This is a genomic window from Streptomyces sp. NPDC043853 (assembly GCF_056436025.1).
In genome coordinates, this window is the sequence record NZ_JBWKDJ010000007.1 from 335,416 (window position 1) to 391,214 (window position 55,799).

Here is a 55,799-nt window from a genome sequence, read left to right on the forward strand (position 1 = left end):
CACCGCCTCCCGGAAGCCGGTCCGCCGGACGGCCCCGGACCCCCTTCCGGCCCGTCCCGGGCACGGTCGGGCCGCCGCTCCCGCCGGACGCCCGCACTGCGCCGGACGGGTGAACATCGGCGGAGTCGAACCGGGAACGCGCCCCGACCGGGCGAGGCCCCACGGGGCCGTACCGGCCGTGCGCCGACAATGGGCGGCCATGACCTCCGTCGACGCCGGGGCCCGGCCCGTCCGGCTTCCGGGCCGCCGAAGGCGCCTGGCCACCGCGGCCGTGGCGTTCGCCTTCTGGATCACGATGGTCGGCACCACCGTGCCGACCCCGCTCTATCCGCTGTACGAGCGGGCCTTCGGGTTCTCCCCGGCCGCGGCCACGGGCGTCTTCGCGGTCTACGCGTGCGGTGTGGTCGGCGGACTCCTCGTCCTGGGCAGGTTCGCCGATCAGCTCGGCCGGCGCCCGGTGCAGGCCGCGGCCCTGCTGCTGTCCATCGCCGCCGCCGTGCTGTTCCTCCTGGCCCGGAGCCTGCCCGCGCTCCTGGCTGGCCGCGTCCTGTCAGGGCTGTCCGCGGCCCTCATGACGACAGCGGCCACGGCCGGACTCACCGAGCTCGCCCCGGCCGCGCGCCGGGCCCGGGCGGGAACCCTCGCCCTCGCCGCGAACATGGGCGGCCTGGCCTGCGGCACCCTGCTCGCCGGCGCGGCGGCCCAGTACGCGCCGGCACCCCTGCGCATCCTGTGGGCCGGCCAGGGCGCCCTCGCGGTCGTCGCACTGATCGGTCTCGCCGTCGTCCCGGAAACGGTCAAGCCCACCGGCCGGGTGACCCTGGCCGTCCAGCGGCTGCGCGTTCCCGCCGCCATCCGGGGCACCTTCCTGCGCTCCGCCCTGGTCGCGGGCTCCGGCTTCGCCGTCCTCGGCGTGTTCGCCTCGGTCAGCGGCCCCTTCCTCGCCGAGGTGCGGATCCACGCCCCCGCCGCAGCGGGAACGATGGTGGCACTCGCGTTCCTGGCCACCGGCGTCGGCCAACTCCTGGCCGGCGCCGGCGGCCTCGGTACGCGCGCCGCACTCCCGGCGGCATGCTGCGGCCTCATCGCGGCGGCGGCACTCATCGCCGCCGCCCTGCTCGGCAGGCACCTCGCGCCCCTGATCGCCGCCGCCCTGCTCACCGGCCTGGCCACCGGCGCCGCCCTCACGTCCGGCGTCACACGCATCGCCACCTCGGTGGCCCCCGAACACCGCGGCGAGGCGGTCGCCGCCTTCTTCGTCATCCTCTACGCGATGCTCGCCGCGCCCGCCGTAGGCGTCGGCCTCCTCGCGCGGACCCACGGCCTGACCACGACCGGCACCGCGTTCGCCGCCACCGTCGCCATCCTCGCGGCCGCCGTCCTGACCACCACCCTCGCCCGCACACGCGAGGGCACGTGATCCCGCGCCCGGCCCAGTCAGGCCGATGACAGTGAGTCAGTCCGTCCAGCGCGGGCAGCGGTAAACCACTTGCCCGTCCACGCAGGGCGCGTGGCACTCTTGCGCGGTGCTATCCGAGCTCTGGCCTCGCCTTCTGACCTGGGACGACGTGGATCCCGCAGGCCACCCTTTCGACAGCGCGGCGGCGGCGCGCGTGGTGCGCTCGCTCGGTCCGGCCCGGCACGTACCGGCCCGCCCCGACGTCCCCCGCGGTGACGCGGAGATGAGCGCCTGGAGTGAGGACGAGGGCACACTCTGGGCGGCTGCCATGTCCTACGCGCTGATGGAGCGATACGGCCGCTGGGCCGCGGGCTGGCGCTGGGCGCACGACGAAGGCGACTTCGACGGCGGGCCCGTCGGGAGCTGGTGCTGCCCGCGGGACTCGATCACCGGCCCGGAGGAGACCCTCGATCGGGTCGTCGCCGCGCTGCGCGAATGGCGGGCCTGGCTCGAGAGCCTCGCCGCACGGTTCGAGGCGTATCCGCTGGATCCCTCCGGGATCGAGGACCAGCGGATCCTGTGGGAGGCCTCCGCCCGGAACCTGATCCTGCAGGTCGTCGACCGCACCGGCTGCGGCAGCGGCAGCGGCTGGTACGCGCACTGCCGACAGGTGCTCACCTGGTTCCTCAGCCGATGGGGAATCGCACCGGAGACGGCTCAGGACCTGGCCGACGAGGCGATCGGCGGACGCTTCCACAGCTGGACCAGCCCTGACACCGTGCTGATCGGCGACGTCGCCGAGCGCCTCGCGCAGGGGCTGCCGCCGGCCGGCCGCCCGGCGCGGTCCGCCCAGCCGCCCGTCGACCACCTGGCACGGTGGCTCGGCACACGGGAGAACGTGCCTTGGCACGATGCCCCCGACCGTGGCGGGGAAGGACCGGTGACACCGTCGCACGACGGCGCGGCCGAGGACATCCGTGCCTTCGACGGCGCCCTGGACCCGGCCCGTGCCGAGGGCCTGCTCGCGGCACTGGAACGGCTCCGGACCGACGCGGCGCGAAACGCCCCGCTCGACTTCGCACTCCTCCAGACCTGGCAGCAGCACGTTCTGGACACGCCCCAGCCGCCCGAGTTCCGCACCCTGCCCGCCTTCGCCAAACGCGGCCGCGAGCGCTACGGCATCGCCCCGGACACCCGGGCCCGCCTCGACGCCTGCCTGGCCGAGAGCGCCAAGGACAACGGCGCGCCGCTCCCCCTGCCCGCCCGCGCCGCCCGCGCCTACCTCGACGTGTGCTTCTTCCACCCCTTCGACGACGGGAACGCCCGCTCCGCATTCCTCGCCCTCGTGTTCGTCCTCGCACGCGAAGGCGTCACGCTCGACGACGTGCGTCTCCTCCGCCGCATCACCTTCCAGGCCGGCAAGGCGAGGGACGCAGTGAGCCTCACCGCGTACGTGGACCTCCACCTCGCGGAAACCCGGCGCCGCACTGCCTCCCCCCACGCGTGATCGGGGCCGCCCGCCAGGTGGTGTGCAGCGAGAGCCGGAGCAACCGGGCCCGCCGGCTGCCGCGCCGTCAGGCCATCCGGCTGCTCCCGCCACCGTTCGGTGAGGATCGTCAGTCCGAAGACGTACGGGGCGCCGCACAGGCCGGCGGGAGCGGCTCCCCGCCCAGAGGCCGGCACATCGGGATCCCGGTCGCTTCGGTCGCTGACCGAGCCCCGGCCGGCTGCCCGCCGTGAGCACGGAGCACGACGGCCACGGATTCTCCTTACCGCTGCCGCCCCATTCAGCCCGACCCGCGCCGAGGCCCGAAGGGCGACCCCTCCGCCAGGATCTCCAACGCATAGGGCCGGAGGTCGACGGTCGACGGCGCCGGATCCGCGTGAGCCGCCCCGCGCGGGAGCGGTTCGAGCTGTTCGCGCAGCGCGCCGGAGAGGTCCGCCACGAGGTCACCGCCCAACGGGGTCGGCCCGGACTCCCGGCCACCGGCGTACAGCAGCCCGCTGGACCGCAGGGACCGCAGCCGGGCGTGCATCGTCCGCCGGGAGATGCTCATGACCTCGGTGATGTGCCCCGCCTCGACCGTGCCGCTGTGGGCGACCACGCACAGCAGCCAGACCTCGTCGAGGGAGATCCCGTGGCTCCGGGCCTGTGCCTCGGCCCGGAGCCGCACCGGCTGGAGCCCGCCCCGGGCCAGATCCTCCAGGGCCTTGCGCACGTGGTCGTCGCCGACGGGGAGCGAGGGAATCACCGTGGTGTCCTTCCGCACACCCGTGGCCGTCATCGTCCGCCGCAGCGGAACGGCCGGCAGCGCGCAGGCCAGCGCCAGAACCAGCAGGGACACCGCCAGACCGGTGAGGAACACCTCGTCGACGGCCATCTCGTAGCCCCCGACGTACGCCTCCCGGGCGGCCGGGTCCAGGCTCTCCACGGTGAGGGGTTCGCCCCTGCGGATGGAGCCGGACTCGGCGGCCGTGAACTCGCCCGCGTCGATCCCGTGCTCCAGGTGCTCGACGAGTCTCCGGTTGAGGACCGACCCGAAGAGCGCCGCGCCGAAGGCGCTGCCCAGGTTCCGGAAGAAGATAACCCCGGAGGTCACGACGCCCACGTCCTGGTACGCGCACGCACTCTGCGCGGCGATCAGGGCGATCTGGGAGACGAGCCCGAACCCCAGCCCCAGCACCACCAGCGCCGCACCGTAGAGCAGCGGGGAGGCGTCCTCGGGCAGGAGGACGCACAGCAGCAGCCCGGCGATGATCAGCAGGGCCCCGATCACGGGAAAGTGACGGTAGCGGCCCGTACGCGAGATGGCCTGGCCGCTGACGGTGTAGGCGAGCAGCCCGCTGAGGGACATGGGGAGCAGCAGCATGCCCGACACGGTCGGCGACGTCCCCATGACCACCTGGAAGAACAGGGGCAGGTAGTTCACGGTGCCCGACTGGACGACCCAGAAGAGGAAGGACAGCGCGACCACGATGCGGAAGACGCGCTCGCGCACCACCCGGGAGGGCAACAGCGGTTCGGGATGACTGCGTTCGACCCGCCAGACCAGCACCAACAGGACCGCGACCGCGGCGAACAACACGAGTATCGGCGTGGAGAACCAGGCGAAGACGACCCCGCCCCAGGTGACCGACAGGGTGACCCCGGCCGCACAGCAGGCGATCAGCAGGCTCCCCCAGTAATCGATCCGGGGCCGCTCCGCGGGCCGCTCGTGACGCAGGCAGAAGGCGAGCACCGCCATGACCGCCAGCCCGATCGGCACGTTCAGGTAGAAGGCCCACCGCCACGACCCGTGCTCCACCAGCAGCCCGCCCACCAGCGGCCCCAGCACGCAGGCCGAGGCCCCGGCCCCCGCGACGAACACCTGGTAGCGGCCGCGGTCCCGGGGACCGACGAGACCGGTGAGCACGGCCTGCGGAATGACCCACATCCCGCCGCCGCCGATGCCCTGGAGGGCCCGGAAGCAGATCAGTTCGGGCATGTCCTGCGCCCGCGAGCACAGGACCGATCCGATGAGGAAGAACCCGAGCGCCGTCTGCAACACGGGCTTGCGGCCGAGGAGGTCCCCCAACTTGCCCCAGATCAGGGCCGAACTCGTGACCGCGAGCAGGTAGGAGGTCACCACCCACGACAGGTGCTGGAGGTCACCCAGGTCAGAGGCGATGGTCGGCAGGGCGGTGGCGAGAATGGTCGAATCCAACGACCCGACGAACGTGATCAGTACCAGCGCGGACAGCACCAGCCTGCCCCGGGGATCGAGCCGGACACGGTCGGATGATGACAAGGCGTCTCCGTTGCCCTGGACGAGGGGTGGGGGACAGGCGGCGGACCGTCCGCCATGCTCGCCGTCCCCGAAGCCGGACGACAGAATCCGAGCCGCCCCGCCGACCCGAATCCCCCACCCGGAGCAACGTTCCTTCCGACCGTTCCGGGGGAGCGGCGTCCTCAGCCGCCCACGTACTCGTAAACCGCGCCGTCGGGGGTGTCCGCTTCGCTTCCACCCCCGGGCCCTTCGGCTCCAGGGCCGTCAGGCCCGCTCCCGCGGGCCTGGCCGGCCGTGTCAGAGGGGGCGGACGTGTTCCGCCTGCGGACCTCTCTGGCCCTGGGTCACGTCGAACTCGACCCGCTGGTTCTCATCCAGAGACCTGTAGCCGCCGCCGCTCTCGATCGCGCTGAAGTGCACGAACACGTCCGGTCCGCCGCCGTCCACGGCGATGAATCCGAACCCTTTCTCCGCGTTGAACCATTTCACGGTCCCCTGCTGAGGCATAACCCGGCGCCCTTTCTCTCATCCGAGGCTGCTCGCCTCGACGCCGTGTGGATCCCTCCCCCTGGTGCCGATTGTGAAACGCGAGGAGCGGAGCGCAGACGAGTGAACGTCGAGCAACAGCACACCGGCGGAACCTGTTCGACCGGGACCCGCGGGCGAAGGGATCATGGGCAGATGCCGTCGACCGAAGCAGCAGCCGAAAAGCTACTGGATCGCGCCACTCTCTGGAGCGTGGGTGAGATCCCCGCGAGCGAGGTCGTCAGCGCGGCCTGTGACGCGCTCGTCGCCGGACTCGACAGCCCCGGACTGCGGATGCTGGCCGCCTGCACACGCGCCGAGGCGAACTACGATGTTCGCGACTTGCTCCCCGGAGCGCTCGATGAGCTCGGCCTCGTTCTCCATCCGGTCGCCGGTGAGGCCGGTCGAGAAGCCGCCGCGCGAGCGCTCGCACGACGCATGCTGGCAGGCGAGCTGAAACCTTGGGAGCTCACGTTCCGGCTTCACCAGCGTTACGGACATGAGCTGCCCCTGACGGCACGGCTCGCCGAACTCGATGACGCGTACGGCATCCTCGACGACGGCGACGAGGCAGCAGTGGCCCAGGTCGATGCCGAGGTCGCGGCCGAAGCCCGCCGCCTCGTAACAGCTCCGGCCAGACGCGAGGCAACCCCCGCAGGACAGTGGGCGGCCGGCCACGCTCCCGGAATCGTGGGACGAACACGCGCGGCATCAGCGCTTCGCTCCGGTCCCATTTCTCATCAGTGATCACCAACGGGACGGATTCATCCCGTCAACTGATGACGAGTGCCTTGATCGCAGGTCAAATGCCTTGATCAGCACGGTTGCTGGGCGGTGCCACCTGCGCGCCGAGGGTCGGCCCGTGCGCACTCGCACATAAGCGAACCCCTACCCTGGTATCCGCTACGCGGCGGATTTCGAACAGTGTGACGAACGGGATGTGACAGGTGACGGGGGCGAACGGAACGGATCTGGTCGGCGAGGTTCTGGGCGGGCGATACCGCGTGACCGCGACGATCGGCCGGGGTGGCATGGGTGTGGTCGCCCGGGCGGTGGACCAGTTGCTGAACCGCGAGGTCGCCGTCAAGGTCCTGCGGGCCTACACCGACGCCTCACCTGCCGAACTGGCCGATCTCCGGGTCCGGATGCAGCGGGAGGCACAGGCCGCCGCCCGTATCAGGCACAGCGGTGTGGTCACCGTGCACGACGTGGTCGAGGAGCAGGGGCTGCCGGTCATCGTCATGGAGCTGGTCGACGGGCCTTCTCTCGACGCCGTGCTGGCCGAGCGCGGTTCACTGGATCCGCGCGAAGCGGCCGCGATCGGCGCCAAGCTGATGGACGCGCTCGACGCGGCACACCGGGCCGGGGTGCTCCACCGGGACGTCAAGCCCGGCAACGTACTCCTCGAGCGTGGGGGTGCCTCCCGTTCCGAAGGCCTTGGGGGAGGCCGGGTCGTGCTCACCGACTTCGGCATCGCCAGCATGGACACCGCCGGCGACGAGGCCCTGGCCAAGCTGACCCAGAGCGGTCAGATCGTCGGCTCCCTCGACTACCTGCCACCGGAGCGGGCACAGGGCCAGGTACCGGGTGCCGCGTCGGACATCTGGGCGCTCGGCATGACGCTGTACGCGGCCGTGGAGGGCGCTTCGCCCTTCCGCCGGACGTCGGTGTGGTCCACGCTGGCGGCGATCGTCAGCGAACCGCTGCCCGAGCCCCGGCGCGCCGGACCGCTCACCCCGGTGCTGCGGGCGCTGATGGCCAAGGACCCGCTGCAGCGGCCCGACGCCGGGCAGGCGCGCGAGATGCTGGAGGCGGTCGCCGCGGGCGGGCGGGCGGACCTCGCGGCGGCACCTGCGCCCCAGCCCGTCACTCCACCGGCCTTCGGTCCTCCCCTCGCCGCGCCGTTCCCCCAGCCCGCCCCCCAGCCCGTCACCCCGCCGGGTTTCGGTCCCGCCGCCGCGCCGTTCCCCCAGCCCATCCCCCAGCCCGCCGCCTCCGCCACCCCGAGCGACGGATACGGCGCACCGCCGCAGCCGGGCGCAGCGCAGCCGGGCATGGCGCCCGGCATGACCGCCGGCCACGGCAGCCGTTCCGGGACCCGTACCACGACCGTCCACGCGCAGCGCCGCCGCACCCGTTCCCGTACCGTCGTCGCGCTGGCGGCCGCCGCTGCCGTCCTCACCTGCGGCGGAGTCGCCTACGCCCTGATGGGCACGGGGGGCGACGAGGGCGGCGACGGGTCGACCACGGCGCTGCCCACGGCGAGCACCCCCGCCGACGGTGACCTGTCCGGCACGGGCGGCCCGACCGCCCCGGGAGACCTGACGTCCATGGGCCCCGGCAAGAAGCCGTCCGGCACCCCCACCAAGAAGGACGAGGACCGGAAGGCAGGCTCCACTCCGACGCCCGGGACCAGCGGCGGCGCGTCGGCCGCGGCCCCGTCCGGCTCGCCGAAGGCCACGCCCAGTGCCAAGGTGAAGGAGCCCGTCCCGGTGTCGACGGCGTGCACCGGCTGGGCCCACGCCAACCGCAGCGACGGCTACGGTTACGTGTCCCAGAACACCCACCTCTACACCGCGCCCTACGCCGAGTGCTCCTATGTGACCGCGGTCAAGTCCGGGGTGAAGGTCTACTACCACTGCTACGTCGACAACGCCCACGGCAACAAGTGGATCTACGCCCGGATCGAGGGCACGACCACCGAAGGCTGGCTGTTCAGCGAGAAGTCCACGCTGAAGAGCGGCACACTCGCCCGCTGCTGAAGCGTGTCGCGGAAGGCCTTGGCCCGGGCACCTCGCGTCGTTTCAGGAGGAGGACGGTGTCACCAGGCCCGCTTCGTAGGCGAGGATCACCAGCTGCACGCGGTCGCGGGCGCCGAGCTTGGAGAGCAGCCGGGTGAGATAGGTCTTGGCGGTGGCGACGCTGATGGAGAGGTGGTCGGCTATCTCGGCGTTGGACAGGCCCTTGCCGACGAGCGTCAGCACCTCGCGTTCCCGGTTGGTGATGCCGGCCGGCTCTGCCCCTCGTGGCGGCAGCACCGCCGGGCGGGCGGCGAACTCCTTGATCAGCCGACGGGTGACGCTCGGCGCGATGAGGGCGTCCCCGGCCGCGACGATCCGGACGGCGGCCAGGATGTCGTCCAAGGCCATGTCCTTGACGAGGAACCCGGACGCGCCGGCGTGCAGCGCTCCGTACACGTAATCGTCGTCGTCGAAGGTCGTCAGGACGAGTACGCGCGTGGAGCCCGTGCCCGTGGTGATCAGCCGGGTGGCCTCGATGCCGTCCATGACGGGCATGCGCAGGTCCATCACGACGACGTCCGGGGCGAGTTCCCCGGTCATCCGGACCGCTTCGGCGCCGTCGCCGGCCTCGCCCACGACCTCGATGTCCGTGGTGTCGGTGATGACCATCTGCAGGGCGGCGCGGACCAGGGGCTGGTCGTCGGCGAGTACGACACGGATGGTCATTCGGCTCCAGTCATCGGTTCCGTCACTGCCGTCTGCCGGGCCGTCACCGGTTGTCGGGCCGTCACCGGCAGTCGGGCCGCCACCACGAAGCCGCCCCCGGGGCGCGGCCCGGCGCTGAACGCGCCGTCCAGCAGGGTGACCCGCTCGCGCATGCCGACCAGGCCGTAGCCGGTGTCCGTGCCGGTGTCGCCGCCCCTCCCGCGGTCGGTGACCTCGATGGCGAGCTCCTCCTCGCGGTAATCGACGCTCACCCGGCAGGAATCGGTACCCGAGTGGCGCAGCACGTTGGTCACCGACTCCTGGATGATCCGGAACGCGGCGAGGTCGACGTCGGCGGGAAGCGGGCGGCGGCGCCCCCGCCACGACACCTCCACGCGGACACCGGCGGCCGTGGCCGTCGTGGCGAGCCGGTCCACATCCGCCAGGCCGGCGGCGGGTTGCAGGTGCAGGGGGCCTTGCTGCGCAAGTCCCTGGCCGTGCCCGGGGTGCTTCCCCTCCTCATCCGCCTGGCGCAACGCGCCGAGCATCCGCCGCAGCCCGGCCAGCGTCTCGCGCCCCGCCCTTTCCACGGTGAGCATCGCCTCGCGGGCCTTGGCCGGCTGGGTGTCGACGATCCGGGCGGCAGCGCCGGCCTGCAGGGCCACGATGCCGATGCTGTGGGCGACCGTGTCGTGCATCTCCCGGGCGATGCGCAGGCGTTCGGCGGTGACGGCCTGGGCGGAGGCCCTGGCGTGCAGCTCCTCGGTGTGGGCACGGGCCTGGGACACCGAGTTGCCGACGAGCCAGGCGATGACCACGGTCAGGGCCACGAACGGCTCCGGCGCGGTGCCGGAGTCATCCCCCACGATGGGGCGCAGGACGGCGTAACAGGCGAGCACGCCCAGCGCCGAGGCCGCCGCGGCGAGCGAGGCCCGCCGGGGACGGGTGGCCGCGACATGGCACAGGACGGCATCCACTCCCAGGAACTGCGTGGGCGGAATCTCGTCCTGGTGCCAGGCTGCCGTCGAGACCACCGTTCAGGCGATCACCAGGGCGTACGCCGGAATCGCCCGGCGGCGCAGCAGTGCGCTGCCGGCCAGGACCAGCAGGAACGCGAGGGCGAGCAGGGCCCGGGCCCCGGAGGAGTCCAGGCCGTCCCGGGGATAGCTGAGCGAGTACACCTGCCGCGGCGGCAGCACCACGTACTCGACGATGGGCTGCACCGCCGCCGCGAACCACACCAGCGCCGTCCACAGGCCCGGCGGAATGCGTTTGAGGAGCGGCAGAGGCAGCGAGGCGGACATCCCGCCATCGTAGGAGTGCGGGTACGGCCGGTCATCCGCCCGGGGCTGTACGACCAGGGTCGACCCCCGCCGCCGCGGATTGTCAGCGAGGGTCCGACGACGGGCGGGGCCGCACCCCGGCACCGTGTTCCCGTGATCGAAGTCAACGAGCTCACGAAGCGGTACGGCGGCACGACGGCCGTCAAGGACCTGTCCTTCACCGTGCGGCCGGGGCGGGTGACCGGGTTCCTCGGCCCGAACGGCGCGGGCAAGAGCACCACGCTGCGCATGATCCTCGGGCTGCACGAGCCCACCGGCGGCACGGTCACCGTCGAGGGCCGTCCCTTCCGCCGGCGGCCCCGCGGCCTGCGTCACGTCGGCTCCCTTCTCGACGCACAGGACGTGCACGGCGGGCGCAGTGCCCTGGCACAGCTGTCCGCCCTGGCCCGCAGCAACCGCATTCCGCACCACCGGGTGCGGGAGGTGCTGCGGGAGGTAGGTCTCGCCGAGGTCGCCCGGCAGCGCGTCGGCGGGTACTCGCTCGGCATGAAACAGCGGCTCGGCATCGCGTCGGCCCTGCTCGGCGACCCACCGGTGCTGCTCTTCGACGAACCCCTCAACGGCCTGGACCCGGAAGGCGTGAAATGGGTGCGCGACCTGCTCCGGCGGCTCGCCGCCGAGGGCCGCACCGTGTTCGTCTCCAGCCATCTGATGTCCGAGATGGAGCACACGGCCGACCAGCTGATCGTCATCGGCCGGGGCGAACTGATCGCGGCGGAGAGCCTCGCGGAGTTCTCGGCCCGCGGCTCCCGGCAGAGCGTTCAGGTGAGGACGCACGATGCGGCCGCCCTGCGGGAGCTGCTGACGGCCGAGGGCGCGGCAGTACACGCCGAGGGCGACCGGCTCCTCGTGACCGGCCTGACCGCGGAACGGATCGGCGAGGTCGCCCGGACGCACGCCGTTGCGCTGAGCGAGCTCAGCACCCGATCCGCCTCCCTGGAAGAAGTGTTCATGGACCTCACCGCCGACAGCGTCCAGTACTCCGGAGGGCGATCCCGATGACCTCGACCGACACGCCGTCGGCCACGCGCGCGACCGCCGGCGGACCCTACGTCCCGGACTCCGGGCCCCGACCCCGCTTCCGCGACCTGGTCGCCGCAGAATGGATCAAGTTCCGGTCCCTGCGCTCGGTCTGGATCGCCTACGGAGCCACCGCCCTGGCCGTCATCGGCTTCAACGCGGGCACCGCCTACGACACCTGCACCCACTGGATGGAACGGAGCACGGCGGACCGGGCCGACTTCATCCGGGACGGGATTCCGCTGCTGGAAGCCTTCACCGGGAACGCGGCCCTGGTGATGATCCTCGCCCTCGGGGCCCTCGGCGCCCTGGTGATCGTCGGCGAGTTCGGCACGGGCACCATCCGTACGACCTTCGCGGCCGTCCCGGCCCGCCGATCGGTCATGGCGGCCAAGACGGCCGTCGTCACGGCGGTCACGACCGTCTTCGGCCTCTGCGTCGCGGGGACCTCGTTCGCCCTGACCCAGGCCATTCTCGACCGCCGGGACGTGGGCGTCTCCATCGGCCACCCGGGCGCCCTGCGCGTCGTTGTGGCCTCCGCCCTTCTCGCGCCGGTGTGCGCGCTCGCCGGCCTGGCCCTCGGCGCCGTCATCAGGCACACCGCGACCACCATGGTCGCGTCCGTCCTGGTCCTCCTCGTGCTGCCCACCGTCCTCACGGACGGCCGCCGCTGGTCGGCTGTCGCCGGGCACGCCCTGCCCTTCCGCGCATGGCTCCGGCTCGCGGAGGTCGACCACTCCCCGACCGCCTTCCCCTGGTCCACCGGCGGGGCCTGGACCGTCTACGGAGTCTGGGCCCTCACCGCGGCCGCAGTCGCGATCACCGGGGTCCAGCGGCGCGACCTGTGAGGGGGCGCGCGGTACGGACCCCGCGCCCGGCGGTCCGCCCGCGTACCCGCCCTGCCTACTGCCCGGGCTCTGCGGGCACCAGGTCGAAGTGGTCCTCCTGGTACTGGAAGAGAAGGCAGTCCTCCCCCTTCTCGCAGCCGCTCAGGTGCGGCTTGCCGGCGGGAAGGCGGTAGTAGGAGCCGGCCGGGTACCGGACGCGCTTGCCGTCGAGGTCCGCGTAGAAGGTGCCCCTGAGCACGACGGTGGGGAGGTCCCGGCCGTGGGTGTGCAGCGGATTGTCCTTCCCGGCGGGGAAGGACACGAACGCCTCGTAGCTGCCGCTGCCCGCGAGATCGCCCCGCACATTCGCGTACTTCACGCCGCCCGAGTCCGGGAGTTCCCGCCAGGTGCGGCCGGGTTCGGGAAAGGACAGGAACTCGGACGGGCCTGTCTTCGTCGCCGGGCCCGCCGACGTTGCGGCGACGCCGCCACCCGCCTTGGTCTCCCGGACCTCCTTGGCCTCGGCACCGGACGAACAGGCCGCCAGCACGGCGACCGAAGTCATGGCGGCCACCACCGCAGTGATGTTCCTTGCCCTGGCACGCATGATGTCTCCTCGTGTCTTGCGGGGTCTGCGGGAGCACGCCGAAGGAGCGGAAAGCGAGTGCGCGCAGAGGCCCACGATTCGCTTCCTCGCGGTGCGACGAGTCCCGGGGAAACCCCATCGTCGGTCGCGCACCGGCTGACGGCCATGACGAATCCGCCGCCGATCCGGACACGCCGTGCGCCGCGCCACCGGCCCGGCACGGCCCGGGCATTCACCCACGCTGCCGGTGGCACCGTGGATCCGGCTCTGTCACGTCAGGACGACGCAGCCCCGCCGCTCCAACTCGCTGACGAGCGGTAGCGAGGGATCGACCTCGTTCCAACGCAGATCCAGCTTCTCCAGGGACGGCATCAGGGCGAGCCAGTCGGGCAGCCGACGGAGGCGGTTGCTCCGCAGGTCGATCTGACGCAAGCGCGGGAGGCCGGCCAGTGACTCCGGCACTGCGTCCAGAGAGTTCTCGCGCAGGTCCAGGTGGCGCAGTTCGTGCAGGTCGGCCGCCGACATCGGCACGTGCTCGATCGCGTTCCCCCGGAGCCACAGCTCACGCAGGCTCCGGAGCCTGCCGATGGCATCGGGCAGGGTGGCGAGCCGATTGTGCTGGGCCCTGAACTCGATGAGGCCGCTCATCCCACCGATGGTCTCCGGCAATGAGGTGAGGGAATTCTCGCCGACGTTGAGGTATCGCAACCGGGTCAGCTTTCCCAGAGAGTCCGGAAGCCGTGTCAGCTGGTTGTCGTGCAGGTAGAGACAGCCGCTGAGCCCGGTCAGCCTGCCGAGTTCCCCGGGCACTGACGTCAGCGCGTTGTGGCCCAGGTCCAGAGTGTTCAGCCGGTGAAGCCGCCCGATATCCGGCGGGAGGGCCGTGAGTCCGTTGTCGGCGAGGATCAGCACCTGTAGATCGGTCTGCTGCCAGACCGAAGCGGGCACTTCTCCGAGCTGTTGCCGCCACAAGTTCAATGTGTGCCTCACGGCCCTCCCTCTTCGTCAACCCTCCGAGGCTCCGATTGTCGTCCGGGCACCCGGGACCCCGGACCAGCAGACAGTCAGGACGACACCAGCCGGCCTTGGTCGAGGAGTTCGGCGCCGCGGCGGTCGGGGGACGAGAACCCCGGGGGTGTGTCAGCGGAGCGCCTCGATGATCAGCCAGATCGTCATGGGGCCGGTGCAGAGCACGCCGAGGGCGGAGCACCACGCCATGAAGGTGTCGAGGATCCGCGTGTACGGAGTCCTGGGTACGAGCACGTCCGACGGGTCCTGCGGGTCGTAACTCACCCAGACGGACGGCTCGACGCTCAGGTGCGACAGGTAGCGGGTCGCGCCGGTGCTGTCGGCGAACTGGTACACCTTCGGCCTGTCGGTCCGCTCCGCGGTGACGGTCACGCCGTGTCGGCGCAGGCGACGCTCGTGGATCGAAGCCCCCGTGCACAGCGCGCAGAGTCCGGACAGCAGGACGGTCAGGCCGCCGACTATCCCGCTGACGAAGGCGCTGCCCTTGGCGTCGGGCCCGTCCGTCGTGACGGGCCCGTCCACCGTGGCGGTGAGGACCACGGACAGGGCGATGACCCCGACCAGAGCCGCCAGCACCCACCACCCGAGTCTGCGGCGGAACTTCTGCAATCTGGTCCTGGCGAAGGAACGCACGACCACCAGGGCCCCGCCAGGACGAGCAGCTCGCGCGGGCCGGCCACGGGGCACCACGCCGTCCGTCACCTGCTGCGGTCGTCCCGCGTGAGAGAGGCGATCAGAGCGGAGACGGCGGTGGTCGCCACCAGGCTTCCGACCAGGACCATGCCCACGCCGATGACGAAGAGGCCGCTGGAGTCGTCCGACCAGTCAAAGCCCGCGGCGGTGGTCAGGCCGGCCGTGGTGCCGAGCACGGCGGCCGTGACGTGGCGCCGGGACGCCGCCCAGTACACCGGGACCAGCAGCGTCAGCACCAGCCCGATGACCTGCCAGGCCTCGTACGGGCCGCTGACCGAGCCGTCGGGGTGCACGTCGCGGTGCTGGTCCCAGCCCAGCCAGGCGGCCCATGCCGCAACCGACACGACGAACAGCAGGACGAACGGAACGGGTTTGAACTGAGCGAGGCGCATGACGCAAGACTCCGCTCCCGCACCGCCCGGTGGCAGAGCCCACCTACTCAACCGCCCCGTGAGTAGCTCGACGAGCCTCCCCAGGCAGGTCAGGGGTGCCCCGCACAGGCACCACCCCGTCGAGACAGCAGGGCAACCCTGTGAGGGAGCCGTGAGTCTCCCTACCGATCGCACCGTGATCGGACCCAAGAGGAGAGCATCATCACTGCCCTACGCAAGACCCTCACCGCCACCGCAGTCGTTGGCGCCGTCCTGGTGAGCTCGGCCGCCTGTGGCACGGTCGAGCAGCTGTCCGCCGGAAAGAAACTGGACCGGGCCTTCGAGAAGCTGGGCAAGGAGAAGTCGATCTCCTTCGAACTGGACTTGGACGTCGACGCCAAGACCCTCAAGGAGATGGATGCCGAGTCGGGCTCGGAGCCCGGCGAGGAGATCCCCGACGCGGCTGCCGAGCTGATCAGCGGCGCGAAGATGACCGTCACGGTGGAGTCGAAGAAGCCGATCAACGAGTCCGAGGAGAAGGACTTGGTCGGCATGGCCATGAAGGTCAGCGCCCCGGAAGGCGATCTCATCGAGTACCGGGTCATCGGTGACTACACCTACATCCGGTCCGACGTCGAAGCCCTCACCAAGGCCATGGACGCCCCCGTGCCCCCCACCGACCAACTCCCTCCGGAGGCCAAGGGCCTCAAGAAGGTGCTGGAGGGCGAGTGGGTCAAGTACAACACCAAGAAGATGGAGAAGGCCGGCGAGGAGATGGGCCGGGCTCCCGGCACCAAGCCGTCGTCGGCGCCTTCACCGGAGCCGTCGCTGGACGCCAGGACCCAGAAGAAGCTCCTGGAGGCACTGCGCGGCGTCGTCGCCCGCAAGGTCGACTTCAAGACCGCCGGCGGCAAGGGCGGCACCGAGCACATCACCGCAACGGCCCCGTTCCGCACGCTGATCACGGAGCTGGTCGGGGAGATCCGTTCGCTGGCCAAGGACCTGCCGCCCGGCATGGACCTGCCGACGGACAAGGAACTCAAGGAACTGCCCGACACCACCGTCACGGCCGACTTCACGCTCAAGAACGGTGAGCTGGCCGAGGTGCACGTCGATCTCGCCGAGCTGGCCGAGAAGGCGAAGCCCAAGAAGTTCGGGCTGGTCCTCAAGATGAACGAGGGCACTGCGCCCACGGCCCCGGCCGGAGCCACCGAGCTGGACCCCGACGAGCTCATGAGCGGCTTCGCCGGCGGCCTGATGCAGGACAAGGGGTTCGAGGAGAGCGGCTTCCCCGGTGCAGACCTCGAAGATGAGTTCACCGAGGAAGCCGCATAAGCGCAGACGTTCCCGAACCCAGGGCCGAGCGAACCGGAACCACGGACCGACTCGAACCGAACGTGAACCCGCGGGCCCGGCACCGTACAGGTGCCGGGGCACGTTCTCACGGCGGGGCGCGCTGGGTTAGGTTCCCGGTCGTGACTCACGATCGCGGACACCTGCTGGTCGGCCGGTACCGGTTCGCCGCACTGCTCGGCCAGGGCGGCATGGGGACCGTCTGGCGGGCCCACGACGAGCAACTCGACCGGGAGGTAGCCCTCAAGGAGCTCCGGCTCCCCGACGACCTCGACGCCTCCCGGCGGAAGGCCTGGATCGACCGCCTGGACCGCGAGGCGCGCGCGGCCGCCAGGCTGAAACACCCGGGTGTCATCACCGTCCACGACCGGATAGCCGGCGACGACGGCCGCCCGTGGATCGTGATGGAACTCGTCCACGGCCGTTCCCTGGACGACCTGATCAAGGCGGACGGCCCGCTTCCGCCGGCCCGGGTGGCCATGATCGGCCGGCAGGTCCTGGACGCGCTGCGCGCCGTGCACGCCACGGGCGTCACCCACCGGGACATCAAGCCCGCCAATGTGCTGCTCGAAGGCGACCGGGTGGTGCTGACGGACTTCGGGATCGCCGCCGTGGAGGGCGAGCCCGGTCTGACCCGGTCGGGGGCCCTCATGGGAACCCCGGCCTACATGTCCCCCGAGCAGGTGCGCGGTCTCCCGGCGACCGCCGAATCCGACCTGTGGTCCCTGGGCGCGACGCTGTTCACTGCCGTGGAGGGACACCCTCCGTTCGGCGGCTCCGGTTCCTGGGCCGTCTTCGTCGCCGTCGCCACCGAGGAACCCGCCACCCCTGTCCGGGCCGGGGAGGTCGCCCCCGTGCTCGCGGGTCTCGACCGGCGCCGGGCCCGTATCGCGCCATCGTGGATCACCACCTCGGCCTACGGTGTCGTGCCGGGCGCCGCGGAGCCGATTTGTCGGCGGGAGCTTCCATCGCAAGGCCCGCGTCGGGGGCGGAGGGGCTACTTCGGCGGAAGCGCGGTGGCGGCGTTCCGGCCCAGTTGCAGCCAGTCGTCCAGGACGTGGTCGTCGAGGACTTCTGGACCGTCCTGCTCGACCCCTCCGGCCAGCCCTTCTGCATCAGCAGCACCAGCTGACAGCCCCAGCCGCTCACAGCGGCCGCTCTCACCAAGACGGCCTCCCCGGGAGTGCCCGCCCGCCTGACCCGGGCTCCGCCAACAGAAAGACCAGAACCATGAACAGCGGCAAGCTCGTACACGAGTGGGCCAACGCCTACAACGACCAGGACTTCGACCGGTTCGGGGACCTGTACACCGACGACACCACCTACGAGTGCGGGCCCTTCGGACTCGCCTTCACCGGCCGGGACGCCTTCGTACGCCACCTGCAGGAGTACGCCGGTGCCGTTCCGGACCGGAAGTTCACCATCAAGCGGATCATCGCCGACGGAGACGTCATCGCCGTCGAATTCGACTTCGCGGGAACCAGTTCCGGGGTGCACCCGGGCCTTCCTCCCGCAGGAGAGCCTGTCACCGCCGGCTTCTGCTCGGTCCTGCAACTGCGTGGGGGCCGGATCGCCTCGCAGACCGACTATCTCGGCGGACAGTGACCTCTCGACGACCCCGAGCAGGACTCGACGCCGCAGCTGCGTGCCGCGGATCCGTCCCGGCTCATCGCCCACATCGACCCGGGCCCGGCGGTGGTCGTGGGCTCCGGCGGCGGAGCAGCCAGTGCCCTGGCACTCGCGCAGCAAGACCCCGAGCAGGTCCACACGGTCGTCGCCCACGAACCGGTACGACATCCCTGCCCGGTACGGACAGGGATGGGCCCGATGAGGTGAACCCGTACGTCGGATGGCAGCGGGGGCGGGCGGCAGCGGTGGCCGTCCGCCGGGGCCCGCCCGAGGCTCGTTGCCGGAGAAGAGCGCGAGGGAAGGGATGGGCGATGCCGCAAGCCGAAGAGGAAGGCTTCCACGCGCGTCCGACCCGTGCGGTGGATCGGCAGCGGAGCAGAGCCGGCCACCTGAGGACGGTGATCAGGCGAACCAATGTGCTTCCTGCGTTCATGGTTCTCACGGTCATGATGGTGGCTCTGTGGCTCATGGGTATGCCGTTCCTCCAGGCCCTGACGATTTCCACCGGCGTGAAGATTGCGGTGGCCCTGCTCGAAATCCTCCGGTCGCCGAACTCTTCCGGCAGTTGATCCTTGCCCCGTCACGGCGCCTGCGGGCGAGCGTTCGCCCGTGCAGGCGTCCCTGGCCGGGCACGCCCACCCGGCGTCCTGCGCCGGACCGCCGCCTCCCGGGTGCGGGAGCATCATGCCGACGCCGTGCCGTGGATGTGGCGGTCGCCCGTGCTCCCGGCTCGCCCGGAGTGCGGCGGGGCAGGACGCGGTCAGGTCGCTACGCGAGGCCCTGGATCGTGACTCCCGGGGCGCAGATCGACGGAAACACCATCTCCCTGACCTCGTGCCAGCGCTCGATGATGTCGGCGCGTTCGTTCAGGGTGTGGGAGATGTGCTGGACGCCGAAGAACGCGGCGACGATGACCCGGGCGACCGCCTCGGGCGAGCAGCCGGGGCGAAGCTGCCCGTCGCGGGCGGCCTCGGTGAGCAGTTCGGTCAGGATCGCCGTCCAACCCACGAAAGGGGTGGGCAGGGGGATGGTGATGGCCGTGCGTTCCAACTGGAGCCGGGTGCTGGCCTGGACCAGCGGGTCGTCGCGGAAGACCTCGGCCACGCGTTCGAGGAGGGCGACCACCGTGTCGAGGGGGGTGGGGGGACGGGATTCCCGAACCTCCGTCACCAGGGCGGGCCACAGCGCGTAATGCGCCTCCACCACGGAGGCGGCGAGGTTCTCCTTGTTCGCGAAGTGGTGGTAGATCGCGCCCTTCGTGATCCCGCCCCGCTGGGCGACCGTCGCCAGCGACGTGCTGCGGAACCCCTTGGAGGCGAACTCCTCGGCGGCGACCTTGAGGATCAGCTGTCGGGTCAGCCGGGCCCGGTCCTGGTGAATGGGTGGTCCCTCCTGGGCGATCCGGCCGTCGGTGAATCTCGGGCCTGACTCTGACATCACGTTCCCGTCCTTTCGTGGCGATCTCGAGTGGGGATTGAAGGATACCTTCTGGAAGGTATATTTTCGATCATGTGGGAGCCGGGAGTCCGCTCGTGTCCGGTCGGTGTGCCCTGCGCCCCTCGGCCCAACCATCTTGTTCACGGGGGTATTTGACAGTGGAGATCATTGGTGCATCCGTACTCGACGTACCTGATGTGGGTTTGGCGTGGGGATCGACTGAGCACGGCGGGCTGACGTTCGACCGCGCAGTGCCGCGTTCCCTCGTGCACAAGGCGGCCGTCTCCGAAGTCCTCCTGACGGATGCCGTACGCACCGGTCCGCACCGGTTCACCGTGGCGGCCCAGTGGCCGCAGCACCACGTGCTCTTCGGGAACGGGATCGGCCCGGCCGGTACGGCCGACCCGCTGCTGCTGCTGGAGACCGTCCGCCAGACCGGTATCTACATCTCGCACGTGTACTACGACGTACCCCGGGTGCACCCGTTCGTCCTGACGGGCGTCGACTACGAACTCGAACCGCCCGCCCCCCGCTCCGCCCGGCACACCGGTCCGCACTGCGTGCTGATCGACGTGGTGTGCACCCCGGAGGCCTCCGGTACCGGCAGGTTCGGGATGTCGCTGGAGGCCGGACTCGTGGTCGACGGTCGGCACGAGGGCCGGGTGGGCCTGTGCTGGCAGGCCATGACCCCCGAGCGCTACGAGAAGATACGTTTCCCTTCAGGCCTCCGCACCACACCGCACACCGGCCCCGGCAGCCCGGCCCCCGACCTCGCGTCACCCGCCGTGCCGCCGGGTGTCTTCGGACGGCTGCACGACCGCGACGCGATGCTCGCCCGGGCCACCGGACCCGACAGCTGGCCGCTGCGCCTGGACACCACGCACCCGGTCTACTTCGACCACGGCTGCGACCACATCCCCGGCCTGGCGCTCATCGAATCCTTCGCCCAGGCCGCCGCGCTCACGTCCGGGCGGCTCGCCGGAGCGGAACCCGCGGAGCTGCGCTGGACCCTGGAATCGAGTGCCGTCTCGTTCTTCGGCTTCGGCGAACTCGACCGGCCGGTGCAGATCAGCGCGGAACCCGTGCCGGAGCCCGCCGAGCGCGGCCGCCGGGCCGTACGGGTCAGCGCCGAGCAGGACGGACGGCTCCTCGCGGCCGCTGCGCTCATCGGCATCACCACCTCGGCGGCCGACGGAGCGGTCCGATGAGTCTGACCGTCTCCGCCGCCGCGGTGCTCGCCCGCGGCCACGCCGCCGAGGTCGAGCACGCGCGGCGACTGACCCCCGAGCTGGCCGCCGCCGTCACGGAGGCCGGGTTCGCCCGGCACTTCGTGCCCAAGCGCTGGGGCGGTACGGCCGGTTCGTTCGCGGAGGCCGCCCAGGCCGCGGCAGCACTGGGCGAGGCCTGCGCCGCCACGGCCTGGTGCGCCGCGCTGTACGCCGCGCACGCCCGGCTCGCCGCCCACCTGCCCGAGGCCGGCCAGCGGGAGCTGTGGGCCGACGGTCCCGATCAGCGGATCGCCGCCGCCGTCGTCCCGCCGGCCGGGCGGACCGAAGAGGTCGCGGACGGCTGGCTGCTCAGCGGCACGTGGCAGCTCGCCAGCGGCGTGGACCACGCCCATTGGATCCTGCTGGCCTCGTGGACCGGCGAGGGCGAGGGACGGACCGTCCGCGTCTTCGCCCTCCCCCGGGCCGACATCGAGGTCGACGACACCTGGCGCAGCCTCGGCCTGCGCGGCACCGGCAGCAACACGGTCCGGGCGGACGCGGCCCACGTCCCCGCCCACCGCACGCTCACCCTGGCCGACCTCATGCGGGTCGACCCGGACCGGGACCGCTGCCACGCCGTGCCCTACCCCATGGTCGCCGGGGCCCAGTTCGCGGCGCCCGCGCTCGGCGCGGCCCGGCAGGCCCTGCGCGACTGGCACGAGCTGACCGCCGCCCGGCGGCGGCCCGACGGCAGCCCCGCAGCCGAGGCCCCCGCCCAGCGGCAGGCCGCCGCCCGGGCCTCGGCAGACCTCCACGCGGCCGGGCTGATGCTGAACCACGCCCTGCACCGGGCGGACCTCGGGGAGGTCACCTCGCTCGCCGTGGCGGAGAACGCGCGGGACTTCGCCCGCGTCGCCGAGCTGTGCGCCGGGGCCGCCGACCTGCTCATGCGGACCGCGGGAAGCCGTGCCCAGGCGGAGGACAGCCCACTGCAACGGCGCTGGCGGGACATCCTCGCCGCGACCGGGCACGCCGCCCTCGACATGGAGGCCGCGAGCATCCAGTACGCCGCCGCCCTGAACGCTGCCCGGGACGCGGAGGAGGGACGATGACCGTCCCGGCCCTCGGCTCCCGCCCCGCGACGGTGTCCGCCCACGGCACCCTCGCGGTGCCCGCGGGCGGCGCGGGCACCGCCCCGGCCGCCACCGCCCAGGCCGGGCCGGCCGCCCGCGCCACCGGGTCCGTTCCGGACCGTGCGCCGTACCGCGCGGCCTTCTTCGACGTGGACGAGACGCTGGTCGCCGCCAAGACGATGGTGGAGTTCTGGCGCTTCTGGCACTCCCGCGAACGCTCCGAGGACCGCCCCGCGGCCGACCGCGTCCTGAAGGAACTGCTCGACCTGCCGCGCGAGGAGGCCAACCGGGCCTACTTCCGGCTCTTCGCGGGCGTGCCCGCCCACGAGCTGGCCGCCGCCGGCCGGGCCTGGTACGCCGGGTTCCGCGGCGGCCGGGGGGCGATGGTGGCCGCCACCCTCGCCGCACTGCGCCGCCACCAGGCGGCCGGGGACCGGATCGTGCTCGTCTCCGGCTCCCTGGCCGCCTGCCTCGAACCGCTGGCCGCGGAGCTCGGCGCCCACCTGGTGTGCAGCGAGCAGGAGGTGGGGCCCGACGGCCGTTTCACCGGCGCCCTGATCCGCCCGATGCTGGGCCCCCTCAAGGCGGCCGCCGTGACCTCCAGCCTCGCCGCCTGGGGCCTGGACGCCCGCGAGTGCTTCGCGTACGGCGATCACGACAGCGACCTCGGCATGCTGCGGGCCGTGGGCAACCCGGTGGCGGTGGGAGACGACCCCGTGCTGTGCCGGGAGGCCGCACACAAGGGCTGGCCGGTGCTGCCCGACCGGCCCGGGGCCCTGTGGACCCCCGCGGTCCGATGCGCTTAGCCGGAACCAGGAGGGGGGAGCACCGGTGAAACAGGACAGGGCACGACGCACCCACGAACGCATCCTCGACGGGGCCGCCGAGGAGTTCGCCCTGCGCGGGTACGCGCACACCACGATGCACGACATTGGCCACCGCATCGGCATGACGAAGGGCGCGCTGTACGGGCGGTTCGCCTCCAAGGAGGCGCTCGCCCAGGCGCTGAAGGACCACGGCGGCCGCAAACTCACCGGCCTGCGCGCGCTCGTGGACCGGGACGGCGATCCGCTCCTCGCGATGGGGCGCTTCACCGTGGGCCTGGCCGGATGCCTGCACCACGACGTCCGGCTGCGGGCGGCCTTCCGGCTGCTGATGGACGAGTTCGAGACCGGGTCGGCGGACCATCCGCTGTGCGAGATGACGGAGCTCCTCGTCATCCTGATCGGCCGGGCGCAGGGCCGCGGCCAGATCTCCGGGGCCCACGACCCCGGTGACATCGCCCAGCTGATGCTGTGCGTGGCCTTCGCGGTCCAGACCGCGCCGATCCTCCACACCGGCCGCCGGCCGGAGGCCTGGGCGGGCTGGGCCTGGGGCCGCGTCGCGGACTCGCTCCGCACCGCGGTCGACTGACGGCTCACGTACATCACGCCGTGCCGCGACTGGCGGCCCGACCCCGCCGCCCGCCGGCCCTGACTGTCCGGACAGCCCGTCGGCAGGGTCCGGGCGGACACCCTGTACGGACGCTCCGTACAGGTACCCCGTAAGGACGTGCCTGTACGGACACCCCCCACCGGGCACCCGTGATGGGCACCCGTCCGTACGTGCCCGAACAGGCACGTCGAACCGGCGGCCGCGTCAGGTCCGGCCGGGCAGCAGCCCGGCCTGCGGATGCGTGCCCCAGACCGCGCGCAGCGCGTCGCACACCTCCCCGATCGTGGCGCCGGCCGCCAGGGCCGCCTTCATCGGGTACAGCACGTTGCCGCGCCCTCCGGCGACCGCGGCCAGTCGGCCGAGCGCCCCCGCCACCCGTTCCTGGCAGCGCCAGGCACGCAGTTTGGCGATCCGTTCGGCCTGCCGTGCCTCGGCCAGCGGCCCGGCACACCGCGGGCCGGGCTGGGGCGGCGCCACGACCGCCGGGGCCGTGCGCCAGTTGGGCACCTCGTCGCGGCAGTACGCCAGCAGGTCCGAGGCCAGCCGCCGGGCGGGACCGGGCGGGAAGATCTGCAGCCGGCGCACCGCGTCCTCCTTGGGCGCGTACCCCCGGGACGCGGACAGCACGGTGCCCGAGAGCAGGTGCGGCGCCACCCCCTGCTCCTCCGCCACCAGCTGGTAGAGCAGGAGCAACATGGCGGCGGGCGCGCCGGCCGCCATCGAGACGGCCACCCGTTCCAGCGGGATCCCGCGGAGCAGCACCCGCATGTCATCGAGGGAGTCGACGGCCACCCCGGCCCGCCCCACCAGCCCCGAGGAGAACGCGGCGTCCGAGTCGTGGCCCAGCCGCGTGGGCAGGTCGAAGTCGACCACCAGGTCGCGCGCGCCGAAGGCGAGCAGATCCCGATAGCGGGCGTTGCAGTCGACGACGGTCAGCGGCATTGTGTTCACCGCCACAGCATGAGGCGCTCGGGCCGCTCCAGCGCCGCAGCCGTGTCGGCGAGCACCTTCGATCCCAGCTCGCCGTCCACCAGCCGGTGGTCGAAGGAGAGTGACAGGGTGGCCACCTCGCGTACCGCGAGCCGGCCCCGGTGGACCCACGGCTTCTGCCGGACGGCGCCGAAGGCGAGGATCGCGGCCTCGCCCGGGTTGAGCAGCGGGGTGCCGCCGTCGACGCCGAAGACCCCGATGTTGGTGAGGGTCGTGGTGCCGCCGGTCAGGTCGGCCGGGGTGCTGCGGCCGGCCCGGGCGGTGCGCACCAGGTCCGCCAGGGCCACGGCGAGTTCGGCCAGGGTCAGGCGGCCGGCGTCCTTGATGTTCGGGACGACCAGTCCGCGCTCGGTGGCGGCGGCGATGCCGAGGTTGACCGCCTCCTTGACCACGATCTCCTGGTTCGGCTCGTCCCAGGACGCGTTGATCTCCGGGTGGCGGCGGACGGCCGCCAGGTAGGCGGCGGCCACCATCAGCAGCGGGGACGGCCGCACGTCGCCCATTTCGCCGGAGTCCTTCAGCCGGCGTACGAGTTTGAGGACGCGGGTCATGTCCACCTCGATGAACTCGGTGACGTGCGGCGCGGTGAACGCGGAGGCGACCATGGCCTTCGCAGTCGCCTTGCGCACCCCGCGGACCGGGATCCGCCGCTCGCCCGGGCGGGCCACGGGGGCGGCCGGCCCGCCGCAGGTGGGCCCCTCGGCGGCCTCGGCGGCCTCGGCGGCCGCCAGGACATCGGTCCGGGTCACCGTCCCTCCGGGGCCCGAGCGCCGTACGGCCGCGAGGTCGACGCCGAGCTCCTTGGCCAGCCGCCGCACCGGCGGCTTGGCGCGCGGCCGCTCCTCCCCGACAGCGGAGGCGGAGGCCTCGGAGGGCGCGGCGGCCATGGCGGCTCCGGCGGCTCCGGTGGCCTCGGCAGCTCGGGCAGCCCGCCGCTTCCGCCGCGGCCGCGCGGCGCCCGCATCCTGCCGGGGCCCGTACCCGACCAGCACCTCGGGGGCCTTCCCGCCCTCGCCCTCGGTCTCGCTCTCGGCCTCCCCCTCCTCCTTCCCCTCGGCCTCCGGCCGCGGCTGCCCGGCCAGGGCCGGCCGGACGGCGATGATGGGGGCACCGACCTCGACGGTGGCGCCGGCCGGGGCCAGGAGCTCCGCGACCGTGCCGTCGTACGGAATCGGCAGTTCGACCGCGGCCTTGGCCGTCTCCACCTCGCAGACCGTCTGCCCGTCGGTGACCGGGTCGCCCACCGCGACGTGCCAGGCGAGGATCTCGGCCTCGACGAGTCCCTCGCCCACGTCGGGCATCCGGAAGATCAGCGACGTGGGCGCGGCGGTGGCAGTCATGCAGGGTTCCTCGCAGGTCTGAGAAGCGGTTTCAGTAGGACAGGGAGCGGTCGACGGCATCGAGCACCCGGTCGACGTCGGGCAGATAGGCCTCCTCCACCCGCGACGGCGGGTAGGGGGAGTGGTATCCGCCGACGCGCAGGACGGGGGCCTCGAGGCTGTGGAAGCAGTACTCGTGCAGCCGGGCCGCGAGCTCCGCGCCCATGCCCAGGAACACCGGGGCCTCGTGCACGACCACCGCGCGCCGGGTCTTCTCCACGGACGCGCGAAGGGCCGCGAAGTCCACGGGGGACAGCGAACGCAGGTCCACGACCTCCAGGTCGAGCCCCTCGGCCCGGGCGGCGGCGGCCGCGTCCAGACAGACCCTCACCATCGGCCCGTACGCGAGCAGGGTCAGGTCCGTGCCGGGCCGCACCACGGCGGCCTCGTGCAGGCCCCGGCCCGGTCCCGCCGTGCGCACCTCGCCCTTGTCCCAGTAGCGCCGCTTGGGCTCGAGGAAGATCACCGGGTCGTCGGAAGCGACGGCCTGACGGAGCATCCAGTACGCGTCGTGGCTGTTGGACGGGGTGACCACGCGCAGTCCGGCGGTGTGCGCGAACAGCGCCTCGTGGGACTCGCTGTGGTGCTCGACCGCGCCGATGCCGCCGGCGTAGGGGATGCGAACGGTCACCGGCAGCCTGATGGTGCCCAGGGCCCGGGCGTGCATCTTCGCGAGCTGGCTGACGATCTGGTCGAAGGCCGGATACACGAACCCGTCGAACTGGATCTCCAGTACCGGCCGGTAGCCACGCAGGGCCAGGCCGATCGCGGTCCCCACGATGCCCGACTCCGCCAGCGGGGTGTCGAAGACCCGGTCCTCGCCGAAGTCCTTCTGGAGCCCGTCGGTGACCCGGAAGACACCTCCGAGCGCGCCGATGTCCTCGCCCATCACCAGGGTGCGGGGATCATCCTCCAGGCAGGAGCGCAGCGCGGAGTTGAGCGCCTGGACGATCGTGGCCCGGGTCATGACATCGCTCCGTCCGCGGTCTCGAATCCCGCGATGTAGTCCTCGTACTGGGCCCGCTCCTCGTCGACCAGCGGATGCGGCCCGGCGTACACGTGCCGGAAGATCGCCGCAGGGTCGGGATCGGGCATCTCGCGCACCCGCCGGCGCACCTCCCGGGCCAGGGCCTCGCTCTCCTCCTCGACCGAGGCCAGGAACTCATCGTCCGCCCAGCCCTGTCGCAGCAGGTGGCGCCGCACCCGGTCGATCGGGTCCCGGCGGGCCCAGCGCTCCTCCTCGGCGCGAGAGCGGTAGCGCCCCGGATCGTCGGAGGTGCTGTGCGCCCCCATCCGGTAGGTGAACGCCTCGACCAGCACCGGTCCCGAGCCCTGCCGGGCCCGCTCCAGGGCCCACCGGGTCACGGCCAGGCAGGCCAGCACGTCGTTGCCGTCCACACGCACGCCGGGGAAGCCGTACCCGTCGGCCCGCCGGTGCAGCGGCACGCGCGACTGCCGTTCGGCGGGCTCGGAGATGGCCCACTGGTTGTTCTGGCAGAAGAACACCACCGGCGCGTCGTAGACCGAGGCGAAGGTGAAGGCCTCGGCCACATCCCCCTGGCTGCTGGCCCCGTCGCCGAAGTAGGCGATCACGGCGGCGTCGGCGCCGTCCTTGGACAGGCCCATGGCATAGCCGGTCGCGTGCAGTGTCTGGGCCCCGATGACGATGGTGTAGAGGTGGAAGTTCTTCTCGTTCGGGTCCCAGCCACCGTGGTTGACGCCCCGGAACATGCCCATCAGGCTGACCGGGTCCACCCCCCGGCACCAGGCGACGCCGTGCTCGCGGAAGGTGGGGAAGGCGTAGTCGTCGGGGCGCAGCGCCCGCCCGGAGCCGACCTGGGCGGCCTCCTGGCCGAGGGACTGGGTCCACAGGCCCAGCTCCCCCTGCCGCTGGAGGGCCGCCGCCTCCCCGTCGAAGCGGCGTACGAGGACCATGTCGCGGTAGAGGCCGCGCAGTTCCCCGGGCGTGGTCTCCAGGGCGAAACCGGGGTCCGCCACCCGCTCGCCCTCGGGCGAGAGCAGCTGCACCATGCGGATGTCGTCAGGCATGGGTGTTTCCTCGGTCGGATCGGGCGGTACGCAGGGTCGCGCGGCCGGTCGCGACGACCTGGCCGAGGCCGTCGGCGGCGCTCAGGGAGAGCGCGCCGGGGGCACCGGCCGCGGGCCGGTGCGCGACGGTCAGCCCCGCGCCCTCGGCGGGCACGTGCAGCGGGCGGGCGAAGCGCAGATGGAGTTCGGCGATCTCCTCCTCGCCGACCCGGTCGGCGAGGGAGTGGGCGCACAGGGCGAAGGTGAGCATGCCGTGCGCGATCACGTCGTCGAAGCCGGCCGCGCGAGCCGCATCGGCGGCGAGATGGATCGGATTGTGGTCCCCGGAGACCTCGGCATAGCGGCGCACCAGGTCCCGGGTGACCGTGTACGAGGAGCCCTCCGGCTCCGCGGCCGGCCCCGCCGGGGCGGGCCGGCGGCGGTCCGGGCCGGCGATCGGCGGCCCGTGCACCAGCAGCGCACCGGATTCGGCCACGGTGGCGCCGTCCGCGGTGAACCGCACGGTCACCTCGGTCGCGGTGGCGGCGCCCAGCGGCTTGACCGAGCCGATCTCGGCGGTGGAGAGCAGCGGCGCTCCGAGCGCCGCCGGGCGAATCACGCGCAGCCGCTGCACGCCGTGCACGGCGACCAGGCCCTCGCGCCCGCCGTCACGGGCCAGCAGCCGCTCGCACATCCGCAGGGCCACGGCGGCCAGTTGGGCGGGGGCGACCGTGCCGGGCACGGCCCCGGCCGGCGGCTTCGCGGCGGCCGCCGCGGACAGCTCCCGGAAGGCGGCGGCGTCCTCGGGGGTGACCAGGTGGCTGCCCCGCAGGATCCGGTCGCCGTCGGCGCGCGTGGCTGCCGGGCCGGAGGCCGCGCCGGCGGCGGAGGAGGGGATCGGGGTCATCGCTCAGCGCCCCGGACGCTTGCGCAGCAGGCAGGTCAGCCGGGCGGTGGACACCAGCTGCCCGCGGTGGTCGGTGACGGTCACCTGGTAGGTGCCGATCTGGGTGCCCTGGTGCAGCGGCTCGCACACGCCGGTGACCAGGCCTTCGCGCGCCGCCCGGTGGTGGGTCACGTTCAGCTCCAACCCCACGAGCATGCCGTCCGGCGCCACATGGGCACCGGCCGCCAGAGAGCCGAGGGTCTCGGCGAGGGCGGCGGTGGCACCGCCGTGCAGCAGACCGAAGGGCTGCAGGTTGCCGGCCACCGGCATGGTCCCCACCACGCGCTCGGCGGACCACTCGGTGATGTCGATGCCGAGCTTGTGGATCAGCTGCTCGGCCGCCTTCTCCGGCGTCATGAAGGCCATCAGGTCGGCCAGGGACTGCCTCATCGTTCCTCTTCTCGGGAGTGCCGCACGCGGTCGGCGAGCGCGGCCAGGCCGGCCAGGTGGCCCGTGCCCTCGGGACCGGGAGCTTCCGGACCGGGTGCGGGGGAGGGCCGGTCGCAGCGGCGCAGCAGCAGGGCGACCGCGAGGTCGTCCGTGGGCGGTGCGGTGCTCTCGCCCTGCGCGGCCAGGTGGGCGTACGCGGCCCCGGTGCGCGGGTTGGCGGCGAGTTCCACCCCGATCACGAGCACCTGCTCGACGGTGTCGTCCCGCAGCAGCAGTTCGGCCGCGTCCAGCACCTCCTGGCCGACGCCACGGTCGGCGGCGATGCAGTTGACCGGACCGGTCAGCCCGTACTCGATGCAGAGGTGGCCCACGATCGAGGTGGTGACCGACTGGAAGAACAGCAGCGGGTTGTGCACCCGCCCGCTGACCAGCCGCTGGCTGGCCAGGTCGGAGGTGGTGGCATCACCGGCGACCGTGGCCAGCAGGATGGCGGTGGTGTCGGCGTGCGCCCCCACCAGCCCGTTGGGCTTCTCGGGCGTGCCGGGTTCGCCCAGGCAGCGCCGTACGGTCTCGCGTACCAGGGGGTTGAACGTCGAGGCCACGAACCCGGGCACCATCGGCAGTTCGGGATCGTCCGTCCGGTGGGTGACCCGGGCCGCAGAGACGACACGGGGACGAAGGGCGGTGGCGGTCGCCGAGGTGGCGAGGGCGTTCGCGCTCACAGCTGCTCCAGGATGATCGCGGTGTTCAGGCCGCCGAAGCCGGCGTTGAGCGAGAGCACCCGCCGCAGCCGCGCCGCGCGCGCCTCGTTCGGTACGTAGTCCAGGCCGCAGGCCGGGTCGGGCTCGTCGTATCCGGCGGTGGGCGGGGCGGTCTGCTCCTCCAGCGCCATCAGACAGACGGCCAGCTCCACGGCGCCGGTCGCCTCCAGCATGTGACCGGTGGTGCTCTTGGTGGAGCTCACCAGGAGCCGCTCGGCGTGCTCGCCGAACGCGGCCCGGAGCGCGGCCGTCTCGGCCGGGTCGTTGAGCCGGGTGCCGGTGCCGTGCGCGTTCACGTACGCCACCCCGTCGGCGGGGACACCGGAGGAGGCCAGCGCGCGGCTCACCGCGCGGGCCATGCCGATGCCCTGCGGGTGCGGCTGGACGACGTGGTGGGCGTCGGCCGCCGCCCCGAAGCCGGGGATCCGGGCCAGTGCCCGGGCCCCGCGGCGCAGCGCGTGGTCGGGCGACTCGAGGATCAGCGCGGCCGCGCCGTCGCCCAGCAGCATGCCGCTGCGGCCGGCCGCGAAGGACCGCAGCGCCCCGTCCCGGGCGAAGGTGCGCCCCGAGTCGAACTTGGCGAACTGCTCCTCGTCGACCAGGTAGACGCCGCCCACGATCGCGACGTCCACCACACCCGCGTCGATCATCCGGCAGGCGTGGATCACGGCGCTGGCGGAGGCGACGCAGGCGTTGATGAAGGCCGACCGGGGCCCGGTGAGGCCCAGTTCGGCCGCGATCGCCTCCGGGATGCCGCCCGCGAAGCTGCGGTGCACCTCGGCCGGGTGGGTCTCCCGGCCGGCGGCCCGGTCGGCCCAGAAGCTGTGCAGGCCCGTGAAGTCGCCCTGGGTGCCGAGGAGGACCGCCGTGCGCGCCGGGTCCAGGTCCTGCGGGTCGAGCTTGGCGGCGCGCAGTGCGCCGTACACGCACTCCCGTACGGTCTCCAGCTGGCGCGGTACGTCCTCGGGGCCGCCGTGCACGGCGCCGTACGTGTTGCGGAACCGCGCCGTGTCGAAGCGGGTGATCGGGGCGAAGGCAGGCCGGCCGGCGAACACCCGTTCGCGCAGCACGTCGCTGCCGGCGCCGAAGGCGGTGAACGTCTCGTATCCGGTCACCCGGACGTCAACGGGCATCGCCGGCTCCCTCCGTGAGCTGGGTCAGGAACGTGTGGATCCCGCGGGCCGAGGTGAAGTACTCCAGGTCCGGTCCGTAGGGGTCGATGCTGATCCCGTGGTCCTCGTCCAGGGCGTGCTGGAGCCAGACCAGGGCGAGCGAGTCGAGGGTCAGGGGCGTGTCCGGGCCCAGCTCCTCGTACGCGACGGGGACGATCCGGTGGTGCGTCAGGAGCCGCCGGATCTCGTCCGTGGTGATCACGCCGCCGCCTCTGCGGACGCGCCGTCCCGGGCCTGGCCGACGGCGGCGACGAACTCGCCGAGGGTGGCGGTCGGCTGGGCGGCCGGGTCCTCGTCGGCGATCTTCGCGCCGAACTCGTGCTCGACCTGGACGAGCAGCTCGACCAGGGCGAGCGATTCCAGCTCCAGGCCCCCGGGGCCCAGCGGCAGGTCGTCGGCGACCTCCTCGGTGACGTCCGGGTTGATCTCGCTGATGATGCCGATGACGAAGGAACGGATCTCGGACACGGTCTTCTCCTTGTGGGTGGCAGTGGCCTGCGGGGATGCGGGTGGTGCGGGTGGTGCGGGTGCAAGCGCGGATGAGGGTGAGGGGGTGAGGGGTGCGGGGTGCGGGGATCAGCCGGGCGCGGGGACCGTCCGGCGGGGGGCCTCGACCCGCACCGCGTCGACGAGTTCGCGCACCGGGTCGGTGTCCGCCTCGTAGTCGACCGCCGCCAGGCCGAAGCCGTTCAGGGCCAGCGACTCGGCGCGGTACACACAGGGCGCGCCCAGCAGGCCGATGTTCTCCGAGGCCGCCTCGGCCAGCCGGCGGTCCACCTCCGCCTGGACGTCCGGCCGCAGCTCCAGGTCGTCCAGCCGCAGCCGGCCCAGCCGGTCCGTGGTGGGATGCGGCGGCCCGGCCAGCAGCCGGTGGTCCGTGCCCGAGTACAGACGCTTGGTCAGCAGCCGGTAGGCCTGCTCGATCGGGCCTTCCTGAAGACCCATCTCGAGCATCACCCGGGTCAGGATCACCGTGTAGAGGGTCTGCGCGGGGATGACCGAGCTGGCCTGGGTGACCATGGCCCGCATCACCGCGGTCAGGGCGCGCCCGCCGCCGGGGCGCAGCCCGGCGTCCAGCTCCCGCCCGGTGGCTTCGAGGTGGTCCTTGGCCAGGCCCAGCGTGCCGCCTCGGTAGGTGGGCGCGAGCCCGGCGTTGCCGACGTAGCTGAAGGCCACCGTGGTCGCGGCCGGTGCCAGAGCGCCGGCCGCGCCGAGCGCGTCGATCCAGCGCCGCCAGTCCTCGCCGCCCATCACCGCGACGGTGTCCCGCATCTCCTGCTCGGTGGCCGGCTGCACCGTGGCCGAGCCGACCTCGCCGGTGGCGGCGTCGTACGTCTTCGCGGTGAAGGGGACGTCCAGGGTCTTCAGCGCCGAGTGGTGCGTGCGGCCGGTCACCGGGTGGGTGCGGCGGGGCGCGGCGAGACTGTGCACGACCAGGTCCACCTGGCCGAGGTCGTCCCGGATCACCTGGGCCGTGCGCTCCTTGACGGCGTCGCTGTACGCGTCGCCGAGCACGGTCCGCCCGTAGAGCCCGGCCCGGGCCAGCTCCGCTTCCAGGGCGGCGGTGTTGTACCAGCCCGCCGTGCCGGTGCGCCGGGCGGTGCCCGGGGTCGCCCGGCAGACGTTCAGGGTCGCGGCCCCGGCGCCGAAGGCGGCGGCGATCCGGGTGGCCAGGCCCAGTCCCGCCGAGCCGCCGACGACCAGGACGTTGCGCGGCCGGTCGGGGCCGGTCAGCGAGGGACGCTCCCGGACGTGGCGGATCTGGGCGCGCACCCGCTCCGCACAGCCCTCGGGATGGGCGTTGGCGCACAGGGTGCCGCGCAGCATGGGCTTGATGATCACCGGATGCCTCCGGCCACGGCGGTACCGGCGGGGCGGCCACCCGACGGGCTCATCCGTGCCACCAGCAGCTCGCGGTTGCGGACCAGCTTGCCGTTGCTGGTACGCGGGATCGCCGGGGCGAGCTCGAAGCGGCGCGGGATCTTGAAGTGGCTGAGCCGGTCGCGGCACCAGGCCTGGAGCTCTCGGGCGCCGGTGGAGCCGGTCACCCCGACGAAGGCCTCGATGGTCTCGTTGAAGAGCACCACCGCCTCGGTGACGTTGGGGTGCTCGGTCAGGGCCAGCTCGACCTCACGCAGGTCCACCTTCAGCCCGCCGATGACGACCAGGGAGTCGGTGCGGCCGCGGACGCTCAGCACTCCCGAGTCCGGGTCGATCCCGGCCAGGTCGTGGGTGCGCAGCCAGCCGTCCGCGTAGCGGCTGGCGATGTCGTTGGCGTACAGGTACGGGGAGGAGCCGGTGCGGACCTGCAACTCGCCGCCGCGGATCCGGACCTCGGTGCCGGGCACCGGAAGTCCCACGGCCGGGGGTTCGAGGGACCCGGTGAGGTCAGTGGCGATGATTCCGGTCTCCGTCATGCCGTACGCCTGGCCGATCCGGACCCCGTACCGCTCGTGGAACTGGCGGTAGATCTCGGGGCGGATCAGCTCGCCGCCGGAGACGGCGAGCCGCAGCGAGGGCAGCGGCTCCCAGTCCGCGATCCGGGTGAGCAGCTCGAAGTGGAACGGCACCCCGAAGAGCACGGCGGCCCGTGAGTCCACCAGGGTCGACAGCAGGGTGCGGGGCTGGGCGTTGGGGGTGAACACCAGGGTCGCGCCGGCCCGCAGCGCGTGCAGGAAGCCGCCGACCAGGCCGAAGGAGTGGGTCAGCGAGTTGCTCAGCAGGACCCGCTCGCCGGCCTGCGGCATGTGCGGAAGCCGGGCGAAGGCGTCGACCTCGGCGAGCAGGGAGTCGGCGGTGCGGCCGATGACCTTGGGGTAGCCGGTCGAGCCGGAGCTGAACTGCAGCAGCACGTGGGTGTTGCCCGCGGCGTGGCCGCCGCGCCGCAGCTCGACCTGTACCTCGCACTCGTCCTGGAAGACGACGCGGACCGCGCCGGAAGAACCGGAGCTGATCATGAACCGCGGCTCGCAGAGGTTGAGCAGCCGGGCCACTTCGGTACGGGTGAGCCTGGGGTCCATCAGGATGACCTGCGCACCCCGCGACCACAGGGCCAGTACGGTCCACAGATAGGTGAAGCTGGGCACCATCTGCACGGCGACCGTCGACCCGGGCCTGATGCCCTGGATTTCGAACAGCCGCTCCAGTTGGGTGACCTTCGAGCGCAGGGTGCCCCAGGTCACCTCGGTCTGGGCCCGGGCCCAGACCGTGTCCTCCGGCTGCCGGAGGAGCATGTCCGCGATCCAGCTCTTGAGCTGCGCGTTCTCCATTGACCTCTCCGATCTCAGGCGGGTCGCCGCGGGTGCTCCCCGTGCGGGGACGGGGAGCACCCGCGGGACCGGCTCACTTCTCGACGCAGAACTCGCCGACCGGCCAGCCCACGTGCCGCTTGTCGGTGGCGACGTGGCCGAGGACCTTGTCGCCGTTCTTCAGCTCCGTCACGTTGAGCACCGCGGCGCCCGGGCCCAGCACCCTCACGTGCCAGTCGTCCTGGACGATCAGGTTGACCTGCACGCCCTCGGGCGAGGTGGCGTGGATGCTCAGCAGCGGGCGGGACTCGAGCTTGATCCGCCCGACTGTGATGCGGCGGGTGCGGCCGTCGGCGCCCACGGCGAGGACCGCGCTGCCGGCCTTCAGCTCGCTGAGGTAGTTCGTGCGGTTGTCCTGCCCGAAGGTGTACGAGTGCAGGGCGCCGGCGTTGATGCGGAAGGGCCGGGTGGGCATGTAGGGCAGCGGGTGCGTCTCGCTCACGCACAGGATGAACCCGTGCGCGTACGAGCCGATGAGCATGCCCTCGTCCTTCTCGAAGTGCGAGGTGGTGTCGATGCAGACGCGGTCGCCCAGGCCCAGGTGCTCGATGCGGTCGACGGTCAGCGTGGTCAGGTCGAGCGCGGGGGTCTTCACCCGGAGGGCCTCGACGAGCTCGAAGACGTCGTTGGCGCTGCTCGGGGCGATCAGCACGCCCTCGGAGCCCTTCTCCAGCACGTCGATGATGACCTTGGCCTCTTCCAGGTCGGCGGCCTTGCAGACCAGCTGGCCCGGAGCGCGGTCGGCGGCCGCGATGACGATCTCGAGCGGGATCTTGGTCGGGTCCTTGAACTCGACCAGGGTGTAGGGGAGGGCGATGGCCGTGTCACAGGCCAGCGTCAGGGTGGGGTCGTCGATCACGTTGACCCGGCCGGCGAGCTGCTTGTCACCGGCCTGGTGGCGGGCGCGGAGCTCGGCGAGGGCCGACTGCCCGGACACGTCGTGCAGCACGATGAGGTCGTCCAGGCCCTGGTCGGCCGGGACCCCGGTGCCCACGAGAATGCGCTTGACGGTGGTCGGCAGGGTGGCCAGCAGCTCCGGGTCGTCGGAGAGGATGCCGTCCACGCGGGCGTGGATGGCGGCGTCGATGACCGCCGCACGCTGCTCGGCGGAGACGGAACGGACGTCGATCCAGGCGAACTTCACAGGAATCCCTAGGAAGAGGAGGCGGAAGGGGAGGAGAGGCGGGAGGCCGAAGCCGGGTACGGACCCCGCGTCGGGTCAGACGCCCGCGGGAGCCGACCCGTAGAGCTCGGAGACGGACAGGGCCACGCCCACCGGCGCCTGCCGCGGGGCGTGCACGATCGAGGCGAGCTCACGGACCAGGCCCTCGGGGTCGGGGTCGGTGAAAACCCGGCGGCCGACGGCGAGTCCGGCGCAGCCGGCGTCCACCGCCGACTGGGCGTACTGCGTCAGGTGCTGGCCGCTGGGCGCGCCGCCGGCGACGAGCACCGGGACCGGGCAGCTGGCGACCACATCGGCCATGGCGCTCATGGGCGCGGCGGCCGAGGTCTTGACGAGGTCGGCCCCGAGGTCCACGGCGATGTTGACCACGTGGGCCAGCAGTTCGGCGTCGTGCGGGTCGGAGATCCGGGGCCCGCGCGGGTAGATCATCGCGAGCAGCGGCATCTCCCACCGCGAGCACTCCGCGGCCACCGCGCCGAGGTCGGCCAGCTGGCGGCCCTCGGTGTCGGAGCCGACGTTGACGTGCACGCTCACCGCGTCGGCGCCGAGCTGTACGGCCTCCTCCACGCTGCCCACCAGTACCTTGGCGTGCGCGTCGGAGGCCCGGGACGTCCCCGCGCTCAGGTGGACGATCAGGGCGCACTCCCGCAGGTGGCGGGGGGCGATCGAACGCGCTCGGCCCTTGTGGACGATGACCGCGTCGGCGCCGCCGGCGACGAGCGACCCCATCAGGTGGTCGAATTCATCGGCATCGACGACCGGCCCGTCCGAGACGGAGTGGTCCAGGGGAATGAACAGATAACGCTGGTCGGCCCGGCGGGAAAGCCTGCTCAGGCGTAGTTCCCTTCCACTGGAAAGGGAATGAGACATGGGATGGCCGCCCTTTCTGGACGATGAATTCGAATCCGCGGAGCACCTGGGTGTTGATGCTCCCCAGCGGTGCACCGAATTTCGGCAGGATCGCTGCCGGTGGTGCGGTGCAGCGGATGTCCAGGAACCTATGCGGCGGTTTTGAGAGGGGTCAAGGGAGTCCGGACCCCCACCTCCGTGCGGCGAAAAGGGCTGGCTGGACGTGGTAGCCCGGCCGGTGGGCCCCGGAGGTGCACCCCGAACGGGTACCCGAAAGGAGCTGGTGGCCTTCCTCTCGAAATGAAGGATGGAGCCCATGACTGAGACGAAGGCGGGCGCACCATGACTTCGGCAATCGAGCAGGAACGGACAGCCCCGGACCGGTCGGAATTCCGTCGGGCCATGGGGCGGTTCTGCACCGGGGTCACGGTGGTCGCCTGCGGCAGCGGGCCGACCACCGAGGCGATGACCGCCAATTCGCTCACATCGGTCTCGCTCGACCCGCTGCTGCTGCTGGTGAGCGTGCGGACCGCGGGCCGGATGCACCCCCGGCTGGCCGCCGGCGAGAACTTCTCCGTCAGCGTGCTGGCGGAGGACCAGCGGCCACTGGCCGGCCTGCTGGCGTCCGCGGACCGGCCCCGGGGCACCGACGCCTGGCGCCGACTCGGCTCCTGGACCGGGGACAACGGCGCCGCCCTCGCGGCCGGTTCGCTCGCGGCGTTCGAGTGCGAGGTCGAGGCCGCCCACCCGGGCGGCGACCACACCCTTTTCCTGGGCCGGGTGACGACCGTTCACGAAGGACGGACCGCCCAGCCCCTGCTGTTCTGGGCCGGTGACTACCCCCGGCTCGCCGACCGACTGTCCGTGCCTGCCCCGGGCAGGCCGCGTGAGGTGGAGAGCACCCATGTCTGAACCGTCCACGGCCGTTCCGGGCCCCCTCCCGCAGCCCGGCGCGGCGGCCGATCCCGAGGTCGTCATCGTCGGCGCCGGCCCGGCCGGCCTGCTCCTCGGCCTGCTCCTGGGCCGCCGCGGCCGCAGGGTCCTGCTGGTCGAGCGTCAGGCGCGGCCAGAGCCCGGCGGCCCCGGCAACGGCATCTGCCCGATCCTCCAGCCCGCCACCCTCGGTGTGCTCGACGCCCTCGGCCTGCTGCCGGACCTGATGAAGGACACCACCGCCGTGACCGGCGGAGAGGTGGCGGCCGGCGGTCGCACCGTGGCCGCGTACGCCTACTCCGACCTGCCCGGCGCCCCGGTGGAGTTCGCCCTGCCCACCTCGATCCTGCGGCTGCGCGACGTGCTGACCGATGCCGCCCTGGGCACTCCCGGGGTGGAGATCGTCTACGACGCCACCGTCCACGAGCTGCCCGCCCGCGCCGGGTCCGGCGCCGAGGTGCGCGGCCTGCGGCTGGAGGCCGCCGAGGGCACCCGCACCCTGTACCCCTCGCTGATCGTCGGCAGCGACGGCAAGCGCTCGGCCGTCCGCGAGCTGGCGGGCATCGGGGCCTCGGTGCGCGAGTACCGCCGCGGCTACACCGAACTGCGCCTGCCGCTGCCCGACTCCTGGGGCCCGGTGATGCGCGCCGCCTTCACCGCCGACGGCTACCTGCTGGGCACCCCCATCGCGGACCGGACCCTGCTGTTCGCCTGGATCACCGGGCCGGAGACCGCCGGCGAGGCCGTCGACGGCCCGCTGGAGGCACTGGCAGAGCGGTTCGCCCAGGGCATGCCGCAGGCAGCCGACTGGATCCGCGCCCACACCGCCGACCGGGCGCAGGTCCGCGAGTTCCTCCACCACATCGTGCGCCCCGAGTGCTGGGTGCGCGGCAACGTCGTCCTGGTCGGGGACAGCGCGCACGGCGTGCACGTCTACGGCGGCCAGGGCCTCAACCTCTCGCTGCAGGACGCCGCGTGCGTCGCGGCGGCCGCCGACGAGGCGCTGACGGCCGGCCACAGTGAGGCCCTGCACGCCTTCGAGGAGGTCCGCCGACCCTTCGTCGAGGGCTTCCAGGCCATGCAGGAGGCGCACCTCGACGCCCTGGCGGCCCGCTCCGGCCAGGGCGCGGGAACGGACGCCGGCCACCTGCCCGAGTTCGCCCCGCTCGCCCTCGGCCAGGCAGAGCTGCGCGCCTCCCTCGCCGCGGCCGTGCCCGCGCCCGTCCCGGCCGGGGAGTGAGCCGGTGATCCTCACCCCCGAACAGCGTCGCGCGTACCTGGACCGGATCGGGTACGACGGACCGCAGGAGCCGACGCCGGAGGTCCTGCGGGCCCTGTGCCGGGCCCATGTGCGGGCCGTCCCCTTCGAGCTGCTGGACGGTCCCGACGGGATTCGGCCCGGCATCGACGTGCCGAGCGTCTTCGACAAGGTGGTCCGGCGCGGCCGGGGCGGCGCGTGCATGGAGGTCAACCGCCTCTTCGCGGCGCTCCTGACCGACCTCGGCCACCAGGTGACCACGCTGGCCTCCCGGCCCTGGCTGCCGCAGGAGCGCGCCTACACCGACACCGGCGACCACATGGTCCTGCTGGTGCGGCTGGAGGGCGCCGACTGGCTGGTGGACGTCGCGTACTCCCAGCTGACCGCCGTACAGCCGCTGGAACTCGACGGCACCGTGCGCACCGAGAACGGCTGGGACTTCCGGGTGCTGCGGGAGGGCGCCGAGTACACCGCGCAGCGCCGGGGGGCCAGCGGCCGGTGGGCGCCCGTCCACCGCTTCACCCTGGAGCCGCGTGGCGACGAGCACTTCGGCACCATCTGCGACCTCTACCTGGACCCGCGCAACGCATCCCCCATCCCACGCACGCTGATGTGCTCGCGGGTGACCGACGACGGCAAGGTCACCCTCGTCAACGACCTGCTGATCGAGACCCTCGCCGCCGGCGCGGAGCGCAGCAGCCGGGTGACGACCCCCGAGGCCGCCCGGGCCGCCCTGGCCACGGTGTTCGCCGACCACCCCGAGCTGGCCGAGCGCGGCATGCACATCTGGCAGCGGCTGGTCGGCGACCGGCCCGCCGCCCCGAACCCTGAGGAGACCCTCGTATGACCAGGCCGCGGATCGGCTTCGGAGCCTTCATCTCGCCCCTGCACCCGCCGGGCGAGAACCCCACCCTCCAGATGTGGCGGGACCTCGAACTCGTCCAGTGGCTGGACGAGCTGTGCCTGGCCGAGGCCTGGATCGGCGAGCACCACTCCGGCGGCTGGGGCACCATCTCCTCGCCGGAGGTCTTCCTCGCGGCCGCCGCCGAGCGGACCCGGCACATCCGCCTGGGCACCGGTGTCACCAGCCTGCCCTACCACCACCCCTTCCACGTGGCCTCGCGGATCGTCCAGCTCGACCACCAGACCCGCGGCCGGATCATGCTCGGGGTGGGCGCGGGCTCGGCGCCGGGCGACGCGCACATGCTCGGCATCCACCCGGCCGAACAGCGCCGGATGACCGGCGAGTCCCTGGAGGCCGTCCTCGAACTGCTGGCCGGGCAGGGACCGGTGAACCGCACCACCGACTGGTTCACCCTGCGCGACGCCCGTCTCCAGCACCGGCCCTACCGCCCCGAGGGCATCGAGGTGGCCATCTCCAGCGCCGCCTCCCCGCACAGCATGCAGCTGGCCGGCCGGCACGGCCTGAGCCCGCTGTCCTTCGCCTCGCCCCGGCCCGGCGGCACCGCACCGGACCTGCGCCGTCAGTGGAGCTACGCGGAGGAGGCCGCGGCCGCCGCCGGACGCACGGTCAGCCGCGCCGACTGGCGGCTGGTGGTCAACGTGTACGTGGCCGAATCCCGCGCGCAGGCCATGGAGGACCTGCGCGAAGGCGCGGCCCAGTGGTTGCGCGGCTACTTCGGCGACATCGTCGGCCTGCCCGTCGACGCGCTCGGCATCGAGCCGGGCCGGGAGATCGAGGCGCTGGTGGAGTCCGGCGCGGCGATCGTCGGCAGCCCCGACGACGTCGCCGAGGGCATCGAGGAGCTGTACGAGTCCAGCGGCGGCTTCGGCACGCTGCTGGTCACCGGGGCGGACTGGGCCTCCCGGGAGAACACCAAGCGCAGCTTCGAGCGGCTGGCCCGCTTCGTGGTGCCCCGCTTCAACGGATCGCTGGACGGGTTCGAGGCCTCGCGCGCCTGGGTGCAGGAGCACCGCGCCGAGTTCGTGACCCAGGCCGTCGGCGCGTTCCAGAAGGCCTTCACCGACGCCGGTGTGGCCGCGCCGCAGCTGCCCGTTCCCCAGCCGGCGGGGGCCGGCTCCAACTGAGCCGCCCCCGTCCGAGCACCCCTGCCGGGCCGTCCGCCGCGCATCCCCCACGTGGCGGACGGCCCTTTCCATGCCTGCCCTTGTTGCCCGGAGGTAGTTCCGTTGAGTTCCCTCAGCCTCGCAAGTCTCCTGCGCACCCCACGCGCAGCTGCCGGGCGCGCCGTCCTCGGCCGCCCCGGCCCGCCCGCCACCGAGCCGGTCTTCGGCCGCGGCGGACGCCTCGACTCGCTGACCGGCCTGCGCTGGTGGGCCGCCCTCCTGGTCTTCGGCGAGCACGTTGCGGCCCTCAGACTCGGCACCCGGGTGGGTGAGGACGAGCGCGGGCCGGCCGACGAGGTCCTGCACTTCCTCTTCGGGACCGGCACCATCGGTGTCAGCTGCTTCTTCATCCTGAGCGGCTTCGTGCTGGCCTGGACGTACTGCCCCGAGCAGGACAGCGTCCGCCGCTTCTGGCAGCGCCGGTTCGCCAAGATCTACCCGGTCTACCTCGTCTCGACGGTCCTGGCCTTCGTGCTCTTCGCGGGCATGGGACAGGTGCCGGGCGCGGCCAACGTGCTGCTGCACCTGACCCTGCTGCACTCCTGGACCCCCGACCAGTCGGTGTACTTCGGGCTCAACCCGGTCACCTGGTCGCTCAGCTGCGAGGCGTTCTTCTACCTGATCCTGCCGGCCGTCTTCCTGTGGCTGCGGCGCCTGCGGGCCGGCTCGCTGTACGCGGTCGCCGGCGCCGCCGTGGTGCTCGCGTTCGTGCTGCCGTACACCCTCGGAGCCCTGGTGGAGCTGCCCTACCCGGCCGAGGAGATCATCCCCACCGGGCCGGTCGGCGGGCCCTTCGCCTACTGGTTCACCTACGTCTTCCCGGCCTTCCGGGCCGTGGAGTTCGTGGCGGGCGTGGCTGTGGCCCTGCTGGTGCGTCGCGGCCAGTGGCGCGGTCCGGGCGTGCCGGCGGCGCTGGCCCTCTGCGCCGGCGGCTGGCTGCTCAACCAGGCGCTCCCGCCCCGACTCCAGCACGAGGCGGGCACCTTCCTGCCCTTCGTGTTGCTGATCGCGGCCCTGGCGGTGGCGGACCAGCGCGGCTCCTGGTCGCCGCTGCGCGGCCGTCGCATGCAGTTCCTCGGCGAGATCTCGTACTGCCTGTACGTCTTCCAGCTGCTGCTGCTCGCACTGGTCGCGGGCGGTCTGCGCCCGGCCCTGGCCGCGGCGGGCGTGCTCGCCGACAAGGACGACGCGCTGCCCGTCTGGATGGTGGGCCCGGTGGTGCTGGCCTGCCTCGCGTTCTGCGCCACCGTGGCCTGGGCGGCGTACCGCTGGATCGAGAAGCCCATGATGCGGCGGCTACGGCCCCGGACGGGCGACGGGGCACGGTCCGGCGGTCCGCGGGACGGCGGCCCCGGCGCGGAACCGGGCACCCGCGAGCCGGTCGCCCCCGCGTCCGTCAGTCCCCGTACGCCCGCATGAACATGCCGATGCCGCGTTCCACCACCGCGGCGATCTCCGGCTCGCCCAACGTCACCTGACCCAGTACGGACTCCAGCTGCGCCTCGCCGATCAGCAGGGCGCGCAGCTGCCGGGCGGCGGCCTCCGGGTCCGGCACGGTCAGCCGGCCGGCCCGGCCCAGCAGCGCCAGCTGCTCGGCGATGGCGCGGACGGCGGCGTCCTGGTCGAAGCCGCGCAGGGCGTCGCGCAGCGACGGCTCCAGCGGGGCGTCGGCGAGGATCCGCCAGCGCAGCGCCGCGCCCTCCCCGCCCAGCATCAGGCGGACCCAGCGGCGGCCGAAGTCCAGGAACTGGGCCGGCAGGTCGGCGCAGTCGTGGGCGGCGATGGTCTCGCGCACCACCGTGTCGAACTGCGGGGTGAGCGGGTCCATCGCCTGCGCGACCACTTCGGCGACCAGGGCATGGCGGTCGCCGAAGTGGTTGTAGAGGGTCTGCTTGGCCACCTTGGCCTCGGCAGCGATGGCATCGACGCTGCCGCCCACGAATCCGTCCCGGATGAACACCACGGCCGCCGCCTGGAGGATCTGGGCCCTGCGGTCCCGGCCGCCGTGTGTGCGGCGGGGCCGCGGCCGGGCCCTGCCGGCCTTGTCCTGGGTCGTTGCCACTGCTGCGCCTCCCGGGCGTCGGATCGTCGGAAACCAACGACTTGATTTCTGGACGGCCCAGTCTACTATTCAAATCTAGACGATGCAGTCCAAGTTTCTGCTCGCGACCACACGGAGGGGACTCCAGTCATGAACCGACCCACACCTGCGCCCGCGGCGGCGGAGCAGGACACCCGCATCGACGGTCAGCTGTGGTGGCTGTGCGGCGTGCTGGTGCTGGGAGCCGTGACCACGCTGCTCGACGGCACGATCGTCAACGTCGCGATCGAGGCCCTCACCCAGGAGTTCGACGCCACGCTCGACTCGATCCAGTGGACCGTCACCGGCTACCTGCTGGCCCTCTCCCTCGTGGTGCCGCTGTCCGGCTGGGCGATGGAGCGCTTCGGCGCCAAGCGGGTCTGGCTGGCCGCCCAGTTCCTCTTCCTCGTGGGCTCGGTGCTCTCCGGCCTGGCCTGGTCGGTCGAGTCCCTGGTCCTCTTCCGGGTGGTCCAGGGCCTGGGCGGCGGCATGGTGATGCCGATGGCCCAGGCGATGCTCGCCCGGGCCGCCGGCCCCGCCCGGCTCGGCCGGGTGATGGCCGTGGTGTCCGTGCCCGCCATGCTCGCGCCGATCATCGGACCGGTGATCGGCGGGGTGTTCGTCGACCAGCTCGACTGGCGCTGGATCTTCTTCGTCAACATCCCGGTGGGCCTGGCGGCCATCGTGCTCGCCTGGATCAAGCTCCCGGCCGACCGGCCCGCCGCCGACAAGCGCCTCGACGTGCTCGGCCTGCTGCTGCTCTCCCCCGGACTCGCCCTGCTGCTCTACGGCATGGCCGAGAGCGGCAGCGAGGGCTTCACCGGCGGCGCCAGCCTGCCCTGGACCGTGGCCGGTGCCGTACTGCTGGCGGGGTTCACCGCGCACGCCCTGAGGACCAGGGCCACCCCGCTGATCGACCTGCGGCTGCTGAAGGACCGCGGCTACTCCGCGGCCGTCGCCACCCAGTTCACGCTGAACGCCGCGGTCTTCGGCGCCATGTTCCTGCTGCCGCTCTACTTCCAGCTCGACCGCGGCGACACCGTGCTCGAGGCGGGCCTGATGCTCGCCCCCCAGGGCATCGGCTACGTCATCGCCATGGCCGTGGTCGGAAAGGCCACCGACAAGATGGGCCCGGGCCTGCTGGCGCTGGCCGGAGTGGTACTCACACTCACCGCCACGCTGCCCTTCGCCCTCATCGACAGCGGAACGAACCAGGGCCTGCTGATCGCGGCCATGATCGGGCGGGGCATCGGCGTCGGCGTCGTGACGCTGCCGAGCCTGGCCGCTGCTTACCGGTCGCTGGCTCCGGCGGCCATGCCCCGTGCCTCCAGCGCCATGAACATCTTCCAGCGGCTGGGCGGTTCGGTCGGCACGGCGGTGGCCGCGATCGTGCTGCAGAACGGCCTGACCGACGGCAAGGCCGCGGGTACCCCGCTCGCGGAGGCCTTCGGAACCTCCTTCTGGTGGGTCTTCGGCTTCACCGCCGCCACCCTGCTGCCCGCGCTGCTGCTGCCGCGCGCCGTGCCGGCTCCCCCTCCGGCCACCGCACCGGTTCAGGCGGAGGCTCCCGCCGCGGCCTGAACCGGCACCAGCCGCAGCGCACTTCGGCCCGGCCCCCTCGGGGGCCGGGCCGTTGCGTCTGTGCCGTTGCGTCTGTGCCGTCGCGTCTGTGCCGGTGCGTCGTGCCGGTGCGTACGGAAGGACCGTACGCACCCGGTCACGGGATGAGGACCACCTTGCCGAACACCTCGCCGGCGTCCATCGCGGCCAGCCCGGTCCGAACCTCGGCGAGCGGCAGTACCCGGTCCACGACCGGGCGCACCCCGGTGCGCACGCAGAACGCCGCCAGCCGCGCCAGCTGGTCGGCCGTACCCATGGTCGAGCCCACCACGGACAGCTGGTTGGCGAAGATCCGGCCCAGGTCCGCCGGGGGCAGACCGCCCGTGGTGGCCCCGGACAGCACCAGCCGCCCGCCGGTGCGCAGCGCTTTCAGCGACTGCGCGTAGGTCGCCTCGCCGACGGTGTCGAGCACGGCGTCCACCTTGTGCGGCAGCCGTTCACCCGGCTCCAGGACGAGTTCGGCGCCCAGCTCCGCCAGGCGCCGCCGCTTGCCGGCGGACCGGCTGACCGCCCACACCCGGTATCCGGCCGCACGGCCCAGCGAGACCGCCGCCGTGCCCACGCCGCCGCCGGCGCCCTGGACGAGGACCACCGAGCCGGGCTCGGCACCCGACTTCTCGAAGAGCATCCGGTAGGCCGTCAGCCACGCGCCGGGCAGACACGCCGCCTCCGCGAAGGAGAGCTCGGCGGGCTTGGGCACCAGACAGCGGCGCGGGACGGAGACCCGCTCGGCGAGGGTCCCGGGCTGCTGGACCGAGAGGAACTGCACGGCCGGATCCAGGGTTTCGTCGCCCCGGCCGGCCAGCGGATCGCCGATCACCGGATAGACGATGACCTCCCGGCCGTCCTCGTCGACGCCCGCGGCATCACTGCCCAGCACCACCGGGAGCTGGCCGGGCAGCACCGCCACCCCGCGCAGGGTCCACAGGTCGTGGTGGTTCAGCGCGGCGGCCCGCACCTCCACCCGCACCCACCCCTCGCGCGGTTCGGGCTCGGGCCACGGGCCGGTGCGCAGCCCCGCGAGCGGGTCCCCGGGCACCGAACGCTCGGCCACGACGGCGTACATCCGCGCTCACCCCGCCCGCAGGCACAGGGTGCCCCAGATGAAGCCGGCCCCGATGCCCGAGACCACCACCAGGTCGCCGGGCGTGATCCGGCCGCGCTCCATCGCCTGGTGCAGCACGGTGAACACGGTGGCCGCGCCCGTGTTGCCGTACCGGTCCACGGTGATCTCCGCCCGGCGGCGGTCCACCCCGAGCGCATCCATCGCCTCGTGCACGATGTTCAGGTTCGCCTGGTGGAGCATGTAGTGGTCGATGTCCCGGGGTTCGAGGCCCGCCTGGCCGAGGGCCGCCAGAATGCTCTGCGGCAGCCGCTTGGTGGCCTCGGTCCACACCGCGCGGCCGTCCATCTTCAGGTACTGCGAGCGCGCGGCGACGGTCTCGGCCGTGGTGGGGAGGCTCGCCCCGCCCGCGGGGATCTCCACCGCGTACGACAGGGCCGCGTCCAGGTCCCAGGACAGCAGGCCGAACCCGGGCTCGGTCCGGCTCATCACCACCGCGCCGGCCGCGTCGCCGAAGAACACCCGGGTCGAGCGGTCCTCGGGGTCCGTGACCCGGGACAGGCACTCGGCGCCGATCACCAGCACGTTGCGGATGCGGTCGTTCTGCAGCAGGTGGGCGGCGGTCAGCATGCCGTACACGCCGCCCGCGCAGGCCGCCTGGCTCAGGTCGAGCGGAAAGGCGTGCCGGGCTCCCAGGGCCTCCTTGACGATCAGCGCGGTGGACGGCAGCGGCTGGTCATAGGTGAACGTCGCCACGATCACGGCGTCGAGCTCGTCGGCCGAGCGGCCGCTGTTCTCCAGCGCCTGCCGGGCGGCCGCCACGCACATGTCGGACGTGGTGCGGCCGTCCTCCAGCCAGCGCCGCTCCCCGATCCCGGTCCGGCTCCTGATCCACGCGTCAGTGGTGTCCAGGGTCCTGACGAGATCGGCGTTGGTGACGACCTGGGAGGGCACATGGGACCCGGTGCCGACGATTCCCACCGGAATCCTCAGCCCTCCTTGGGAAAGGGTGGAGAGACCAGCGGCGGTCGCAACGGTCATGGGTATTTCTGCTTTCTTCCCGGGAACAAGGGAAACGCCGCTGTGAGGGCGCTTCCACGGTCCGCGGAACTGTAGGCAGCAGGCCCGGATCCCGGACAGGCGCAAAGGTCCAGGTCCGCCGGTGAATTCGTGCGGGACATCCGTGGCGGCTGGCTGCCCTGCCCATTCGGGCAGGTGAGGTACCGGCCTTCCGGTGGGTGGCGATGGGACAGCCGGAACGTTCCTTCCCCGGGCCGGAACGCGGAGAAAGACTCGGCCGCATGGAACCCATGGCATACGACAGGCCCCGCGGCGTAGGAATCCGGGCGATCGGCGGACGGCTGCCCGAGCACGTCGTCAGCAACGCGGATCTCGAAAAGCGGCTCGACACGACCGATGCCTGGATCAGCGAGTTCATCGGGGTGCGCACCCGCCACTGGTCGGCCCCCGACGAGTGGTCCTCCGACCTCGGCGCCGCGGCCCTGCTCGACGCGTGCGAGCGGGCCGGGGTCAGCCCGCACTCGGTCGACCTCGTCATCTGCGGCACCTACACCCCCGACAACCTCATCCCGGCCACAGCCGTGGCCATCATGGGCAAGGCCGGCATCCGGGACGTGCCCGGCTTCGACGTCAACACGGGCGGCTGCCCGGGCGGCACCTGGGCCCTGGACGTCGGCGCCAAGTACGTGGCCTCCGGCGCGTACCGCCGGGTCGCCGTGGTGCTCGCCGATGTCAGCACCAAGACCTTCGACCCGGAGGACCGCACCGTCGGCGTGATCTTCGGCGACGGCGCGGCCTGCTACCTGCTCGAACCCGTCGAGGCGGGCAAGGGCGTCAGCACGGCCCTGCTGCGCAGCGACCCGACCGCGTACACGACCGCGTACGTCAAGCGCGAGAAGCGCACCTGGGACGACGGCAGCCCCAAGCAGTCCGGCTTCGGCGACAACTTCGCCCACATGCACGGGCGCGGGGTCCGGGACTTCGCCCTGGAGCGGGTCCCCGGCTTCGTCGAGGAGCTCGCCAAGACCAACGGCATCACCGTCGGCGACATCGACCTCATCGTCTTCCACCAGGCCAACTACCACCTGATCCACCTGCTCATGGAGCGGATCGGGCTGCCCGCCGAGAAGACCATGACCAACGTGCAGAAGTACGGCAACACCTCCGGGGCGGGGGTGCCGCTCGTACTCCGCGAGGCCATGGACACCGGCCGCCTCAAGAGCGGGGACAACGTGGTCATCGTGTCGTTCGGCGCGGGCATGAGCCACGGCGGCACGCTGATCCGCTGGACCGGTGCCGAAGACTTCGGCCTCGTCCCGTGACCGGCGCCGACCTGCACCCGGCCCCCGCCGCGGCACCAGCCCCCGCGGGCCTCCTCGCCGTCGTCGGCGCGGGGACGATGGGCGCCGGACTGGCCCAGGTGGCCGCCGCCGCCGGCCGCCGGGTCGTCCTCTACAGCCGCACCGAGCACAGCCTGGCCCGGGCCACCGCCGGCATCGAGGAATCGCTGCGCCGGCTGGCCCGGCGCGCCGGTGCGGCGGACGGCCCCGCGGTGGATCCCGCCGCCGTGCTCGGCCGCATCGGGGCCACCACCCGTCTCGAGGACTGTGCGCAGGCCGCCGTGGTCGTCGAATCGGTCGCCGAGGACCCGGCCGTCAAGCGGGAGCTGTTCGCCCGCCTGGACGCCCTGTGCCAGGACGCGGCCTTCCTCGCCACCAACACCTCCGGGATCCCCATCGGCGAGATCGCGTCCGCCACCACCCGCCCCGAACGCGTGGTCGGCACCCACTTCTTCTCGCCGGTCCCGATGATGCGCCTGTGCGAGATCGTCCGCGGTCCCGCCACCGGCGAGTCGGCCCTGGCCGCCGCCGGCGCCTTCGCCGCCGAGATCGGCAAGGAGAGCGTGCTGGTCGAACGGGACACCCCGGGCTTCATCACCACTCGGCTGCTGACCGTACTGATCCTGGAAGCCATCCGCATGGTCGAGGACGGCACGTGCTCGGCCGCCGACCTCGACCGGGCCTGCCACCTCGGCTTCGGGCACCCCATGGGCCCCCTCGCCTCCGTGGACCTCAGCGGCCTCGACGTCTTCCAGGACGTGGCGGGCGCCCTGTACCGGGCGACCGGGAACCCGGTGTTCCGGGCGCCGGATCTGCTGGGCGAGCTGGTCGCGGCCGGACACCACGGGCGCAAGACCGGGCGGGGATTCCACGACTACGCCGCCACCGGACCGGCCGCCGTCGGCCCGGACACGACAGGAGCGCGATGACCCACGACCCCGCAGCGGAGTTCCGCCGGATCGAGGTCAGCTGGGAGCACGGCGTCACCCGCCTGCACCTGGCCCGGCCGGAGCGGCGCAACGCCATCGACCTGCGCCTGGCCCAGGAACTCCTGCGCGCCGCGCTGCTGGAGCGCACCGCCGCCAGCGGCGCCGTGCTGCTCACCGGTGAGGGCGACCACTTCTGCGTCGGCGGCGACCTCAAGTCCTTCGAGCAGGCCGAGGACCTGCCCAGCCACCTGATGGAGGTGACCAGCTACCTGCACGCCGCCCTCAGCCGGTTCGCCGCGATGCCCGCTCCGCTGGTGGTGGCCGCCCAGGGGCATGTCGCGGGTGCGGGTCTGGGGCTGGCCTGTCTCGCCGATGTCCTGCTGACCGGCGAGAACGCCACCTTCCGGTCCGCGTACGGCGCCCTGGGGCTGACCCCCGACGCCTCCACCAGTCATCTGCTGCCCCGGTTGGTCGGGCTGCGCAGGGCCCAGCACATGACCCTGCTCGGCCATGTGCTCAGTGCCGAGGACGCCCAGAGCTGGGGCCTGTCCACCGAGACCGTGCCCGACGGGCAGCTCCACGAGCGGTCCCTGCACGTGGCCCGGGAGCTCGCCGCCGGCCCCACCGCGGCGTACGGGCAGACCAAGCGCCTGCTGCGGTCCTCTTTCGCGCGGACCCTCGCCGACCACTTGGAGGACGAGTCGCTCACCCTCAGCGCGGCGGCGGCCACCGCCGACGCTCTGGAGGGGATCAGCGCCTTCTCCGCGCGCCGCTCGGCCCGGTTCGGGGCCGCGGGCGGGCGGGTGCACGCGTGGAGCGGGGGCCGGGCATGACCGCGTCCACCGTGCGGTTCGAGCGGCGCGGCCCGGTGGCCGTCCTCACCCTCGACCGCCCCGCCGTCCGCAACGCCGTCGACTCGGTACTCGCCCGCGAGCTGGGTGCCGCGCTGACCCTGCTGGATGAGGACCCGGACCTGCGCGTGGGCGTACTGACCGGGGCCGGTCCCGTCTTCTGCGCCGGGGCCGACCTCAAGGCCCTCGCCGCCGGGGAACCCGTGCACGACCCCGACCACGAGGAGTGGGGCTTCGCAGGCCTGGTCCACCACCCCGTGCGCAAGCCGCTGATCGCCGCCGTCGAGGGCGCCGCACTCGGCGGAGGCACCGAACTGGCCCTGGCCTGCGACCTGGTGGTGGCTGCGGAGGACGCCCGCTTCGGGCTGCCCGAAGCGGCCCGCGGGCTGCTGGCGGGCGCCGGGGGACTGGTACGGCTGCCGCGGCTGGTGCCGCCCCGCGCCGCGATGGAGGCCGTGCTGACGGGGGAGCCCGTCAGCGCCGCGACGGCCCACGCCTGGTACCTCGTCAACCGGCTGGCACCGCCCGGCCGGGCCCTGGAGGTGGCCCTGGACCTGGCCGGGCGGATCTCGGCCAACGCGCCCCTGTCGGTCCTGGCCGGCACGCACCTGGTGCGTGCCGCCGCCGCGGGCACCCCCGAGGACGCACTCTGGGCGCTCAATGCCGAGTACTGCACACGGCTGCTGGCCAGCCAGGACGCCGAGGAGGGGATGCTCGCCTTCGCCGAGCGGCGGCCCCCCGTCTGGCACGGGCGCTGAGGAGGAACGGGCATGGACATCCACGACAACGTGGTGCTGGTCACCGGTGGAACTTCGGGCCTGGGGCTGGCCGCGGCCCGGCGGCTGGCCGCCGACGGGGCCCGGGTGGTCTTCATGGGCCGCCCCTCCGAACGGGCCGAGAAGGCGGCCGCCGACCTGGGGGAGCGGGGTGTCTTCGTGCCGGGCGACGTCACCCGCACCGAGGACGTGGCGCGGGCCGTCGAGACCGCCGCTTCCCTGGGCCGCCTGGGCGCGCTGGTCACCTGCGCCGGGATCGCGGTGCCCGGCCGCACCCTGGGCCGCAAGGGACCGCTGCCGATGGAGCAGTTCGAACGGGTACTGCGGGTCAATCTGCTCGGCACCTTCGACGCGGTGCGCCTGGCCGCCCGCGCGATGGCCGCCAACGAGCCCGTCGGCGGAGACCGCGGGGTGGTGGTGTGCACCTCGTCCATCGCCGCGTACGAGGGCCAGGAGGGCCAGACCGCCTATGCCGCCTCCAAGGCGGCCGTTGCGGGCATGACCCTGCCGATGGCCCGGGACCTGGCCCGGCACGGCATCCGGGTGGTCACCATCGCCCCCGGTCTCTTCGACACGCCCATGGTCGCCGGGCTCGCGGACGAGGCACGCGCCTCGCTCGCCGCCCAGACCCCGCACCCGGTCCGGCTGGGCCGGACCGAGGAGTTCGCCTCGCTGGTCGCCCACGTCATCGACAACCCGATGCTCAACGGCGAGGTCATCCGGCTCGACGGGGCGGTGCGCCTTGGCCCGATCTGACGCCGTGCCGGCGGGCGCGGGACCGGCGGGCGCGGGACCGGCCCGGCCGGCGGTCTGGCTGGCCCGTGCGGTGGAGGATCCGGAGAAGGCGGCCGGGCTGCTCGGGCTGCTGTCCGCCGGGGAACGCGCCCGGTACGCGAGCCTGCCCGAGGCGGCCCGCGCCCCGTACGTGACCGCGCACGCACTGCTGCGGCTGGGCGTGGGCCGGGTCCTGGGGCAGCGGCCGGAGCGGGTGGTGCTCGGCCGGGACGCGGCGGGGCGTCCGGTGGCCGCCGAGGCGCCGTGGCTGTGTCTGAGCCTCTCGCACACCCGGGGTGCGGTGCTGGCGGGCTGCTCGGCGTACGGCCCGATGGGCCTGGACGTCGAGGGTGTACGGCCGCTGCGGATGCCGCGAGCGCTGGCCGCGCGGGTGCTCGACCCGGCCGACCTGGAGCGCTGGTCGGCCCTGTCGGGGCCGGCCGCGCTGCGGGGGCTGGTGGAGCGGTGGGCGTGCAAGGAGGCGGTGCTGAAGGCGATGGGGACCGGGCTTGCCGGCGGTATGGGCCGCCTGGTGGCGCAGGCCGGCCCCGGTGCCGGGGAGGTCCGCCGCTGGAGGGTGGCCGGGGCAGGCGGGCCCGGTGCGGGGACGCGCTGGCGCACGGTGCTGCTGCCGGCCGGACCGGGGCACGTGGCGGCGCTGGCGCTGGCGGACGGACCGCCGGCGGCGGCCCCGGACGCACGGACGGCGGCGGGCGCCGCTGCCGGGTCAGACCAGGCCCTCCTGGAGTGCGAGGGCCACGGCCAGGGTGCGGTTGGGCGAGTTGAGCTTGGCCAGGAGGTTGGTGACGTGCCGTTTGACTCCGTGCTCGGAGATGGTCAGCCGTCGGGCGATCTGCTTGTTGCTCAGGCCCTGCGCCAGCAGCGAGAGGACCTGCTGTTCGCGGGGAGTGAGGGAGATCTTGCGGGGTGAGCCCACCGGGCCCGTGCCGCGGACCCGGACCATCAGGGAGCGGGCCAGGCCGGCGGGCAGCGGCATCTCGCCGCGCTCCAGCCGGGTGACGGCCTCGTTGAGGTTGGCGGAGGTCAGGTCGGCCTGCATCAGGAAACCGTGCGAGGCGAGCATCACCTCCTCGTCGATGGCTTCCAGCCGCAGGTCTTCCAGCAGCAGCAGGACCCGGGCCTCGAAGGACTCGGCCTCCTTGATCAGCGAGGGTGCGGGCTCCCCGCTGCCGTGGCAGAGGACGATGTCGGGGCGGTGCTCGGCGAGGAGCTCGCGGGCGGCGACCGGACCGCTGCACGCCCACACCGGACCCACCGAGGGGACGGTGCGCAGCAGCGAGAGCACGCCGCAGCGCACCAGTTCGTTCTCCAGGACCACCAGGACCGAGGTCCGCGAGGGCACCGCGGCCGCAGCGGACTGCCCGGCCGGCTGCCCGGCGGGCTGTGCGACCGGCTGCGGCGCTATCTGGACCGGTCCGGTCGCGGTGGCCGCTTCGGCGGCCGTCCCGCTCACAGGGACCGGCCGGTGATCAGGGACCAGGTCAGCTCGGCCACGCGCTCGACGCCCATGTCGCCCTTGCCGTCCTCGGTGTCGAAGTCCCCGCGGGTCCACCGGCCGATGACGGCCAGCATCGCCCCGCTGAGGAAGTGGGCCCGCACCAGGAGGGCGTTCTCGTCGAGCCGTCCCGGTTCGGCCTCGGTCAGCAGCTGTTCGAACCAGGCCTGCGCCAGCAGGCGCTCGAGCCGGGCGGCGAAGCGGGGGCTGCCGTCCTCGCCGAGCATCCGGCGATAGACGGCCCGGTGCTGGTCGATGTGGCCGAAGAGCTTGACCAGATGGACCGGGGCGGCCTGGGAGAGCCGGTGGGCGTCGGCGGTCAGGCGGCAGGCCCGTGCCGCTTCGATGACGCCTTCCATGGTGCTCTCGGTGGCGTCGAGCAGCAGGTCCTCGCGGTCCTTGTAGTGGAGGTAGACCGTGGCCCGGTTGACCTCCGCCCGTTCGGCGATGTCGCCCATGGTGATGCCGTCCAGGTCCTTCTCCATCGAGAGTTCCAGGACGGCGGCCCGAAGCAGTGCCCTGGTCCGCCGGGCGCGAGGGTCGCGCGAGGCGCCTCTGGTGTTCGAGATGTTCGGCATGGGGCCAAGATTCCACGACCCATGCCGTAAAAGCAACACCTGTCAGTTAAGCGACACGTGTCGTACAGTCGTGCCGGACCCGACCGGGGCGGCCCATGCCCACAACACCCCCATTCATCCCACTTCTTGACGGAGGATCACGCAGAGATGAGCTCAATATCCGAGGCCTACATCGTTGACGCGGTACGCACGCCCGTCGGCCGTCGCAACGGAGGCCTGGCCGGTGTGCACTCGGCCGACCTCGGCGCCCACGTGCTGGGCGCCCTCATGGACCGCACCGGCATCGACCCGGCGGCCGTGGACGACGTCGTGTTCGGCTGCCTGGACCAACTCGGCTCCCAGTCCGGGGACATCGCCCGCACCAGCTGGCTGGCCGCGGGCCTGCCCGAGTCCGTCCCCGGGGTCACCATCGACCGCCAGTGCGGCTCCTCCCAGCAGGCCGTGCACTTCGCGGCGCACGCAGTGCTGAGCGGTCTCGCCGGCCTCGTCGTGGCCGGCGGGGTGCAGAACATGTCCCAGATCCCGCTCACCGCGGCCGCCGCCGTCGGCGGCCAGTTCGGCCACCCCGACCCGTACTCCGGCTCGATCGGCTGGCGCAAGCGCTACGGCGACCAGACCGTCAGCCAGTTCCACGCCGCCGAGCTGATGGCCCGCCACTGGAACATCAGCCGGGCCGAGATGGAGGAATTCGCGCTCACCAGCCACCGGCGCGCCGCCCAAGCCGTGGACGCCGGCTGGTTCGAGCCGGAGATCGCCCCGTACGACGACGGCGAGCACGCGCTCGCCGTGGACGAGGGCCCCCGCCGCGACACCACCCTGGAGTCGATGGCGCGGCTCAAGACGCTGGACCCGGCCGGACGGATCACCGCCGCCACCGCCTCGCAGATCTCCGACGGCGCGGCCGCGCTGCTGATCGCCTCACCCGAGGCCGTCCGCGAGCACGGGCTGACCCCCCGCGCCCGCATCCACCGCATGACGGTGCTCGGCGACGACCCGATCATGATGCTCAGCGCGCCGATCCCGGCCACCCGGAAGGCGCTCGCCGACGCCGGGCTCACCGAGTCCGACATCGACGCCGTGGAGATCAACGAGGCCTTCGCGTCGGTGGTCCTGGCCTGGCAGCGGGAAGTGGCCATCGACCCGGCCCGGGTCAACCCCTGCGGCGGCGCGATCGCCCTGGGCCACCCCCTGGGCGCGACCGGCGCCCGGCTGATGACCACGCTGCTGCATCACCTGGAGCGCACCGGAGGCCGCTACGGCCTGCAGACCATGTGCGAGGGCGGCGGACAGGCCAACGTCACCATCATCGAACGCCTCTGACGGCGCGGGCCCCGTCGCGCCGCAGCACGCGACGGGGCGCCTCCCCCGTTCCGGCGGTTCAGCCGGTCTTGTCGTACGAGGCGTCCATCGCGCCCGCGATCCGCAGGTGCGGGGCGGCCTGGTCCGGAAGTCCCTGGCGCTGCAGGACCCGGCCCAGCATCAGCCGGGCGTAGGCGTCGTCCGGCACCTCGGCCACCAGGGACTCCAGCGCCGCGCGGGCCTTGCCCAGTTGCGCGGAGTGGAAGTACCCCCGCGCGGCCAGCATCCGCACGGTCCGGTCCTGCGGGTAGTCCTCCACCAGCGGGCGCAGCAGCGTCAGGCAGCCCAGCGGGTCGCCCTTGTCCAGCAGCGCATCGGCCAGCCGCAGCCGCTCCACCTCCGCGGGCAGCTCGCGCCCGCCGGCGGCCGCGGCGGCACCGGAGACGAACTCCGCGATCACCTCCGGGGCGTGCGCCCCGGCCAGCGCCTGGGTGCGCACCACCAGCGTGGGGGAGGTGGTCACCCCGATCGCCTTGCCGCGCAGCAGCTGTTCGCGCACCTCCTGCTCGGCGCCGCCGCCGCGCAGCAGCCGCCCACCGTCCGCGAAACCGGCGTCCGACGCCACCGCGTCGAGGGTCTCGGCCAGGCTGATGTCGCGCCCTTCGACGAAGTGCGCCCGCAGCACGCCCTCCATCACGGCGTCCTGGAGGGCCGCGCCGCCATGCCCGTAGGCGAGGGCGGCCAACCGGTGCGCGTCATGGCTCGAGGCCCGCCACGCGGCGCCCCACCCCGGCCCGAGCCCCTCGGCCGCGGCGATTTCGGAGACGCGCACCCGGTTCTCGGCGGCCGACAGCCCTGGCGCGCACTGCTGGAGCGCGGCGTCGACCAGCGGGTCCTGCAGCACCTCGGCCAACGGCGCCGCCTCGGCGGGCGCCATGGGGTCGATCCGGAACGGCCGCCACACCACCTCGACCTCCTCGCCGTCCCACTCCCGCAGCGCCGCCTCGACGCGCCGCTTCCCGATGTACGCCCAGGCGCAGACAACGTCCGCCCACAATTCGATTCGGATCATGTGAGGCAAGTTAATCAACACCTGTCGACTATGCAACAGAAGTCGCCCTCCGAGCCGGCAAGGACGACCACCGAACGGCGGACCGACAAAGGAACTCGCCAGGTGGAAGCCACGACCGTCCCAGGAGGGACCTTGTCCCGCATGCACCACCGGCACGCGCACCGGGTGGCGGCCTGCACTGCTCTCGCGCTTAGCGCGGGCTGGTGTCGGCCGCCCCGCCGTCCGCCGTCGATTCCCCTACGGCGAGCCGCTACGCCGCCGCCCGTGCCAAGGCCCGCTTCGCAGTGACCGGCTGTACCGCTTCGCCACCTGCCTGAGGGCCGCCGACGGCGGCCTCGGGAATCCACAGCACCTGAACCGAAGGTGTGTCAGAGCCCGCTGTCAGCTGCGACCACT

General features: G+C 72.9%; 56 protein-coding genes and 1 pseudogene. 27 read left to right on the forward strand and 30 right to left on the reverse strand.

What is annotated here, in order from left to right; translation table 11 throughout:
• Positions 1-199: 199 nt before the first annotated feature.
• The gene (locus AC067U_RS20905; RefSeq protein WP_478831235.1) at positions 200-1,420 is read left to right on the forward strand and encodes an MFS transporter; all 1,221 of its coding nucleotides are present in this window, start codon (positions 200-202) and stop codon (positions 1,418-1,420) included.
• A 262-nt stretch (positions 1,421-1,682) separates the two neighbouring features.
• Positions 1,683-2,906 carry a Fic family protein gene (locus AC067U_RS20910; RefSeq protein WP_478831236.1) on the forward strand — a complete coding sequence of 408 codons (1,224 nt, stop codon included), beginning with the start codon at positions 1,683-1,685 and terminating at the stop codon, positions 2,904-2,906.
• Positions 2,907-3,186: 280 nt separating this feature from the next.
• On the opposite strand, the gene AC067U_RS20915 is transcribed toward AC067U_RS20910, so the two are convergent.
• Both AC067U_RS20915 and AC067U_RS20920 read right to left on the reverse strand, forming a co-directional pair.
• Positions 3,187-5,187, reverse strand: a complete 2,001-nt coding sequence (locus AC067U_RS20915) for an MDR family MFS transporter (RefSeq protein WP_478831237.1) — start codon at positions 5,185-5,187, stop codon at positions 3,187-3,189.
• A gap of 276 nt (positions 5,188-5,463) precedes the next feature.
• Positions 5,464-5,673 carry a cold-shock protein gene (locus AC067U_RS20920; protein ID WP_478831238.1) on the reverse strand — a complete coding sequence of 70 codons (210 nt, stop codon included), beginning with the start codon at positions 5,671-5,673 and terminating at the stop codon, positions 5,464-5,466.
• A 102-nt stretch (positions 5,674-5,775) separates the two neighbouring features.
• On the opposite strand from AC067U_RS20920, the gene AC067U_RS20925 reads away from it, so the two are divergent.
• Positions 5,776-6,438 (forward strand): hypothetical protein, encoded by a 663-nt coding sequence (locus AC067U_RS20925; RefSeq protein WP_478831239.1) that lies wholly within the window; start codon positions 5,776-5,778, stop codon positions 6,436-6,438.
• A 257-nt stretch (positions 6,439-6,695) separates the two neighbouring features.
• Positions 6,696-8,453 carry a serine/threonine-protein kinase gene (locus tag AC067U_RS20930; protein ID WP_478831240.1) on the forward strand — a complete coding sequence of 586 codons (1,758 nt, stop codon included), beginning with the start codon at positions 6,696-6,698 and terminating at the stop codon, positions 8,451-8,453.
• A gap of 42 nt (positions 8,454-8,495) precedes the next feature.
• Here AC067U_RS20930 and AC067U_RS20935 read toward each other — a convergent pair whose 3' ends face one another.
• From AC067U_RS20935 to AC067U_RS20945, 3 genes are read right to left on the reverse strand one after another with little or no spacing between them, the layout of a single operon-like run.
• A complete protein-coding gene (locus AC067U_RS20935) occupies positions 8,496-9,158 on the reverse strand; it encodes a response regulator transcription factor (protein WP_478831241.1) in 663 nt (220 codons plus the stop codon).
• The gene (locus AC067U_RS20940) at positions 9,155-10,171 is read right to left on the reverse strand and encodes a sensor histidine kinase (protein ID WP_478831242.1); all 1,017 of its coding nucleotides are present in this window, start codon (positions 10,169-10,171) and stop codon (positions 9,155-9,157) included. The genes AC067U_RS20935 and AC067U_RS20940 overlap by 4 nt, the downstream gene beginning before the upstream one ends.
• A 3-nt stretch (positions 10,172-10,174) precedes the next feature.
• Positions 10,175-10,441 (reverse strand): hypothetical protein, encoded by a 267-nt coding sequence (locus tag AC067U_RS20945; protein WP_478831243.1) that lies wholly within the window; start codon positions 10,439-10,441, stop codon positions 10,175-10,177.
• Between the two features lie 132 nt (positions 10,442-10,573).
• Here AC067U_RS20945 and AC067U_RS20950 point away from each other — a divergent pair, with 132 nt between their 5' ends.
• Positions 10,574-11,482 (forward strand): ATP-binding cassette domain-containing protein, encoded by a 909-nt coding sequence (locus AC067U_RS20950; protein ID WP_478831244.1) that lies wholly within the window; start codon positions 10,574-10,576, stop codon positions 11,480-11,482.
• Positions 11,479-12,348, forward strand: coding sequence for an ABC transporter permease (locus AC067U_RS20955; RefSeq protein ID WP_478831245.1), 870 nt, complete (start codon positions 11,479-11,481; stop codon positions 12,346-12,348). The genes AC067U_RS20950 and AC067U_RS20955 overlap by 4 nt, the downstream gene beginning before the upstream one ends.
• A 55-nt stretch (positions 12,349-12,403) precedes the next feature.
• Here AC067U_RS20955 and AC067U_RS20960 read toward each other — a convergent pair whose 3' ends face one another.
• From AC067U_RS20960 to AC067U_RS20975, 4 genes are all read right to left on the reverse strand, one after another.
• Positions 12,404-12,934: a cupin domain-containing protein gene (locus tag AC067U_RS20960; protein WP_478831246.1), complete on the reverse strand. Its 531-nt coding sequence runs from the start codon at positions 12,932-12,934 to the stop codon at positions 12,404-12,406.
• Between the two features lie 249 nt (positions 12,935-13,183).
• The gene (locus AC067U_RS20965; protein ID WP_478831247.1) at positions 13,184-13,861 is read right to left on the reverse strand and encodes a leucine-rich repeat domain-containing protein; all 678 of its coding nucleotides are present in this window, start codon (positions 13,859-13,861) and stop codon (positions 13,184-13,186) included.
• Positions 13,862-14,053: 192 nt separating this feature from the next.
• Positions 14,054-14,551, reverse strand: a complete 498-nt coding sequence (locus AC067U_RS20970; RefSeq protein ID WP_478831248.1) for a hypothetical protein — start codon at positions 14,549-14,551, stop codon at positions 14,054-14,056.
• Between the two features lie 89 nt (positions 14,552-14,640).
• Positions 14,641-15,027 (reverse strand): hypothetical protein, encoded by a 387-nt coding sequence (locus AC067U_RS20975; protein ID WP_478831249.1) that lies wholly within the window; start codon positions 15,025-15,027, stop codon positions 14,641-14,643.
• 255 nt (positions 15,028-15,282) lie between these two features.
• Between AC067U_RS20975 and AC067U_RS20980 the strand changes: the two genes are divergently transcribed.
• The 4 genes from AC067U_RS20980 to AC067U_RS20995 all read left to right on the forward strand — a co-directional run bounded on the left by AC067U_RS20980 (position 15,283) and on the right by AC067U_RS20995 (position 18,557).
• Positions 15,283-16,341, forward strand: coding sequence for a hypothetical protein (locus AC067U_RS20980; protein WP_478831250.1), 1,059 nt, complete (start codon positions 15,283-15,285; stop codon positions 16,339-16,341).
• 140 nt (positions 16,342-16,481) lie between these two features.
• The gene (locus tag AC067U_RS20985) at positions 16,482-17,558 is read left to right on the forward strand and encodes a serine/threonine-protein kinase (protein ID WP_478831251.1); all 1,077 of its coding nucleotides are present in this window, start codon (positions 16,482-16,484) and stop codon (positions 17,556-17,558) included.
• Positions 17,559-17,589: 31 nt separating this feature from the next.
• Positions 17,590-17,964 carry a nuclear transport factor 2 family protein gene (locus AC067U_RS20990; protein ID WP_478831252.1) on the forward strand — a complete coding sequence of 125 codons (375 nt, stop codon included), beginning with the start codon at positions 17,590-17,592 and terminating at the stop codon, positions 17,962-17,964.
• A gap of 335 nt (positions 17,965-18,299) precedes the next feature.
• A complete protein-coding gene (locus tag AC067U_RS20995; protein ID WP_478831253.1) occupies positions 18,300-18,557 on the forward strand; it encodes a hypothetical protein in 258 nt (85 codons plus the stop codon).
• A gap of 199 nt (positions 18,558-18,756) precedes the next feature.
• Here AC067U_RS20995 and AC067U_RS21000 read toward each other — a convergent pair whose 3' ends face one another.
• Complete coding sequence (locus AC067U_RS21000; protein WP_478831254.1) at positions 18,757-19,425, reverse strand: ScbR family autoregulator-binding transcription factor; 669 nt, start codon at positions 19,423-19,425, stop codon at positions 18,757-18,759.
• A 251-nt stretch (positions 19,426-19,676) separates the two neighbouring features.
• On the opposite strand from AC067U_RS21000, the gene AC067U_RS21005 reads away from it, so the two are divergent.
• Genes AC067U_RS21005 through AC067U_RS21020 form a run of 4 tightly spaced genes read left to right on the forward strand, consistent with a single transcriptional unit; the run spans position 19,677 to position 23,179 of the window.
• A complete protein-coding gene (locus AC067U_RS21005) occupies positions 19,677-20,633 on the forward strand; it encodes a ScbA/BarX family gamma-butyrolactone biosynthesis protein (RefSeq protein WP_478831255.1) in 957 nt (318 codons plus the stop codon).
• A complete protein-coding gene (locus AC067U_RS21010; protein ID WP_478831256.1) occupies positions 20,630-21,745 on the forward strand; it encodes an acyl-CoA dehydrogenase family protein in 1,116 nt (371 codons plus the stop codon). Before AC067U_RS21005 ends, AC067U_RS21010 begins: the two co-directional genes overlap by 4 nt.
• Positions 21,742-22,572 (forward strand): HAD family hydrolase, encoded by an 831-nt coding sequence (locus tag AC067U_RS21015; RefSeq protein ID WP_478831257.1) that lies wholly within the window; start codon positions 21,742-21,744, stop codon positions 22,570-22,572. Before AC067U_RS21010 ends, AC067U_RS21015 begins: the two co-directional genes overlap by 4 nt.
• Before the next feature lie 25 nt (positions 22,573-22,597).
• Positions 22,598-23,179 carry a TetR family transcriptional regulator gene (locus AC067U_RS21020; RefSeq protein WP_478831258.1) on the forward strand — a complete coding sequence of 194 codons (582 nt, stop codon included), beginning with the start codon at positions 22,598-22,600 and terminating at the stop codon, positions 23,177-23,179.
• A gap of 225 nt (positions 23,180-23,404) precedes the next feature.
• Here the strand turns inward: AC067U_RS21020 and AC067U_RS21025 are convergent, their stop codons facing one another.
• From AC067U_RS21025 to AC067U_RS21090, 14 genes are all read right to left on the reverse strand, one after another.
• Positions 23,405-24,142 carry a methylmalonyl-CoA mutase family protein gene (locus tag AC067U_RS21025; RefSeq protein ID WP_478831327.1) on the reverse strand — a complete coding sequence of 246 codons (738 nt, stop codon included), beginning with the start codon at positions 24,140-24,142 and terminating at the stop codon, positions 23,405-23,407.
• 5 nt (positions 24,143-24,147) lie between these two features.
• The gene (locus AC067U_RS21030) at positions 24,148-25,530 is read right to left on the reverse strand and encodes a dihydrolipoamide acetyltransferase family protein (protein WP_478831259.1); all 1,383 of its coding nucleotides are present in this window, start codon (positions 25,528-25,530) and stop codon (positions 24,148-24,150) included.
• Positions 25,531-25,561: 31 nt separating this feature from the next.
• On the reverse strand, positions 25,562-26,536 hold the full coding sequence (locus tag AC067U_RS21035) for an alpha-ketoacid dehydrogenase subunit beta (protein WP_478831260.1): 975 nt from the start codon (positions 26,534-26,536) through the stop codon (positions 25,562-25,564).
• Complete coding sequence (gene pdhA / locus AC067U_RS21040) at positions 26,533-27,618, reverse strand: pyruvate dehydrogenase (acetyl-transferring) E1 component subunit alpha (protein ID WP_478831261.1); 1,086 nt, start codon at positions 27,616-27,618, stop codon at positions 26,533-26,535. The genes AC067U_RS21035 and pdhA overlap by 4 nt, the downstream gene beginning before the upstream one ends.
• On the reverse strand, positions 27,611-28,504 hold the full coding sequence (locus AC067U_RS21045; protein WP_478831262.1) for a MaoC family dehydratase: 894 nt from the start codon (positions 28,502-28,504) through the stop codon (positions 27,611-27,613). Before AC067U_RS21045 ends, pdhA begins: the two co-directional genes overlap by 8 nt.
• Positions 28,505-28,507: 3 nt before the next feature.
• Complete coding sequence (locus tag AC067U_RS21050; RefSeq protein WP_478831263.1) at positions 28,508-28,933, reverse strand: PaaI family thioesterase; 426 nt, start codon at positions 28,931-28,933, stop codon at positions 28,508-28,510.
• A complete protein-coding gene (locus tag AC067U_RS21055) occupies positions 28,930-29,655 on the reverse strand; it encodes a ketosynthase (protein WP_478831264.1) in 726 nt (241 codons plus the stop codon). The genes AC067U_RS21050 and AC067U_RS21055 overlap by 4 nt, the downstream gene beginning before the upstream one ends.
• Entirely contained in the window at positions 29,652-30,827 is a 1,176-nt protein-coding gene (locus AC067U_RS21060) for a beta-ketoacyl-[acyl-carrier-protein] synthase family protein (RefSeq protein ID WP_478831265.1), read from the reverse strand. Before AC067U_RS21060 ends, AC067U_RS21055 begins: the two co-directional genes overlap by 4 nt.
• Positions 30,817-31,068 carry a hypothetical protein gene (locus tag AC067U_RS21065; RefSeq protein ID WP_478831266.1) on the reverse strand — a complete coding sequence of 84 codons (252 nt, stop codon included), beginning with the start codon at positions 31,066-31,068 and terminating at the stop codon, positions 30,817-30,819. Before AC067U_RS21065 ends, AC067U_RS21060 begins: the two co-directional genes overlap by 11 nt.
• Complete coding sequence (locus AC067U_RS21070) at positions 31,065-31,334, reverse strand: acyl carrier protein (protein WP_478831267.1); 270 nt, start codon at positions 31,332-31,334, stop codon at positions 31,065-31,067. The genes AC067U_RS21065 and AC067U_RS21070 overlap by 4 nt, the downstream gene beginning before the upstream one ends.
• 108 nt (positions 31,335-31,442) lie before the next feature.
• Entirely contained in the window at positions 31,443-32,708 is a 1,266-nt protein-coding gene (fabV, locus tag AC067U_RS21075) for an enoyl-ACP reductase FabV (RefSeq protein ID WP_478831268.1), read from the reverse strand.
• A complete protein-coding gene (locus AC067U_RS21080) occupies positions 32,705-34,135 on the reverse strand; it encodes a class I adenylate-forming enzyme family protein (protein ID WP_478831269.1) in 1,431 nt (476 codons plus the stop codon). The genes fabV and AC067U_RS21080 overlap by 4 nt, the downstream gene beginning before the upstream one ends.
• A gap of 73 nt (positions 34,136-34,208) precedes the next feature.
• Positions 34,209-35,318 (reverse strand): 3-dehydroquinate synthase II family protein, encoded by a 1,110-nt coding sequence (locus tag AC067U_RS21085; protein ID WP_478831270.1) that lies wholly within the window; start codon positions 35,316-35,318, stop codon positions 34,209-34,211.
• Between the two features lie 75 nt (positions 35,319-35,393).
• Complete coding sequence (locus tag AC067U_RS21090) at positions 35,394-36,227, reverse strand: 2-amino-3,7-dideoxy-D-threo-hept-6-ulosonate synthase (RefSeq protein ID WP_478831271.1); 834 nt, start codon at positions 36,225-36,227, stop codon at positions 35,394-35,396.
• Between the two features lie 321 nt (positions 36,228-36,548).
• Here AC067U_RS21090 and AC067U_RS21095 point away from each other — a divergent pair, with 321 nt between their 5' ends.
• From AC067U_RS21095 to AC067U_RS21115, 5 genes are all read left to right on the forward strand, one after another.
• Positions 36,549-37,118 carry a flavin reductase family protein gene (locus AC067U_RS21095; protein ID WP_478831272.1) on the forward strand — a complete coding sequence of 190 codons (570 nt, stop codon included), beginning with the start codon at positions 36,549-36,551 and terminating at the stop codon, positions 37,116-37,118.
• Positions 37,111-38,379 carry an FAD-dependent oxidoreductase gene (locus AC067U_RS21100; protein WP_478831273.1) on the forward strand — a complete coding sequence of 423 codons (1,269 nt, stop codon included), beginning with the start codon at positions 37,111-37,113 and terminating at the stop codon, positions 38,377-38,379. Before AC067U_RS21095 ends, AC067U_RS21100 begins: the two co-directional genes overlap by 8 nt.
• A 4-nt stretch (positions 38,380-38,383) precedes the next feature.
• Positions 38,384-39,244 (forward strand): arylamine N-acetyltransferase family protein, encoded by an 861-nt coding sequence (locus tag AC067U_RS21105; RefSeq protein ID WP_478831274.1) that lies wholly within the window; start codon positions 38,384-38,386, stop codon positions 39,242-39,244.
• On the forward strand, positions 39,241-40,446 hold the full coding sequence (locus AC067U_RS21110; protein WP_478831275.1) for an LLM class flavin-dependent oxidoreductase: 1,206 nt from the start codon (positions 39,241-39,243) through the stop codon (positions 40,444-40,446). Before AC067U_RS21105 ends, AC067U_RS21110 begins: the two co-directional genes overlap by 4 nt.
• A gap of 102 nt (positions 40,447-40,548) precedes the next feature.
• Positions 40,549-41,904 (forward strand): acyltransferase family protein, encoded by a 1,356-nt coding sequence (locus AC067U_RS21115; protein ID WP_478831276.1) that lies wholly within the window; start codon positions 40,549-40,551, stop codon positions 41,902-41,904.
• On the opposite strand, the gene AC067U_RS21120 is transcribed toward AC067U_RS21115, so the two are convergent.
• A complete protein-coding gene (locus tag AC067U_RS21120; RefSeq protein ID WP_478831277.1) occupies positions 41,882-42,547 on the reverse strand; it encodes a TetR/AcrR family transcriptional regulator in 666 nt (221 codons plus the stop codon). The two genes, AC067U_RS21115 and AC067U_RS21120, sit on opposite strands and share 23 nt — an antisense overlap.
• Before the next feature lie 129 nt (positions 42,548-42,676).
• On the opposite strand from AC067U_RS21120, the gene AC067U_RS21125 reads away from it, so the two are divergent.
• Positions 42,677-44,146, forward strand: a complete 1,470-nt coding sequence (locus tag AC067U_RS21125) for an MDR family MFS transporter (protein ID WP_478831278.1) — start codon at positions 42,677-42,679, stop codon at positions 44,144-44,146.
• A gap of 136 nt (positions 44,147-44,282) precedes the next feature.
• On the opposite strand, the gene AC067U_RS21130 is transcribed toward AC067U_RS21125, so the two are convergent.
• Positions 44,283-45,251 carry a zinc-binding dehydrogenase gene (locus AC067U_RS21130; protein WP_478831279.1) on the reverse strand — a complete coding sequence of 323 codons (969 nt, stop codon included), beginning with the start codon at positions 45,249-45,251 and terminating at the stop codon, positions 44,283-44,285.
• Positions 45,252-45,257: 6 nt separating this feature from the next.
• A complete protein-coding gene (locus AC067U_RS21135; RefSeq protein ID WP_478831280.1) occupies positions 45,258-46,289 on the reverse strand; it encodes a 3-oxoacyl-ACP synthase III family protein in 1,032 nt (343 codons plus the stop codon).
• A 260-nt stretch (positions 46,290-46,549) separates the two neighbouring features.
• Here AC067U_RS21135 and AC067U_RS21140 point away from each other — a divergent pair, with 260 nt between their 5' ends.
• The 6 genes and pseudogenes from AC067U_RS21140 to AC067U_RS21165 all read left to right on the forward strand — a co-directional run.
• The gene (locus AC067U_RS21140) at positions 46,550-47,590 is read left to right on the forward strand and encodes a 3-oxoacyl-ACP synthase III family protein (protein WP_478831281.1); all 1,041 of its coding nucleotides are present in this window, start codon (positions 46,550-46,552) and stop codon (positions 47,588-47,590) included.
• The gene (locus AC067U_RS21145) at positions 47,587-48,537 is read left to right on the forward strand and encodes a 3-hydroxyacyl-CoA dehydrogenase family protein (protein WP_478831282.1); all 951 of its coding nucleotides are present in this window, start codon (positions 47,587-47,589) and stop codon (positions 48,535-48,537) included. Before AC067U_RS21140 ends, AC067U_RS21145 begins: the two co-directional genes overlap by 4 nt.
• On the forward strand, positions 48,534-49,370 hold the full coding sequence (locus AC067U_RS21150) for an enoyl-CoA hydratase/isomerase family protein (RefSeq protein ID WP_478831283.1): 837 nt from the start codon (positions 48,534-48,536) through the stop codon (positions 49,368-49,370). Before AC067U_RS21145 ends, AC067U_RS21150 begins: the two co-directional genes overlap by 4 nt.
• Positions 49,367-50,146, forward strand: a complete 780-nt coding sequence (locus tag AC067U_RS21155) for a crotonase/enoyl-CoA hydratase family protein (RefSeq protein WP_478831284.1) — start codon at positions 49,367-49,369, stop codon at positions 50,144-50,146. Before AC067U_RS21150 ends, AC067U_RS21155 begins: the two co-directional genes overlap by 4 nt.
• Positions 50,147-50,158: 12 nt before the next feature.
• Complete coding sequence (locus tag AC067U_RS21160) at positions 50,159-50,920, forward strand: SDR family NAD(P)-dependent oxidoreductase (RefSeq protein ID WP_478831285.1); 762 nt, start codon at positions 50,159-50,161, stop codon at positions 50,918-50,920.
• 349 nt (positions 50,921-51,269) lie between these two features.
• Positions 51,270-51,443 (forward strand): annotated as a pseudogene (locus tag AC067U_RS21165) (4'-phosphopantetheinyl transferase superfamily protein); the annotation flags it as partial.
• Positions 51,444-51,665: 222 nt separating this feature from the next.
• Here the strand turns inward: AC067U_RS21165 and AC067U_RS21170 are convergent.
• Positions 51,666-52,412, reverse strand: coding sequence for a response regulator transcription factor (locus tag AC067U_RS21170; protein WP_478831286.1), 747 nt, complete (start codon positions 52,410-52,412; stop codon positions 51,666-51,668).
• Positions 52,409-53,032: a TetR/AcrR family transcriptional regulator gene (locus AC067U_RS21175; RefSeq protein WP_478831287.1), complete on the reverse strand. Its 624-nt coding sequence runs from the start codon at positions 53,030-53,032 to the stop codon at positions 52,409-52,411. The genes AC067U_RS21170 and AC067U_RS21175 overlap by 4 nt, the downstream gene beginning before the upstream one ends.
• A gap of 156 nt (positions 53,033-53,188) precedes the next feature.
• Between AC067U_RS21175 and AC067U_RS21180 the strand changes: the two genes are divergently transcribed.
• Positions 53,189-54,352 (forward strand): acetyl-CoA C-acetyltransferase, encoded by a 1,164-nt coding sequence (locus tag AC067U_RS21180; RefSeq protein ID WP_478831328.1) that lies wholly within the window; start codon positions 53,189-53,191, stop codon positions 54,350-54,352.
• Between the two features lie 58 nt (positions 54,353-54,410).
• On the opposite strand, the gene AC067U_RS21185 is transcribed toward AC067U_RS21180, so the two are convergent.
• Positions 54,411-55,403, reverse strand: coding sequence for a DsbA family protein (locus tag AC067U_RS21185; protein ID WP_478831288.1), 993 nt, complete (start codon positions 55,401-55,403; stop codon positions 54,411-54,413).
• Positions 55,404-55,799 lie beyond the last annotated feature (396 nt).

Bases quoted from the DNA above. Each gene is read 5' to 3' on its own strand.
- AC067U_RS21175 (WP_478831287.1), bottom strand. From the start codon at position 53,032: ATGCCGAACATCTCGAACACCAGAGGCGCCTCGCGCGACCCTCGCGCC.
- AC067U_RS20935 (WP_478831241.1), bottom strand. From the start codon at position 9,158: ATGACCATCCGTGTCGTACTCGCCGACGACCAGCCCCTGGTCCGCGCC.
- AC067U_RS21045 (WP_478831262.1), bottom strand. From the start codon at position 28,504: ATGACCCCGATCCCCTCCTCCGCCGCCGGCGCGGCCTCCGGCCCGGCA.
- AC067U_RS21035 (WP_478831260.1), bottom strand. From the start codon at position 26,536: ATGACCCGGGCCACGATCGTCCAGGCGCTCAACTCCGCGCTGCGCTCC.
- AC067U_RS20975 (WP_478831249.1), bottom strand. From the start codon at position 15,027: ATGCGCCTCGCTCAGTTCAAACCCGTTCCGTTCGTCCTGCTGTTCGTC.
- AC067U_RS21000 (WP_478831254.1), bottom strand. From the start codon at position 19,425: ATGTCAGAGTCAGGCCCGAGATTCACCGACGGCCGGATCGCCCAGGAG.
- AC067U_RS21160 (WP_478831285.1), top strand. From the start codon at position 50,159: ATGGACATCCACGACAACGTGGTGCTGGTCACCGGTGGAACTTCGGGC.
- AC067U_RS20960 (WP_478831246.1), bottom strand. From the start codon at position 12,934: ATGCGTGCCAGGGCAAGGAACATCACTGCGGTGGTGGCCGCCATGACT.
- AC067U_RS20920 (WP_478831238.1), bottom strand. From the start codon at position 5,673: ATGCCTCAGCAGGGGACCGTGAAATGGTTCAACGCGGAGAAAGGGTTC.
- AC067U_RS21130 (WP_478831279.1), bottom strand. From the start codon at position 45,251: ATGTACGCCGTCGTGGCCGAGCGTTCGGTGCCCGGGGACCCGCTCGCG.
- AC067U_RS21050 (WP_478831263.1), bottom strand. From the start codon at position 28,933: ATGAGGCAGTCCCTGGCCGACCTGATGGCCTTCATGACGCCGGAGAAG.
- AC067U_RS21185 (WP_478831288.1), bottom strand. From the start codon at position 55,403: ATGATCCGAATCGAATTGTGGGCGGACGTTGTCTGCGCCTGGGCGTAC.
- AC067U_RS20910 (WP_478831236.1), top strand. From the start codon at position 1,683: ATGAGCGCCTGGAGTGAGGACGAGGGCACACTCTGGGCGGCTGCCATG.
- AC067U_RS21110 (WP_478831275.1), top strand. From the start codon at position 39,241: ATGACCAGGCCGCGGATCGGCTTCGGAGCCTTCATCTCGCCCCTGCAC.
- AC067U_RS21015 (WP_478831257.1), top strand. From the start codon at position 21,742: ATGACCGTCCCGGCCCTCGGCTCCCGCCCCGCGACGGTGTCCGCCCAC.
- AC067U_RS21010 (WP_478831256.1), top strand. From the start codon at position 20,630: ATGAGTCTGACCGTCTCCGCCGCCGCGGTGCTCGCCCGCGGCCACGCC.
- AC067U_RS21095 (WP_478831272.1), top strand. From the start codon at position 36,549: ATGACTTCGGCAATCGAGCAGGAACGGACAGCCCCGGACCGGTCGGAA.
- AC067U_RS21060 (WP_478831265.1), bottom strand. From the start codon at position 30,827: ATGCCCGTTGACGTCCGGGTGACCGGATACGAGACGTTCACCGCCTTC.
- AC067U_RS21155 (WP_478831284.1), top strand. From the start codon at position 49,367: ATGACCGCGTCCACCGTGCGGTTCGAGCGGCGCGGCCCGGTGGCCGTC.
- AC067U_RS21030 (WP_478831259.1), bottom strand. From the start codon at position 25,530: ATGACTGCCACCGCCGCGCCCACGTCGCTGATCTTCCGGATGCCCGAC.
- AC067U_RS20990 (WP_478831252.1), top strand. From the start codon at position 17,590: ATGAACAGCGGCAAGCTCGTACACGAGTGGGCCAACGCCTACAACGAC.
- AC067U_RS20995 (WP_478831253.1), top strand. From the start codon at position 18,300: ATGCCGCAAGCCGAAGAGGAAGGCTTCCACGCGCGTCCGACCCGTGCG.
- AC067U_RS21140 (WP_478831281.1), top strand. From the start codon at position 46,550: ATGGAACCCATGGCATACGACAGGCCCCGCGGCGTAGGAATCCGGGCG.
- AC067U_RS21100 (WP_478831273.1), top strand. From the start codon at position 37,111: ATGTCTGAACCGTCCACGGCCGTTCCGGGCCCCCTCCCGCAGCCCGGC.
- AC067U_RS20945 (WP_478831243.1), bottom strand. From the start codon at position 10,441: ATGTCCGCCTCGCTGCCTCTGCCGCTCCTCAAACGCATTCCGCCGGGC.
- AC067U_RS21135 (WP_478831280.1), bottom strand. From the start codon at position 46,289: ATGACCGTTGCGACCGCCGCTGGTCTCTCCACCCTTTCCCAAGGAGGG.
- AC067U_RS21025 (WP_478831327.1), bottom strand. From the start codon at position 24,142: ATGCCGCTGACCGTCGTCGACTGCAACGCCCGCTATCGGGATCTGCTC.
- AC067U_RS21125 (WP_478831278.1), top strand. From the start codon at position 42,677: ATGAACCGACCCACACCTGCGCCCGCGGCGGCGGAGCAGGACACCCGC.
- AC067U_RS21080 (WP_478831269.1), bottom strand. From the start codon at position 34,135: ATGGAGAACGCGCAGCTCAAGAGCTGGATCGCGGACATGCTCCTCCGG.
- AC067U_RS20905 (WP_478831235.1), top strand. From the start codon at position 200: ATGACCTCCGTCGACGCCGGGGCCCGGCCCGTCCGGCTTCCGGGCCGC.
- AC067U_RS20955 (WP_478831245.1), top strand. From the start codon at position 11,479: ATGACCTCGACCGACACGCCGTCGGCCACGCGCGCGACCGCCGGCGGA.
- AC067U_RS21150 (WP_478831283.1), top strand. From the start codon at position 48,534: ATGACCCACGACCCCGCAGCGGAGTTCCGCCGGATCGAGGTCAGCTGG.
- AC067U_RS21090 (WP_478831271.1), bottom strand. From the start codon at position 36,227: ATGTCTCATTCCCTTTCCAGTGGAAGGGAACTACGCCTGAGCAGGCTT.
- pdhA (WP_478831261.1), bottom strand. From the start codon at position 27,618: ATGCCTGACGACATCCGCATGGTGCAGCTGCTCTCGCCCGAGGGCGAG.